This window comes from Polynucleobacter sp. Latsch14-2 (genome assembly GCF_018881925.1).
Taxonomy (GTDB): domain Bacteria; phylum Pseudomonadota; class Gammaproteobacteria; order Burkholderiales; family Burkholderiaceae; genus Polynucleobacter.
In genome coordinates this window covers 1-56,757 of sequence record NZ_JACVPL010000011.1, presented here as the reverse complement: position 1 = coordinate 56,757, position 56,757 = coordinate 1, and the positions used below count along the sequence as shown (strand labels likewise).

At 45.0% G+C, this 56,757-nt stretch carries 62 protein-coding genes (1 of these 62 only partly in view); 20 read left to right on the top strand and 42 right to left on the bottom strand.

From position 1 onward, the window contains the following. Positions 1-492 carry the 5' portion of a urate hydroxylase PuuD gene (locus ICN46_RS09550; RefSeq protein ID WP_216207906.1) on the bottom strand. Its footprint begins 102 nt before the window's first position, so only the first 492 of its 594 coding nucleotides appear in the window; its start codon is at positions 490-492; its stop codon lies off the left edge, out of view. 123 nt (positions 493-615) lie between these two features. On the opposite strand from ICN46_RS09550, the gene ICN46_RS09545 reads away from it, so the two are divergent. Continuing rightward, positions 616-1,560, top strand: a complete 945-nt coding sequence (locus ICN46_RS09545; protein ID WP_216207903.1) for a hydroxymethylglutaryl-CoA lyase — start codon at positions 616-618, stop codon at positions 1,558-1,560. 14 nt (positions 1,561-1,574) lie between these two features. Further along, the gene (locus tag ICN46_RS09540) at positions 1,575-2,558 is read left to right on the top strand and encodes a Bug family tripartite tricarboxylate transporter substrate binding protein (RefSeq protein WP_370625527.1); all 984 of its coding nucleotides are present in this window, start codon (positions 1,575-1,577) and stop codon (positions 2,556-2,558) included. A 40-nt stretch (positions 2,559-2,598) separates the two neighbouring features. On the opposite strand, the gene ICN46_RS09535 is transcribed toward ICN46_RS09540, so the two are convergent. Genes ICN46_RS09535 through ICN46_RS09525 form a run of 3 tightly spaced genes read right to left on the bottom strand, consistent with a single transcriptional unit; the run spans position 2,599 to position 5,136 of the window. Next, the gene (locus ICN46_RS09535) at positions 2,599-3,375 is read right to left on the bottom strand and encodes a 3-hydroxybutyrate dehydrogenase (RefSeq protein ID WP_216207896.1); all 777 of its coding nucleotides are present in this window, start codon (positions 3,373-3,375) and stop codon (positions 2,599-2,601) included. A gap of 52 nt (positions 3,376-3,427) precedes the next feature. Next, positions 3,428-3,931 (bottom strand): YqaA family protein, encoded by a 504-nt coding sequence (locus ICN46_RS09530; RefSeq protein WP_216207893.1) that lies wholly within the window; start codon positions 3,929-3,931, stop codon positions 3,428-3,430. After that, complete coding sequence (locus tag ICN46_RS09525) at positions 3,931-5,136, bottom strand: CaiB/BaiF CoA transferase family protein (RefSeq protein WP_216207890.1); 1,206 nt, start codon at positions 5,134-5,136, stop codon at positions 3,931-3,933. Before ICN46_RS09525 ends, ICN46_RS09530 begins: the two co-directional genes overlap by 1 nt. 124 nt (positions 5,137-5,260) lie before the next feature. Between ICN46_RS09525 and ICN46_RS09520 the strand changes: the two genes are divergently transcribed. Together ICN46_RS09520 and ICN46_RS09515 are read left to right on the top strand one after the other, a co-directional pair. Beyond that, positions 5,261-6,430, top strand: a complete 1,170-nt coding sequence (locus tag ICN46_RS09520; protein WP_216207887.1) for an acyl-CoA dehydrogenase family protein — start codon at positions 5,261-5,263, stop codon at positions 6,428-6,430. Positions 6,431-6,441: 11 nt separating this feature from the next. Beyond that, the gene (locus ICN46_RS09515) at positions 6,442-7,635 is read left to right on the top strand and encodes a CaiB/BaiF CoA transferase family protein (RefSeq protein WP_216207885.1); all 1,194 of its coding nucleotides are present in this window, start codon (positions 6,442-6,444) and stop codon (positions 7,633-7,635) included. Here the strand turns inward: ICN46_RS09515 and cls are convergent. Genes cls through ICN46_RS09500 form a run of 3 tightly spaced genes read right to left on the bottom strand, consistent with a single transcriptional unit; the run spans position 7,632 to position 10,052 of the window. Beyond that, positions 7,632-9,104, bottom strand: coding sequence for a cardiolipin synthase (gene cls / locus ICN46_RS09510; protein WP_216207883.1), 1,473 nt, complete (start codon positions 9,102-9,104; stop codon positions 7,632-7,634). The two genes, ICN46_RS09515 and cls, sit on opposite strands and share 4 nt — an antisense overlap. Further along, a complete protein-coding gene (locus ICN46_RS09505; protein WP_216207880.1) occupies positions 9,101-9,856 on the bottom strand; it encodes an endonuclease/exonuclease/phosphatase family protein in 756 nt (251 codons plus the stop codon). Before ICN46_RS09505 ends, cls begins: the two co-directional genes overlap by 4 nt. A 1-nt stretch (position 9,857) precedes the next feature. Further along, a complete protein-coding gene (locus ICN46_RS09500) occupies positions 9,858-10,052 on the bottom strand; it encodes a hypothetical protein (RefSeq protein ID WP_216207877.1) in 195 nt (64 codons plus the stop codon). Between the two features lie 66 nt (positions 10,053-10,118). On the opposite strand from ICN46_RS09500, the gene ICN46_RS09495 reads away from it, so the two are divergent. Then, a complete protein-coding gene (locus ICN46_RS09495) occupies positions 10,119-10,814 on the top strand; it encodes an ABC transporter permease (protein WP_216207874.1) in 696 nt (231 codons plus the stop codon). Next, positions 10,807-11,517 carry an ATP-binding cassette domain-containing protein gene (locus ICN46_RS09490; protein WP_216207872.1) on the top strand — a complete coding sequence of 237 codons (711 nt, stop codon included), beginning with the start codon at positions 10,807-10,809 and terminating at the stop codon, positions 11,515-11,517. Before ICN46_RS09495 ends, ICN46_RS09490 begins: the two co-directional genes overlap by 8 nt. On the opposite strand, the gene ICN46_RS09485 is transcribed toward ICN46_RS09490, so the two are convergent. The 14 genes from ICN46_RS09485 to ICN46_RS09420 form a co-directional block, all read right to left on the bottom strand. Continuing rightward, positions 11,518-11,793, bottom strand: a complete 276-nt coding sequence (locus ICN46_RS09485) for a hypothetical protein (RefSeq protein ID WP_216207870.1) — start codon at positions 11,791-11,793, stop codon at positions 11,518-11,520. A gap of 10 nt (positions 11,794-11,803) precedes the next feature. After that, positions 11,804-12,859 carry a formate dehydrogenase subunit gamma gene (locus tag ICN46_RS09480; protein ID WP_216207868.1) on the bottom strand — a complete coding sequence of 352 codons (1,056 nt, stop codon included), beginning with the start codon at positions 12,857-12,859 and terminating at the stop codon, positions 11,804-11,806. 47 nt (positions 12,860-12,906) lie between these two features. Beyond that, the gene (locus ICN46_RS09475) at positions 12,907-13,143 is read right to left on the bottom strand and encodes a hypothetical protein (RefSeq protein WP_216207866.1); all 237 of its coding nucleotides are present in this window, start codon (positions 13,141-13,143) and stop codon (positions 12,907-12,909) included. Then, positions 13,140-13,799 carry a formate dehydrogenase FDH3 subunit beta gene (fdh3B, locus tag ICN46_RS09470; RefSeq protein ID WP_216207864.1) on the bottom strand — a complete coding sequence of 220 codons (660 nt, stop codon included), beginning with the start codon at positions 13,797-13,799 and terminating at the stop codon, positions 13,140-13,142. Before fdh3B ends, ICN46_RS09475 begins: the two co-directional genes overlap by 4 nt. A 27-nt stretch (positions 13,800-13,826) precedes the next feature. Continuing rightward, the gene (locus ICN46_RS09465; RefSeq protein ID WP_216207862.1) at positions 13,827-16,811 is read right to left on the bottom strand and encodes a formate dehydrogenase subunit alpha; all 2,985 of its coding nucleotides are present in this window, start codon (positions 16,809-16,811) and stop codon (positions 13,827-13,829) included. 68 nt (positions 16,812-16,879) lie between these two features. Next, positions 16,880-17,101 (bottom strand): formate dehydrogenase, encoded by a 222-nt coding sequence (locus tag ICN46_RS09460; RefSeq protein ID WP_216207860.1) that lies wholly within the window; start codon positions 17,099-17,101, stop codon positions 16,880-16,882. A gap of 120 nt (positions 17,102-17,221) precedes the next feature. Then, on the bottom strand, positions 17,222-17,866 hold the full coding sequence (locus ICN46_RS09455) for a TorD/DmsD family molecular chaperone (RefSeq protein ID WP_216207858.1): 645 nt from the start codon (positions 17,864-17,866) through the stop codon (positions 17,222-17,224). Beyond that, positions 17,863-19,953, bottom strand: coding sequence for a 4Fe-4S binding protein (locus ICN46_RS09450; RefSeq protein WP_216207857.1), 2,091 nt, complete (start codon positions 19,951-19,953; stop codon positions 17,863-17,865). The genes ICN46_RS09455 and ICN46_RS09450 overlap by 4 nt, the downstream gene beginning before the upstream one ends. After that, entirely contained in the window at positions 19,950-20,528 is a 579-nt protein-coding gene (locus ICN46_RS09445; protein ID WP_216207856.1) for a DUF3306 domain-containing protein, read from the bottom strand. The genes ICN46_RS09450 and ICN46_RS09445 overlap by 4 nt, the downstream gene beginning before the upstream one ends. Beyond that, positions 20,528-21,049 carry a DUF3305 domain-containing protein gene (locus tag ICN46_RS09440; RefSeq protein WP_370625524.1) on the bottom strand — a complete coding sequence of 174 codons (522 nt, stop codon included), beginning with the start codon at positions 21,047-21,049 and terminating at the stop codon, positions 20,528-20,530. The genes ICN46_RS09445 and ICN46_RS09440 overlap by 1 nt, the downstream gene beginning before the upstream one ends. A 24-nt stretch (positions 21,050-21,073) precedes the next feature. Continuing rightward, a complete protein-coding gene (apbC, locus tag ICN46_RS09435) occupies positions 21,074-22,162 on the bottom strand; it encodes an iron-sulfur cluster carrier protein ApbC (RefSeq protein WP_216207854.1) in 1,089 nt (362 codons plus the stop codon). Positions 22,163-22,307: 145 nt separating this feature from the next. Further along, entirely contained in the window at positions 22,308-23,318 is a 1,011-nt protein-coding gene (locus ICN46_RS09430; RefSeq protein WP_216207853.1) for an inorganic phosphate transporter, read from the bottom strand. A gap of 11 nt (positions 23,319-23,329) precedes the next feature. Beyond that, positions 23,330-23,977, bottom strand: coding sequence for a DUF47 domain-containing protein (locus tag ICN46_RS09425; protein ID WP_216207852.1), 648 nt, complete (start codon positions 23,975-23,977; stop codon positions 23,330-23,332). Between the two features lie 66 nt (positions 23,978-24,043). Next, a complete protein-coding gene (locus ICN46_RS09420; protein ID WP_255538826.1) occupies positions 24,044-24,238 on the bottom strand; it encodes a heavy-metal-associated domain-containing protein in 195 nt (64 codons plus the stop codon). Positions 24,239-24,308: 70 nt separating this feature from the next. Here ICN46_RS09420 and ICN46_RS09415 point away from each other — a divergent pair, with 70 nt between their 5' ends. After that, positions 24,309-26,579 (top strand): heavy metal translocating P-type ATPase, encoded by a 2,271-nt coding sequence (locus ICN46_RS09415; protein ID WP_216207851.1) that lies wholly within the window; start codon positions 24,309-24,311, stop codon positions 26,577-26,579. A gap of 33 nt (positions 26,580-26,612) precedes the next feature. On the opposite strand, the gene ICN46_RS09410 is transcribed toward ICN46_RS09415, so the two are convergent. After that, on the bottom strand, positions 26,613-27,449 hold the full coding sequence (locus tag ICN46_RS09410; protein WP_255538825.1) for a DUF3047 domain-containing protein: 837 nt from the start codon (positions 27,447-27,449) through the stop codon (positions 26,613-26,615). Positions 27,450-27,518: 69 nt separating this feature from the next. Between ICN46_RS09410 and ICN46_RS09405 the strand changes: the two genes are divergently transcribed. Genes ICN46_RS09405 through ICN46_RS09385 form a run of 5 tightly spaced genes read left to right on the top strand, consistent with a single transcriptional unit; the run spans position 27,519 to position 33,073 of the window. Beyond that, positions 27,519-29,027, top strand: a complete 1,509-nt coding sequence (locus tag ICN46_RS09405; protein WP_216207849.1) for a glycosyltransferase family 39 protein — start codon at positions 27,519-27,521, stop codon at positions 29,025-29,027. Between the two features lie 40 nt (positions 29,028-29,067). Then, on the top strand, positions 29,068-30,111 hold the full coding sequence (locus ICN46_RS09400) for a lysylphosphatidylglycerol synthase transmembrane domain-containing protein (RefSeq protein WP_216207847.1): 1,044 nt from the start codon (positions 29,068-29,070) through the stop codon (positions 30,109-30,111). 16 nt (positions 30,112-30,127) lie between these two features. Next, entirely contained in the window at positions 30,128-31,396 is a 1,269-nt protein-coding gene (locus ICN46_RS09395) for a glycosyltransferase family 9 protein (protein ID WP_216207845.1), read from the top strand. Further along, positions 31,393-32,172, top strand: a complete 780-nt coding sequence (locus tag ICN46_RS09390) for a phosphatase PAP2 family protein (RefSeq protein ID WP_216207842.1) — start codon at positions 31,393-31,395, stop codon at positions 32,170-32,172. Before ICN46_RS09395 ends, ICN46_RS09390 begins: the two co-directional genes overlap by 4 nt. A gap of 19 nt (positions 32,173-32,191) precedes the next feature. Beyond that, positions 32,192-33,073, top strand: a complete 882-nt coding sequence (locus ICN46_RS09385) for a 23S rRNA (adenine(2030)-N(6))-methyltransferase RlmJ (protein ID WP_216207839.1) — start codon at positions 32,192-32,194, stop codon at positions 33,071-33,073. A gap of 9 nt (positions 33,074-33,082) precedes the next feature. Here ICN46_RS09385 and ICN46_RS09380 read toward each other — a convergent pair whose 3' ends face one another. From ICN46_RS09380 to ICN46_RS09325, 12 genes are all read right to left on the bottom strand, one after another. Then, entirely contained in the window at positions 33,083-33,643 is a 561-nt protein-coding gene (locus ICN46_RS09380; protein WP_216207836.1) for an SOUL family heme-binding protein, read from the bottom strand. Between the two features lie 73 nt (positions 33,644-33,716). Further along, positions 33,717-34,661 (bottom strand): LD-carboxypeptidase, encoded by a 945-nt coding sequence (locus ICN46_RS09375; RefSeq protein WP_216207834.1) that lies wholly within the window; start codon positions 34,659-34,661, stop codon positions 33,717-33,719. Beyond that, positions 34,658-35,113 carry a tRNA adenosine(34) deaminase TadA gene (gene tadA, locus ICN46_RS09370; RefSeq protein ID WP_216207833.1) on the bottom strand — a complete coding sequence of 152 codons (456 nt, stop codon included), beginning with the start codon at positions 35,111-35,113 and terminating at the stop codon, positions 34,658-34,660. The genes ICN46_RS09375 and tadA overlap by 4 nt, the downstream gene beginning before the upstream one ends. 3 nt (positions 35,114-35,116) lie before the next feature. Continuing rightward, the gene (queD, locus tag ICN46_RS09365) at positions 35,117-35,581 is read right to left on the bottom strand and encodes a 6-carboxytetrahydropterin synthase QueD (protein WP_216207830.1); all 465 of its coding nucleotides are present in this window, start codon (positions 35,579-35,581) and stop codon (positions 35,117-35,119) included. A gap of 29 nt (positions 35,582-35,610) precedes the next feature. Beyond that, positions 35,611-36,264: a 7-carboxy-7-deazaguanine synthase gene (gene queE / locus ICN46_RS09360; protein WP_216207827.1), complete on the bottom strand. Its 654-nt coding sequence runs from the start codon at positions 36,262-36,264 to the stop codon at positions 35,611-35,613. Positions 36,265-36,292: 28 nt separating this feature from the next. Continuing rightward, positions 36,293-37,033 carry a hypothetical protein gene (locus ICN46_RS09355; protein WP_216207824.1) on the bottom strand — a complete coding sequence of 247 codons (741 nt, stop codon included), beginning with the start codon at positions 37,031-37,033 and terminating at the stop codon, positions 36,293-36,295. Further along, on the bottom strand, positions 37,009-37,710 hold the full coding sequence (locus ICN46_RS09350; protein ID WP_216207823.1) for a hypothetical protein: 702 nt from the start codon (positions 37,708-37,710) through the stop codon (positions 37,009-37,011). Before ICN46_RS09350 ends, ICN46_RS09355 begins: the two co-directional genes overlap by 25 nt. A 71-nt stretch (positions 37,711-37,781) precedes the next feature. Next, positions 37,782-39,683 carry a B12-binding domain-containing radical SAM protein gene (locus tag ICN46_RS09345; RefSeq protein WP_216207820.1) on the bottom strand — a complete coding sequence of 634 codons (1,902 nt, stop codon included), beginning with the start codon at positions 39,681-39,683 and terminating at the stop codon, positions 37,782-37,784. Beyond that, complete coding sequence (locus ICN46_RS09340; protein WP_216207817.1) at positions 39,680-40,480, bottom strand: ferritin-like domain-containing protein; 801 nt, start codon at positions 40,478-40,480, stop codon at positions 39,680-39,682. Before ICN46_RS09340 ends, ICN46_RS09345 begins: the two co-directional genes overlap by 4 nt. A 237-nt stretch (positions 40,481-40,717) precedes the next feature. Continuing rightward, positions 40,718-41,545 carry a DNA-methyltransferase gene (locus ICN46_RS09335; RefSeq protein ID WP_216207814.1) on the bottom strand — a complete coding sequence of 276 codons (828 nt, stop codon included), beginning with the start codon at positions 41,543-41,545 and terminating at the stop codon, positions 40,718-40,720. Beyond that, a complete protein-coding gene (locus tag ICN46_RS09330; RefSeq protein WP_216207811.1) occupies positions 41,542-42,462 on the bottom strand; it encodes a HindIII family type II restriction endonuclease in 921 nt (306 codons plus the stop codon). The genes ICN46_RS09335 and ICN46_RS09330 overlap by 4 nt, the downstream gene beginning before the upstream one ends. 61 nt (positions 42,463-42,523) lie before the next feature. Continuing rightward, positions 42,524-42,895: a hypothetical protein gene (locus ICN46_RS09325; RefSeq protein ID WP_216207808.1), complete on the bottom strand. Its 372-nt coding sequence runs from the start codon at positions 42,893-42,895 to the stop codon at positions 42,524-42,526. 175 nt (positions 42,896-43,070) lie between these two features. Here ICN46_RS09325 and ICN46_RS09320 point away from each other — a divergent pair, with 175 nt between their 5' ends. Next, the gene (locus ICN46_RS09320) at positions 43,071-43,607 is read left to right on the top strand and encodes a hypothetical protein (RefSeq protein WP_216207805.1); all 537 of its coding nucleotides are present in this window, start codon (positions 43,071-43,073) and stop codon (positions 43,605-43,607) included. On the opposite strand, the gene ICN46_RS09315 is transcribed toward ICN46_RS09320, so the two are convergent. Next, positions 43,608-44,273, bottom strand: coding sequence for a tyrosine-type recombinase/integrase (locus ICN46_RS09315; RefSeq protein ID WP_255538824.1), 666 nt, complete (start codon positions 44,271-44,273; stop codon positions 43,608-43,610). Between the two features lie 347 nt (positions 44,274-44,620). After that, positions 44,621-45,178, bottom strand: a complete 558-nt coding sequence (locus tag ICN46_RS09310) for a hypothetical protein (protein WP_216207801.1) — start codon at positions 45,176-45,178, stop codon at positions 44,621-44,623. Positions 45,179-45,363: 185 nt separating this feature from the next. Here ICN46_RS09310 and ICN46_RS09305 point away from each other — a divergent pair, with 185 nt between their 5' ends. Next, positions 45,364-45,798 (top strand): DUF6641 family protein, encoded by a 435-nt coding sequence (locus ICN46_RS09305; RefSeq protein WP_255538823.1) that lies wholly within the window; start codon positions 45,364-45,366, stop codon positions 45,796-45,798. 54 nt (positions 45,799-45,852) lie between these two features. Next, a complete protein-coding gene (locus tag ICN46_RS09300; protein WP_216207795.1) occupies positions 45,853-46,332 on the top strand; it encodes a hypothetical protein in 480 nt (159 codons plus the stop codon). Between the two features lie 202 nt (positions 46,333-46,534). On the opposite strand, the gene ICN46_RS09295 is transcribed toward ICN46_RS09300, so the two are convergent. From ICN46_RS09295 to ICN46_RS09275, 5 genes are all read right to left on the bottom strand, one after another. After that, on the bottom strand, positions 46,535-47,794 hold the full coding sequence (locus ICN46_RS09295) for a tyrosine-type recombinase/integrase (RefSeq protein ID WP_216207791.1): 1,260 nt from the start codon (positions 47,792-47,794) through the stop codon (positions 46,535-46,537). 161 nt (positions 47,795-47,955) lie between these two features. Further along, positions 47,956-49,563 carry a glutamine-hydrolyzing GMP synthase gene (gene guaA, locus ICN46_RS09290; RefSeq protein WP_216207788.1) on the bottom strand — a complete coding sequence of 536 codons (1,608 nt, stop codon included), beginning with the start codon at positions 49,561-49,563 and terminating at the stop codon, positions 47,956-47,958. A gap of 25 nt (positions 49,564-49,588) precedes the next feature. Continuing rightward, the gene (gene guaB, locus ICN46_RS09285; protein WP_216207785.1) at positions 49,589-51,052 is read right to left on the bottom strand and encodes an IMP dehydrogenase; all 1,464 of its coding nucleotides are present in this window, start codon (positions 51,050-51,052) and stop codon (positions 49,589-49,591) included. 26 nt (positions 51,053-51,078) lie between these two features. Then, positions 51,079-51,429, bottom strand: coding sequence for an RnfH family protein (locus tag ICN46_RS09280; RefSeq protein ID WP_216207782.1), 351 nt, complete (start codon positions 51,427-51,429; stop codon positions 51,079-51,081). After that, a complete protein-coding gene (locus ICN46_RS09275; RefSeq protein WP_216207779.1) occupies positions 51,419-51,853 on the bottom strand; it encodes a type II toxin-antitoxin system RatA family toxin in 435 nt (144 codons plus the stop codon). The genes ICN46_RS09280 and ICN46_RS09275 overlap by 11 nt, the downstream gene beginning before the upstream one ends. A 26-nt stretch (positions 51,854-51,879) precedes the next feature. Between ICN46_RS09275 and smpB the strand changes: the two genes are divergently transcribed. From smpB to ICN46_RS09250, 5 genes are all read left to right on the top strand, one after another. Next, the gene (gene smpB / locus ICN46_RS09270; RefSeq protein WP_216207777.1) at positions 51,880-52,332 is read left to right on the top strand and encodes an SsrA-binding protein SmpB; all 453 of its coding nucleotides are present in this window, start codon (positions 51,880-51,882) and stop codon (positions 52,330-52,332) included. 132 nt (positions 52,333-52,464) lie between these two features. Further along, complete coding sequence (locus ICN46_RS09265) at positions 52,465-53,877, top strand: circularly permuted type 2 ATP-grasp protein (RefSeq protein ID WP_216207774.1); 1,413 nt, start codon at positions 52,465-52,467, stop codon at positions 53,875-53,877. 16 nt (positions 53,878-53,893) lie between these two features. After that, positions 53,894-54,871 (top strand): alpha-E domain-containing protein, encoded by a 978-nt coding sequence (locus tag ICN46_RS09260; protein WP_216207771.1) that lies wholly within the window; start codon positions 53,894-53,896, stop codon positions 54,869-54,871. A gap of 17 nt (positions 54,872-54,888) precedes the next feature. Beyond that, positions 54,889-55,686 carry a transglutaminase family protein gene (locus ICN46_RS09255; RefSeq protein WP_216207768.1) on the top strand — a complete coding sequence of 266 codons (798 nt, stop codon included), beginning with the start codon at positions 54,889-54,891 and terminating at the stop codon, positions 55,684-55,686. Between the two features lie 52 nt (positions 55,687-55,738). Beyond that, positions 55,739-56,590: a proteasome-type protease gene (locus ICN46_RS09250; RefSeq protein ID WP_255538822.1), complete on the top strand. Its 852-nt coding sequence runs from the start codon at positions 55,739-55,741 to the stop codon at positions 56,588-56,590. Positions 56,591-56,664: 74 nt separating this feature from the next. Here ICN46_RS09250 and ICN46_RS09245 read toward each other — a convergent pair. After that, positions 56,665-56,757, bottom strand: a 93-nt coding sequence (locus tag ICN46_RS09245) for an IS3 family transposase (RefSeq protein ID WP_216208003.1), incomplete at its 5' end; no start/stop codon positions are given.

The window sequence follows — 56,757 nt, the reverse complement described above, 5'->3', positions numbered from 1 at the left end:
AACCCGTGCAGACTTTGCCTTGACATCAGCATCTACAGCCACAATACCAAGAGCACGTTTCTGATTTGGCCAAATAATGAACCATACGTTGAAGGCCATGACCAAAGCAATCCACATACCCAGACCAATAGCGCGGAACGGAGCTTGTAATGTGAATGCCTGATGGGCATAACCATTCAATGTGGCTACGATCAAGCCAGTTAAAACAGTCAATAAAGCTGCCCAACGGAACCAAAACAATGCTGCTGGAGCAATCACTTTGCCAATTGCTGGCTTTTGCTCGTCAGGGATTTTTGGCATGGATGGGATCTGGACAAAATTGAAGTACCAGAGCAAACCAATCCACATAACGCCAAACATCACGTGTAACCAGCGGAAAACAAACGGTAATTCTGAGGCGCTAAAGTTGCCGCCTAATGCCAAAATAATCAAAATGAGAAGCACAAAACCTGCTAAAACCGTGCGTCCCAATGAGGTCAAAATTGAAGCCATGTGAGGATCTCCTATATATATGAATGCGGTCTTACTATAAACGATTCTGCTGTTTTTGTTTATCTGAGCCAAAATGAGGCATTCTTACTTAAAATAGCTATTTAGCCTACTTAAAAGACCTATATGAACAGCCAAGTAAGCCCCACCCCCAACAAACGAATTTATATTCAGGAAGTGGTCACGCGCGATGGATTCCAGGCTGAAAAAGACTTTATTCCAACCACGGAAAAGATTGCCCTCATAGATCGGCTGAGCGAGGCTGGTTACTCCAAAATTGAGGTGACCTCATTTACTAGCCCCAAGGCTATTCCCATGTTGGCCGATGCTGAGGCAGTGATGCAAGGCATCAACCGAGTCCCAGGAGTGGAGTACACCGTTTTAATTCCGAATCTAAGGGGTGCGGAGCGAGCTATTGCTGTTGGTGTAGATGAATTCAATTTAGTTATGTCGGTCAGCGAAGCCCACAATCAAGCAAACTTGAAAATGGGTCGCGAAGATTCCTTTAAGGCTTTGAGCTCTGTAATTGAACTTGCTCACTCTAGCAAAACTGCAGTCAATATCTCTTTATCCACCAGTTTTGGCTGCCCTATGTCTGGCTTCACGCCGTTAGCTGAATTAATGCACTGGATCGAGCGCTTTGCAGAAAAAGGCATTCGTGGGATAACGATTTGCGATACCACCGGAATGGCCAACCCAACCCAAGTCCAACAAGTGTGTGAAATGGCTCAGGCCAAACATCCCAATTTGCAATGGACGCTGCACTTTCATAACACCCGCGGCATGGGTCTTGCCAATGCGCTTGCAGCAATCAATAGTGGTATAGACCGTTTTGATGCTTCGCTTGGTGGCTTGGGCGGCTGTCCGTATGCCCCTGGGGCCACGGGCAACATCTGCACTGAAGAGTTGGTGCATATGCTTGATCTGATGGGCTTAAACACTCATATGAAAATCGACACACTTCTGGAATGCTCTTCTGATCTCCAGAAAATAGTGGGGAGAACTTTGCCCAGTCAATTGCTAATGGCTGGTAAAGTAGATCGAACTTATACGGCACCGTGTCAAATCTAAAACACAGAGACAAGATCATGAAACTAGGCTTATTCCTCAAATCCACCACTGCTATCGCCATCACTTTTTTAAGTGTTTATTTACCTGCCAATGCGCAAGAATTTCCACCCAAGAAAACAATCACCATGGTGGTTGGATTCGCAGCGGGTGGCGCGTCTGATAATGCCGCCAGAATTATTGCAAAAAAGTTAAGCGAGGATCTTGGTCAAAATGTGATCGTCGACAATAAGCCAGGTGCGGGCGGTAATATTGCCCATGCATATACAGCCACAGGCCCAACCGATGGCTCACTCATCCTGCTTGGCTCGATAGGGCCACTTTCGATTGCCCCTCACCTCATGAAATTGACATACGACCCACAAAAAGATTTGGCGCCGCTGACAATGGGAATGAATTTTCCAAACGTACTAGTAGTCACGCCGAGCTTAGGCGTAAAGAACCTCAAAGAGTTTATTGCCCTTGCAAAAAAGAAACCTGGGCAAATCACTTTTGCATCAACTGGATCAGGATCTGCCTCGCACCTTCAGGGGGAGCTACTTAACGTGCGAGCTGATATCGATACAGTACACGTCCCATATAAAGGTGGAAGCCCAGCAATGGTTGATTTATTAGGCGGCAGAGTTTCTGGCTACTACTCAACCATTTCTACGTCTGAGCCCTATATTAAAAGCGGCCAACTCATTCCGATCGCCTCTACCGGCCTAAAGCGCAGCACAAGCCTGCCGAATGTTCCAACGATCGCAGAATCTGGATATCCAGGCTTTGATGCAACTAACTGGTACGCATTTGTGGCACCTGGAAAAACTCCAGAAGTTATTCTAGATAAATGGAATAAAGCGCTAGTTGCAGTATTAACCGATAAAGCAACAAGCAAGCTATTGGCGGAACATGGCTTAGCGCCAAACCCAGGATCGCGCGAAGAGCTGGCCAAATACATAGCCAGTCAATCTACCACCTGGGCAAAAATTATTAGCGACAGAAAAATCACCGACGAGTAAAAATCAGTCGAGGATCTTTTAATTAGGGGCTGGGTAAAACTTACTGGGCAGTCCAGCCTCCGTCCATATTCCAAGCAACCCCCCTCACCTCTGAGGCATCGGCTCCACAGAGAAACACCGCTAGAGCTGCAAGTTGTTCTGTCGTTACAAATTCACCAGAAGGTTGTTTCTCAGATAGCAATGCAATCTTTGCAGCGTCATTAGAAATGTGTTCGCGCTCAGCTCTGGCATCAACTTGTTGTTGCACCAAGGGGGTTAACACCCAGCCGGGACAAATTGCATTACAAGTAATACCTGTACGAGCATTTTCAAGTGCTATCACCTTAGTTAAACCCACAATGCCATGCTTGGCTGCGATATAGGCTGCCTTTTGAGTGGACCCCACTAGACCATGTACTGAAGCAATATTAATAATGCGACCCCAATTCCGTTTTTTCATACCGGGGAGTGCGTGATGACTTGTATGAAATGCGGAACTTAAATTGATAGCAATAATTGCATCCCATTTGTCCGCAGGGAAATCTTCGACATTTGCCGTGTATTGAATGCCCGCATTGTTCACCAAAATATCAAGCGAACCAAAACGTTTATCGGTTTGCTTGATGAGATCTTCAATCTCTACAGGTTTACTCATATCGGCACCGTGGTAATCCACTTCAACACCACATGCTTTAATTTTCGCAATGGCGACATCTTTCTCGCCAAAGCCATTCAACATAATATTGGCGCCCTGTTTTGCCAATGCAATTGCCATGCCCAATCCGATACCGCTAGTTGAGCCGGTCACTAGGGCTGTTTTACCTTTTAATGTGGACATATCAATACCCTCTAATAGAGTTTCAAAAAATATAGGATACAGCTTCAGATCATTAAATTAAATGCAGGAAATGTCCTATTTGGTGCCAAATACTATCAGGCACTAGCGTGAGTAGCCATGTCATGGTGAGGTAGCGCATGAGCTTGCCAAAAAACATGTAAATCAAACAAGGCGCCCATGCTAGGCGTAACCATCCAGCAGCCAAGCATAACGGGTCACCCACGCCAGGCAACCAGGATAAAAGTAGTACCTTGGGTCCGTGCTGCTCTAGCCAAACTTTTACACGGTCATTTTGCGGACCTTTTAGCGTCTTTAGTTTGCCGTGAGCGAGTAAGCCCAGCCACCAATCAAACATCCCTCCCAGCGTATTGCCTACAGTGGCAATCAAAATTGCTATCCAATATAGATGGGGATTGACTGTGATGTAGCCAAATAAAATTGGCTCCGACCCTATAGGCAAAAGCGTTGCAGAAACAAAGGAACTAATAAAAACTGCTGGCAAACCAATCGATGGCATTCCAAACCAGCCGAAGAAATGCTGCAGCATCTGATCCATTAAGCTAGAACCCCAGATTTTTTGAGAATCGCAATTTGTTCTTGAGTTAAACCGGCGGACCTCATGATCTCATCAGTATGCTCCCCCAAGGTGGGGGCTCGATGTCGAATCACACCAGGATTTTGAGACAGCTTAGGAATAATTCCTGGCACCTGAACTTTGAGACCATCGGCGCTCTCAACACTTTCGATAACGCCTCGAGCCTGGTAATGGGGATCTTCAGCAATATCCTTAGCGGTATAAATTTTTCCAGAGGGTACTTGAGCTTTAATCAACCCTTTTAAGACCTCATCCAAACCCAGCGTGACAGTCCACGCATTAATCGCCGCATCTATTTCTACCACCCTCTTTGCGCGTCCATCGTTCTGAGCCAAGCTCGGGTCTTCACCCAGATCTGTTCGGCCAATTAAAGCCATCAGACGCTTGAAAATGGAGTCCCCATTACCAGCAATCAGAACATATTGACCATCACCACATCGATAAGCATTTGATGGTGCAATTCCAGGTAAAGCCCCACCAGCAGGCTGGCGAATAGCTCCAAACACTGAATACTCAGGCAGCAAGCTCTCCGTCAAATTGAAAATAGACTCGTACAGGGCAACGTCAATCATTTGACCTTCACCGCCACGAGCATCGCGCTCATATAGAGCAAGCAGCACACCCAAGGCCCCATGTAAGCCAGCAATGGTATCGCCCAAAGATACTCCGGCTCTTACAGGTATTTCATTGGGATGACCAGTGATGTAGCGCAAACCTGCCATCGCCTCACCAATTGCCGCAAAACCAGGCTCATCACGCTTTGGACCATCCTGGCCATAACCAGAAATACGCAGCATGATGAGCTTAGAATTTGCCTGATGCAACTCCTCCCAACCCAGACCCCACTTTTCTAGAGTGCCTGGGCGAAAGTTCTCAATGACAATATCTGCCTCGAGCGCTAAGCGACGAGCAATTTCTTGCCCTTCCTTGACACGCAAATCTAAACAGATTGACTGCTTGTTACGCGAGTGTGCTTGCCACCATACGGAAGTGCCGTTGTGAAGCATGCGCCATTTACGCAGAGGATCCCCTTCGCCCGGAGATTCGACCTTGATGATTTCAGCACCAAAATCAGCTAAGGTCTTTGATGCAAAGGGGCCAGCAATCAATTGCCCCAGCTCCAAAACTTTAATCCCGGAAAGTATCTGTCGTGGCTTCAAATCCATATTTTTTCAAAGTCTCATGTTTGGTTTTTTATCTTAATCCGTTATTTTCACGGATTTCAGAAACTTGCTTAAACTATTGGTAAAAACCCGTAATACGCCTTAGATCATAACCATAGAGACTTTAATGAACCACCCCATTCCCAAGCCAGACCAATATCAAGATATGCGTGAGGCATTACGAGACCTATGCGGCAGCTTTGACTCTGCCTATTGGCAAAAAATAGATCATGAGCGTACCTACCCAGAGGCTTTTGTAGACGCCATGGCGCAAGCGGGATGGTTGGCAGCACTCATTCCCGAAGAATATGGCGGCTCTGGACTCGGACTTGCAGAAGCTTCCGTCATTATGGAAGAAATTAATTTCTCAGGTGGTAATGCTGGTTCTTGCCATGGTCAAATGTACAACATGGGCACCCTATTGCGACATGGCTCTGAGGCCCAAAAGAAAATGTACTTACCAAAAATTGCTACCGGAGAATTGCGCTTGCAATCAATGGCGGTAACTGAACCTACAACGGGTACCGACACAACCAAATTAAAAACTATGGCCGTTAAGCAGGGTGACAACTACATTGTCAACGGTCAAAAGGTTTGGATCTCTCGAATTCAGCATTCGGACCTGATGATTTTATTAGCCCGTACTACCCCACTAGCTGAAGTAAAGAAAAAATCTGAGGGCATGTCTATTTTCATCGTGAATTTAAAAGATGCTCTTGGCAAGGGCATGGAAATCTCGCCAATTGCCAATATGGTCAATCACGAAACAAATGAAGTTTTCTTTGATAACCTAGAAATTCCAGTTGAGAACTTAATTGGTCAAGAGGGTCAGGGATTTAAATATATCTTGGATGGCCTTAATGCGGAGCGTGCCCTGATTGCAGCTGAATGTATTGGCGATGCTTACTGGTTCGTTGACCGTGCACGCCGCTATGCAAATGATCGCGTGGTCTTTGACCGCCCGATTGGAAAAAATCAAGGGGTGCAATTTCCAATAGCGGACTCTTATATTGAAACTGAAGCTGCAAATCTGATGCGCTTCAAAGCTTGTGAATTATTCGATAATAATCAGCCTTGTGGTGCAGAGGCAAATATGGCCAAGTATCTTGCAGCTAAAGCATCATGGGAAGCAGCTAATGTCTGCCTACAAACGCATGGTGGTTTCGGTTTTGCCAATGAATATGATGTGGAGAGAAAATTTAGAGAAACGCGACTTTATCAAGTGGCGCCAATCTCGACTAATTTAATTTACTCTTACATCGCTGAGCATATTCTTGGCCTACCAAGATCCTTCTAAGAGTCTCTGATATGACATCAAAACAGGTTCGCCCACTTGACGGGATTACCGTGGTCTCTTTAGAGCATGCGATCGCTGCCCCCTTTTGCACGCGCCAACTAGCAGATCTGGGAGCGCGCGTTATTAAAGTTGAGCGCCCAGGTTTAGGTGACTTTGCTCGCGCTTACGATAAACAAGTAAACGGGCTTTGCTCCCATTTTGTCTGGGTGAATCGCTCGAAAGAAAGTTTGACACTAGACCTAAAACAACCATCTGCCATGGCAGCCCTCAAAATTTTACTCAAGACCGCTGATGTCTTAGTCCAAAACTTAGCGCCCGGCGCAGCTACGCGCATGGGACTAACTCCCGAGGCCTTGCATAAAGAAAATCCCGGGCTTATTTTGTGCGATATTTCTGGCTATGGCAACGATGGGCCTTACCGAGATAAAAAAGCCTATGACCTGCTGATTCAAAGTGAAGCGGGCTTTTTATCAGTCACCGGCACACCAGAAACCCCAAGCAAATCGGGCAACTCAATAGCGGATATTGCTGCGGGCATGTATGCCTATACCAATATTCTTGCTGCTATTTTGCAAAGAGCCAAAACAGGGAAGGGTTCGGTGATTGATGTTTCGATGCTGGAATCTCTGAGTGAGTGGATGAGTTTTCCAATGTATTACGCCTTTGATGGCGCCGAACCGCCACCCAGAAACGGAGCATCGCACGCCACCATCTATCCTTATGGCCCCTTTAAGGCAGGCGATGGCGGGACAGTTATGCTTGGCTTGCAAAATGAACGTGAGTGGGTTCAATTCTGCGAAGTCGTTTTAGAGAATGTCGCCTTAGGAAAAGATGAGCGCTTTAACCAAAACTTCAAACGCAATGAAAAACGCGAGGCACTTCTCGCAATAATTGATGACTGCTTCAGTAAGCTAACTACTGAGCAAGTCATTGAAAAATTAGAAAAAGCACAAATTGCCAACGCTCGCCTGAATGATATGGCGGGGCTTTGGAAGCATGATCAACTCAAAGCTCGTAATCGCTGGGTCAATGTCGATACTCCAGCAGGTCAGATTCCGGCGCTGTTACCCCCGGGCTCGAATGATAGCTATGAATACCGGATGGATGCCATTCCTGCTGTAGGTGAGCATACCCACGATATCCTCTCTGAAATTGGCCTTAGTGAAGAACAGATTCAGAGTATGGCCAACAGTCAAGCAATTTAAAGGAGTGGCGAAGCCAAGTGGGCTGCATTTTCTAGCAACGTGCGCCACCGTGGCTTTTTCGACCAAGCCTCTGGATTAACAAAATCAGACTGCCCCAAATACACCTCAACAAGCTTTTCCAGTTTTTTGCAAAAAACTTCGTTATAAACAATTAAACTAATCTCGAAGTTCAAACGCAAACTACGCTGATCAAAATTAACGGATCCAAAGATTGCAATACGTTTATCAATCAACATGCTCTTGGTGTGCAAGAGGCCACCATGAAACTCGGCGATATTGACTCCAGCATTCAATAGATCGCCATACATACTCCGACTACTCCAAGCTACTAAAGTTGAGTCATTGAGCTTAGGAACAATCAAAGTCACCTTCACCCCTCGATTGGCTGCTGCCATTAGAGCCTGAATCAGACCATCATCAGGCCCAAAATACGGGGTAGTGATGGTAAGTTCTTCACGCGCATCCATGATTGCCGAAAGCAATACTTGATACAAAATATCATCGCGATAAACAGGTCCAGAGGCAAATTCCTGAGCCAATGCCTCTCCAGCTGGAGCAGGGATATCAAGGTTAGGTTCGTTAAATTTCCGAATACCAGCAGTTGCAACGCTCCAATCGAAAAGAAATGTGAGATCAAACTGAGAAACTACTGGCCCCTCAATTCTCACTAATGCATCAACCCACTCGCCTACCCCAGAGTCTTGCTTAAAAGTGCGTGGATCAACCATATTCATACTACCGGTCCAGGCCACAACGCCATCAATCACAAATATTTTTCGGTGGAGACGAATATCGGCACGACGAAACTGAAAACGGCCAATTTGAATCGGTAGAGCCTCAGTGATTGCAATCCCTGCATTTCTAAAGCGCTTTGGCCACTTTGATTTGAGCCAATCCTTGCTACCCAATGAATCCAATAAGACTCGACAGGCTACCCCGCGTTGGGCAGCGGCTATCAATGCCTCTCCAACACGGTCAGCATCTCCACCCAAGGCCCAGATGTAGAACTCCAGATGTAAGCTTTTTTTAGCGCCATTAATCGCATCAATAAACTTTTGCAAAATTTCTAATGAGTTCGTATACAACTCAATCTGATTACCTGCGATTGCAGGCGAGCCATTTTGGGATTCAGCTAAAAGACTTAAGGCCCTACCCTCCAAAGGTAGATGCTGGCGATCATCTAAAAACCTTTGGCGCATTTTTTCAGTAAGCAAAACATAGTCTTTACTCATACGCTCAATTTTGCGCATGAGACTACGGCCCACAGGACGTTCACCAATGAGGATATACAAGCCGATTCCCAGCAAGGGAAAAGTCATCACGATAAAAATCCATGCAAAAGCAACGCCTACTGGCCGCCTCACTGAAATAATCACTGTGATAAATAAGGTGACTACCAAAAAGTGGGCTAATAAAATCCAGCTAACACTTTGAGAGGATGAAAAAAAGAAACCTAACAAATCATTCACAGGAGCTCCAGTTCTGCAGTAATGCCTAAGTGATCAGATAATTTAAGCCATTCATGCAAGATATCGACGGAATGAATTTTTAGTCCGCGCACGTAGATTCTATCCATTGCTAGCATAGGCTTAATACTGGGAAAAGTCTTTGCTGGTGAGCCAGTTAGCACTTCAAAAACCTCGTCAAACCCCGCCTCTTTCATCGGAGCACTAATGCGATTTCTCCAATCGTTAAAGTCACCCGCCACGATTGCCGGACCATTTACCGCCAAGCTATTAATATGCCGAATAATTTCTGCGAGCTGACGCTCCCGCCCGCCCTCAAACAATGCAAGATGCACACAAAAACAATGAATGGGTTTAGAGGAGCCCTCAAGATAAGTCACGCTATGCAATAAACCGCGCCTCTCAAAGCGATATGCAGAAATATCGTAATTCCTTCCCTTATGCAGCGGCAGTCTCGACAGAATAGCGTTGCCATGATGTCCATCAGGGTACTCAACATTTTTCCCGTAATGCCAATGGTGCCAAAAATCCTCCGACAGGAAATGGGTTAATTCACTAGTCGGCCATTGACCAAATCGCCTTATCCTACCGCGATGCTCTTGCTGTAACTCTTGCAAAAAAAGTAGATCGGGATGTTGCGCCCTCATTTTTTGGCGCAACTGATAAATGGTTGACTGGCGCTGTAAGGGTGATAAGCCCTTATGAACATTCATCGTCATCACACTAAACCGTCTAAGCGAATTTAAGGGCGTCATACTATCCCTGCGCTTGCTGACGTCTCATGCGCGCCTGATAAATTTCACCCTCAACCAAATCCTGACATTGCATACACTTATTGCAAATAGACGCCTGCTCCCGCAACTCCTCAATAGAGCTAATAGGATGTGAATCTAGGTACTCACGCAAATCGAGATCCCAGACTTCATTGCATAGGCAAATCACCTCAGCCATTAGTAATAATTTGAATAGTTAATTGCATTAGAGCTATTTTGCCATCCCCTTGATAAAATCGAGCGCATGCTTATTGCCTTTCAAGACGCCCTCCTACTTTTAGCCCATCTAGACGGCGGTGTACTGGGAATCGTTTTAGTATCCCTTCAGGTCAGCCTGACAGCATTACTCTTCGGAACCATATTAGGACTCCCCTTGGGGGCTCTCCTTGCAACGGAAGAATTTAAGTGCAAAAAAGGGATCATTGTCACCTTAAATACCCTCATGGGGGTACCAACGGTGATTGTTGGCGTGCTGGTCTACCTCCTCCTATCCCGCTCAGGGCCTTTAGGATCATGGGGATGGCTTTTTACCGCTAAGGGTATGATCATTGCCCAAACACTGCTGACAACCCCCTTAATTGCCGCCCTAAGCCGTCAAATACTGGAAGACTCCTGGCGCATTCACAGGGACTCATTCCTCGCCCTGCACTTACCGCGACTAGCCTGCCTTAAATGGCTAATATGGGATTGTCGCTTCTCGTTGAGCATTGCCATTTTGGCTGGCTTAGCAAGGGCCATTTCTGAGGTGGGAGCTGTGATGATTGTTGGGGGAAACATTGACCACTCTACCCGCACCATGACAACTGCTATCGCCCTTGAAACGAGCAAAGGGGATCTTCCCCTTGCCTTAGCTCTTGGGATCATTCTGCTGCTGATTGTCCTGCTGGCTAACCTATTTACTTTTGCTGTTCGTCAAATTGCAGAGCGTCGCTATGGTTAATCAGAGTGAGCAATTTAGTAAATTCATAGAACTCAAGGATGTGGTCGTCAAGCGAGATGACAGGGTCATTCTTAATATTCCATATGCCATCATCCCCGCCGATCGGATTATTGCCTGCATTGGACCCAATGGTGCAGGGAAGACTACCCTACTCAAGTTGCTGGCTGGTTTATTGTCTCCTGACTATGGCACTGTAACCTTCTCGTTTTTGCCCGCAAAAACCGCTTTAGTTTTGCATCACACACCCATGATAAAGGCCTCGACTCGCAGCAATCTTTGTATAGCGACGGACGCAGACCCCAGTATTACGGCAGAGCAAATCAACGCAATTCTTGAGCAGACTGACTTAACCCGCCTTGCCGATAGTCCCGCGCATAAGCTATCTGCAGGAGAAAGACAAAAGCTATGCCTTGGCAGAGCTATTTTGCAAAAGCCCAATATCGTGTTACTGGACGAGCCCACCGCTAATTTAGATCCCAATACAACCGAGCAGGTAGAGCGCATGATTTGCGGATTCACCAATCAAGGCTTCGAGGTAATTTTTTCCTCTCATCAACTTGCACAAGTTCAAAGAATTGCCCAATACATCATCTTCATTGATGATGGCGAGATCAAAGAAAAAGGACCCGTAGGCCCTTTCTTCTCAAACCCTCAAACGGCAGCAACTAAACGCTACCTACATCAAGAGCTGTTGACTGAATAATTATTTAGCAGCTGGCGGGGGTACTGCAGCCACAGGAGCAACAAATGGAGGTGGTGCTACACAAGCCGCAGGAGCTGATGTGCCAGCAACCTTAAAGCGATCAGCCACCCTGTTTTGAGCTTGACATAACTGAAAGGCGCCAACTTTATCTCCGTAGGCTGCCTTCGCTTTAGCAAGATCGGCGGCGGCTTGAGCCTCAGGCGTTAAAGGCGGCAATGCTGCAAATGATGCGGCACTGGCAAATATAAAAAATGTGAAAGCAATGATTTTTTTCATGGCTTTGTCCTTATTTATTGATCTTGTTATACCAAATCTCATGGTGTTCTTTAGCCCATGTAGCATCAACATAGCCAGTCTTCATGCCATCAATTGAACCTTGCATGCCAATCGTTCCGATGTAAATATGCCCCATTGCCATTGTCGTCATCAATAGTGCTGCTGAGCTATGAATAATATTTGCCAGTTGCATTGTGCCGCGCCAATATTGAACATCCATAAAGGGCACGATCATATCGAGCACAAAGCCTGAGGCTGAGATCGTAAGACCCAAGAAAACCATACCAAACCAGAACCAAAACTTTTCACCAAAATTAAAGAATCCTGCTGGAACATGTTTGCCGGAGAAGATGCCACCAAAAGAAAGTAGCCATGCCATATCACCTTCACCAAAAATGTTCTTGCGAACAAATAGGATAAAGAAGACCACAATACTCAATGTGAATAAAGGGCCGGTGAAGTTGTGAATGTTCTTGCAAACCATCAAGAAGGATCCATAAGCCATGCCACCCATCAGCGGCAAAGCAAAGTACTTCCCGTACAAAATCATCAGACCCGTAAATGCAAGCGCTAAAAAGCTTGCTGCCATAGTCCAATGAGTAAAACGATCTAAGCCATTAAAACGCTTCACCATGACACCAGATAAGGGCTCGTGCAATTTAATGGAGCCTTTCACTGTATACATCGCAATGATGCCAAAAAAGGCAAATGCCAAAAGCCAGCCACCATAAACTGTAATGATTCCATTGCGAATCAAGCGCCATTGTTGACCCGCCCTCTGAATTAATACCCCAGCTTGCTTATCAGGAATGCTGACATAGTTCAGTGGATCACTATTGGCAGACTCCCAAATTGGACCGCTAGCAGGCGCACTGTTCGCTGGTTGTGATTGAGCTTGAGTACCATTTGGGATGGCATTCAAATTCTTGGGGATATCAATACCACTTGGCGATGGAAGCGGATCCATCGGCGCACGTTCCGCCAAACAGACCCCACTTAGGAGACTTAGCGAAATGCCAAGAGCCAGAACCCAAGAGCGACTAACACTAGAGAATGATCGATTCATACAAATGTCCTTAAACGTCTTCGTTATCTTTATTGTTGTTTAACTGATCACTTAACGCGTGAATACTCAGATTGACTCTGATTGCGCTTATTAATCGCCTCCGTCCAGCTTCCTTGATTGCCTGGCGTCCAACCCTTGGTCATAAAGCCATTGTCAGCCCCCATGTATGGGGCAACGTCAGGACGCTTGGCAGCTTTAGCAGCAATCTCAGGAGGTTCAGAACAAGCAGCAAGTAATACTCCTGCTACCAAACAGACTCCCAGAGTTTTGAAATTCAATTTCATGATTTTGCTCCAGGAATTTTGTCAGCAGGGGTTGGGGTTGGCGCAGCTGATCCTGAAGGACCATAAGCTGTAGACCAACCAAAGATATTAGACCCGGCGTACTTACCATTTGACTCGCGAACTGCCACACGCTTGTTATAGATGCTTGAAATAATCTCGCTATCGCCACCAATCAAGGCCTTGGTTGAGCACATCTCGGCACATAGAGGCAATTTACCTTCCGCCAGACGATTGCGGCCATATTTCTCAAACTCTGCAACACTGCCATTCGCTTCTGGGCCGCCGCTACAGAATGTGCACTTATCCATCTTGCTACGTACACCAAAAGCACCCTTACTCAAGAATTGAGGCGCACCAAATGGGCAGGCAAATGAGCAATATCCACAACCAATACAAATATCTTTGTCATGCAAAACCACGCCTTCGTCAGTGCGGTAAAAGCAATCCACTGGGCAGACCGCCATGCAAGGTGCATCAGAGCAGTGCATACAGGCTACAGATACAGATTTTTCTTGGCCAATAATGCCATCATTGACAGTAACCACACGACGACGGTTAACGCCCCAAGGAACTTCATTCTCATTTTTACAAGCAGTGACGCAGCCGTTGCACTCAATGCAACGCTCGGTATCACAAATAAATTTCATTCTTGCCATGGTGTTCTCCTGACTTTATTTTTTAACTTAGGCAAATTTTTCGATTTGACACATGGTAGTTTTGGTTTCTTGCATCATTGTCACCATGTCATAACCATATGTTGTTGCAGTATTAACCGCTTCACCCTGAACAATTGGGGCGGCGCCCTCAGGATAGTATTTACGCAAGTCTGCACCCTGCCACCAACCGGCAAAGTGAAATGGCACAAATGCAGTTCCTTGATCCACGCGCTCAGTCACTAAAGCGCGCACTTTAATTCTGGCCCCAGTTGGTGACTTCACCCAAACATATTCCCAATTCTTAATGCCACGGGCTTCAGCTGCCTTAGGGTTGATCTCAACAAAGTTTTCTTGTTGCAGCTCTGCCAGCCATGGATTAGAACGGGTTTCATCGCCACCACCCTCGTACTCAACCAGACGGCCAGAAGTCAAAATGATCGGGAACTTCTCATACAGCTTCTCGGATAAATTCTTATCTTGAACGGTTTTATAAAGCGTTGGTAAGCGCCAGAAATTCTTCTTGTCAGCCGCAGTTGGATACTTACGCATCATTGGCTCATTAGTACTGTACAAAGCCTCACGGTGAATTGGAATGGCATCAGGGAAATTCCAAACTACTGCGCGTGCCTTTGCATTGCCAAATGGATGACAACCATTCTTCATCACCACTCGCTGAATACCGCCGGATAAGTCAGTTTTCCAGTTCTTGCCTTCAGCCAGCTTCTTCTCTTCATCGGTAAGTTGATCCCACCAACCCAGTTTCTTCATGAACACATGATCGAACTCAGGATATCCAGTGGTAATAGCAGAACCTTTAGAGTGGGAACCATCCTCAGCTAACAAGGACTTACCTTCTCTCTCAACCCCGAAGTTGGCGCGGAAATTACCGCCGCCTTCCATCACACTCTTACTGGTGTCGTAGAGATTAGGTGAGCCTGGATGCTTAATTGCAGCCGTACCATAGCAAGGCCAAGGCAGGCCATAGTAATCACCAGTAGTGTCGTAACCGGATACTGGGTCAACGCCACCACGTGATTTCAGGGTCTTAGGATCAAATGTGCCAACCATTCTCATGTGCGCTTTGAGACGCTCAGGAGTTTGGCCGGTGTAACCAATCGTCCAGCACGAACGATTAATCTCACGCAAGATATCCTCAACCTGTGGCTCTCTCCACTGCTTACCGGCAAACTTGGAGTTCAGCATTTTGTAATTGGCCGATAACTCTTGACCAAAACCTAAGCGGTCAGCAAAAGCTTGCATGATCACATGGTCAGGAACAGACTCAAATAATGGATCAATGACTTTCTCGCGCCACTGAAGTGAACGATTAGAAGCTGTCGCAGAGCCGCTAGTTTCAAACTGGGTTGTCGCCGGCAACAAGTACACGTTGCGATTTTTATTAACAACATCGCCTTCAGCTGGAGGCATTGCCGCCATGGCTGCTGTCGCGCTTGGATATGGATCTACCACCACCAACAAATCCAACTTATTCATCGCGCGCTTCATATCGAGGCCGCGAGTTTGTGAGTTAGGCGCGTGGCCCCAGAAGAACAAACCTTTTACATTGGTCTGCTGATCGATCATGTCATTCTTTTCGAGAACAGCATCAACCCAACGAGAAACTGTTGTGCCGGATTTCTCCATCATGTCTGGCGCATAACGGCCTTTAATCCACTCGTAGTCAACGCCCCAAACAGCGGCAAAGTGCTTCCACGAGCCGGCTGCAAGACCATAGTAGCCTGGCAATGAATCTGGATTAGGGCCTACGTCTGTGGCGCCCTGAACGTTATCGTGACCACGGAAAATATTCGTACCGCCACCAGATTTACCGACGTTGCCTAGAGCTAACTGCAAAATACATGAAGCACGAACCATCGCATTACCAATGGTGTGTTGTGTTTGACCCATACACCAAACTAGCGTACTTGGGCGGTTCTGCGCCATGGTCTTGGCTACTTGATAGACCTGAGCCTCTGGAACACCACAGGCCTGCTCAACGTTCGCGGGGGTCCACTTCTCCATCACTTCTTTGCGAATCTCATCCATGCCGTATACGCGGTCATTGATGTACTTCTTATCTTCCCAACCGTTATTAAAGATGTGATACAGAACGCCAAACAGGAAAGGAATGTCGGAACCAGAACGAATGCGCACATACTGATCAGACTTAGCTGCAGTTCGGGTATAGCGCGGATCAACCACAATGACCTTGCAACCATTTTCTTTTGCATGTAACAGGCTGAGCATGGACACGGGATGAGCTTCAGCAGCATTAGAGCCAATGTATAAGGCAGCCTTGGCATTCATCATGTCGTTATAGCTATTGGTCATTGCACCATAGCCCCACGTGTTTGCAACACCGGCAACCGTTGTGGAGTGACAAATACGCGCCTGATGGTCTGTGTTGTTGGTTCCAAAGAATGAAACCCACTTACGTAATAAATAAGCCTGCTCATTATTGTGCTTGGAGGAGCCAATAAAGAACAAGGAATCAGGGCTGTACTTTGTGCGGAGATCTTTCATCTGCGCAGTAATCTCTGTTAAAGCCTGATCCCAAGAAATTCTTTCATACTTGCCATCCACCAACTTCATTGGGTAACGCAAACGGAAGTCTCCGTGACCATGCTCACGCAGTGCTGCACCTTTGGCGCAATGCGCGCCCATATTGATTGGGGAATCAAAAACAGGGTCTTGACGTACCCAGACGCCATTCTCAACTGTGGCATCAACCGCACAACCTACTGAGCAGTGGGTACAAATCGATCGTTTCACTTCAATCTTACCCTTACCGTCTAGCATAGCCTTACTTGGCTCAGCTACGGCTTTTTGCACCAAACTTAATTGACTAGCAGCAATACCGGCACCAACACCAACTCCGGACCGCTTTAAGAAAGTGCGTCGATCCATTGTGGGTACCGCAGCTTTAAGCCCGCGCGCTAGGCTGCCGATTAGACGTGAGCTGGGTACTGAACGACTACTTTGTGGGGTATTGGATTTACGAGTCAGACTCATATGTTTTCCCTGGAAAGAATTTTTTTATTTATTAACAGCAATGAATATGATGGGGCGATATCAACTGATTACAGCAAAGCTGTTTTGTAATATTTACGGACATGTTCGGATAACTGGTAACCGTCATCTTTACCTTTAACGCTACTGCCAATCTCTTGAATGACTGCCTTACCAATAGTGGTTTGTGAAGCCACTGCCACGGCACCGACTGCGGCGCCTGCACCGATGAAAAATGTACGGCGAGAAGGTTTGCCCTCTTCGTTTACGACAGTTTTAGATTTAGCGCTCATCTTATGCTCCTATTTGGTGAAACTTGACTTTGGTCAAGTGTAAATGGAAATGGCACTTTTGACACATCTTCGAAATATTTGGCGTGTATTGGTAAATCATGTTGTTATTGCATCGCAACATCAAATCATGTCAAAGCCCTGCCCTTCAATGGCTAGAAATTCTCTGGTGAGAGCGGCTACCGGATGGTACAGATGCATCTCAGGGATATCTTCTATTGCATCGCACAATTCGTCATACCAAGGGCGAATATGGTCATTGAAAAAGACCCTTTGATTAGTAAGGTTTGATATTTCAACATCATCCCCAGCAATCAAGTAACGCATTACTTCGCACAGCGCAGAAATATGGTCCTCAGTCTCGGTCACCTCTTCAGCCGATTCCAATCCAAAGCTCTCCAGAGCGCGACGGATTTCAACTAAGGGCCGCTCATTTAAATGACCCGCCATATAAAAAGACCCGTTGAGCACAACGTTCGGGCGCCCTACACTAATAAAGTTCAAATCAAACTCATCGTGCCAAGCTTTTGCCGTATTGGATTTGGCTACTTCAACGACGCTATGCCAAACCTTAGATAAGGGAGCATCATCTGCCTGGCTTTCTTGCCCCTCGGGAATGGAGGCGGCAATTTGATTTAGCAAATCTTGATCTGGTGGCTGATGAAAGAGTCTAGCAATTAAGCCATATAAGTCGGCCCTAGCAAGATCTTCTGGTAGACCGACATCACCCACTTCGGTAGAGGTATTTTCTTTTGCTTGTTCACTCATGTTTCTTTTTTCACCATATCGACCACTCGACAATCACTGCACATCTTGAGCCTGTCCATGGCGGCACCAGCAAAGGCCCCATGCGCACCCAACTTGGTTAGCATCAGATCAACCATTTTCAAAGTACCGAAAGGTTTTCCGCAGCTAATGCAATGAAAGGCTTGGGTCTCATTAAGATCCACCCTTTGTTTGCGACGCTCAACAGTCAATAGTCGCGGGCTCAAGGCAAGCGCCTGCTCCGGGCAAGTCTGCACACAAATGCCGCACTGTACACATTGCTTTTCAATAAAAGACAGCTTGGGCTCTTCTGGATTATCCAATAGCGCACCTTCTGGACAACTACCGACACAAGACATACAAAGGGTGCAGGCTTCTTTATTAATACTGATTCCACCCAAGAGCGAGGACTTTGGCAATGCAGCACCCTCGTCTGGAATAGACGTCTTGGACTGTTTTTGAAAATGCTCTAAAAGAGCCTCAAGAGTCTCGCGCTTTTGATTACTTAAACCAAAAGTTGCAGGAGTACACACCTGCAGCAATGGACCCCGCTGACGCAACTTACCCATAGCAAGTGAAACTGGTTCGAGATCATCAGCACCACTAGCTTGGACCAGTTGAATGCGAGCATCAAATCCATAGGTGCTCAAGATGGCATTCGCTAAGGCACTTTGAGTTTCCAATGCATTGCGATAAGCAGGATCTTCATCGCCACTCATTAGTAGGATAACTTCACCAAAACCATAACTGAGAGCCCCTAGCCAAAGCTCCAAGCCAGTAGAGGCAATATGCTCAATGCCATAAGGCAGAACAAATGAAGGCAAACCTTCGTAGTGCTTGGGTCTTAAATGCGCTGCGCGTCCTAGCAAATCAATCAGTGATGAACCAACCTTAAGCGAATGGAGTAAAAGGCTCGGCGCGGTGACCTGCTGCGCCTTAAGACTCTCTGCGCTAAATACATTAGCCAGTAGTTTTATTTCTTTACCTTGGTGTTCAACGCTTGGGTAGTTGTAGCGCATTGCGCCAGATGGACAAACTGTGGAACAAGCACCGCAACCCATACAAAGATTTGGATTGACTTCGACCGTGCCCAATCCACTCTTAAATAAAGAGCTAATTGCGCCGGTAGAGCAAACATCAACACAGGCACTGCAACCCACTTTGCCGTTGCGCCCATGAGCACAGATCTTTTCGTTATAGGAAAAGTATTTGGGCTTTTCAAACTCGCCAATGAATTCAAGTAACTGGTTGGCAGCAAGTGCTTGCTCAAGCGGATCTTTTCCAGGTGCAAAATATCCCTGAGGAGTCTGACTCATACGCATCATTGGATCAACACGTAAATCCATAATCAAATCAAATTCTGCAGTACGCTGACGTTCAACCCTAGCAAACTGAATGGCGCCAATACCAGCGCAAGCGGTAACGCAGGCACGATGTGATTTGCATTTATCTAAATCAATCTGGAATGCATCATCAATTGCATTTTCCGGGCAAGCGTCAACACAAGCACCACAACGCGTACACATTTCTGGATCAATTGGGTTTTGCAAATCCCAATTGACCGAAAAATTGCCAAGATAGCCATCTAACTTAGTCAGGCTTCCGGTATAGACTGGGAAGTTTCTGGCGATCGGCAGAGGGCTTGGCTCGGTGCACAAAACTGAGACATCAAGTGAGTCGCTTAATTTTTCAGCCCAGGGTAAGGCTTGATAGCCGGGGCCAATAATGAATAATCTACCTTGACTCTCGTAGTTCACAACAGGAACAGGGTCGGCCTCTGGCATATCCGCCAAAGCAAGCAGCGCAGCAATCTTAGGCCCAGAATTCTTAGCCTCCTGAGTCCAACCAGCTACTTCACGAATATTTACAAAACGTAGTGGTGCTATTAATGGTTTTTCAGCTTGGGTGGCCAACTCTTGAAATAATGCGCCCTCTTGCGTACAAGCGACTATCAGTGAATCATCGCCATCCAACGCTTTCAGAAAAGAACCTACCTCCTGTCGACACAAAGAGGTATGCAGCGTGACACCTAATGCCTTCGAATCCAATGGCATTGTGCCGTTGCAGTTACAGACTAATTTTTGGCTCATGAATCATTTTCTTCAATATTTTTTCGATCCGAAGGAGTGCTGTCTGAGGAAACCCCTCCTAAATCAGCACTTGAATGTGGGGATGTTAAATCAACTTGATCGCCAGATAGCCGATGCTGTTCACTGCCTTCGAGAGCAGTAGCGGCAGTTTGCTTTTCACCCTCCTCTGCACTGCCCTCACCCTTGCGGAAAATATTCAACATATCTGACTGCACCATACGCTTGAGCATTTCCAAAGGAATTGGGTCAGGCTTAGAGTAATCATCAATATAAATATCTAAACCATCCATTACATTGAAATGGGGGTCTGAAAACATTTTCTTCAGGGCGGCTTGCTGAACGGCGGGATCCACTCCTGGTTGCATAAAAGCAGAAAAATCAGGAGCAAACCGATCAATCTTCTCGACATCGTCTAGGGTGGCTGGCACTAAAAGATCCCGCTTCTGCGTTTGAGCATCGAGCACTTCGGGGGTAGCGGGCTCTGCCTGACGAGCTAATTCCGCTGGGGGTTTTTCCAGCCCTGCTGGTTCGCCCGCTTTACGACGTGACCACCGATTTAAAAAGCCGCCCGCCATTATTTTTCCAGCGGGCGATCGGCGCCCTTAAATGATTGAGGGCGGTGGCGCTTTTTAGGCTCAGGGTGATAATGCTCATTCACATACTCTTGCAACCAAGAAGCATGTTCAACAGTCATTGGAATGCTATCCACTGACTCACCACCATCCAATAGGCGCCCCGCCTCGTTATAGCTAACGGATAAGCGATGAGGTACTGCGATAGTTGTATCTGATTTAGCAAGGGCTATAAATTGCCCATCAATATAGCGCTCAATATCCTCCTCTAGACGCCACATCACGAACCAACATGGCTTGGTAGCGGATAAATTCAGATAGTAACCTTCAGCCTCATCTGGAAATAAATTCAGCTCGTATCCAGTAAAGAGCCAAGATTCACCACCATCATCACGCGCCAGAAACTGTCCAGAAATCTGATTACCGTGCTTTGTAGTGGATGAAAATTCACCAAAATCGGGCAACACCTCTTGCGGCACCCATTTGAATGAAATCCATGGGTTATCGATATTCTGTTTACGCATTACTACCGCAAAGCGCATAAATCCTCAGGTATTTTGAACAACGATGTTGGGAAACTTACTACTCATATCCTTGGAGAGAGTAGCAACTCGAATTGCGACCTGTCTAGCGATATTTTTATAGATAGCACTAATTGCGCCATCCGGCTCCGCAACTACCGTAGGGCGTCCTGCATCTGCCTGCTCACGAATGGAAAGATTTAATGGCAAAGCCCCCAAGAAATCAGTTCCATACTCCTTGCACATCTTCTCGCCGCCGCCAGAGCCAAAGATATGCTCTTCATGACTGCATTTGGGGCATACGTAAGTGCTCATGTTCTCAATAATGCCAATGATAGGGACGCCGACCTTCTCAAACATTTTGAGGCCTTTGCGCGCATCGAGCAAGGCGATATCCTGAGGGGTGGTGACAATAACAGCGCCAGTAACAGGCACCTTTTGTGCGAGCGTTAATTGTATGTCTCCTGTACCTGGGGGCATATCAACAATCAGGTAATCCAAATCACGCCACCGCGTTTGACGTAGTAATTGCTCTAAAGCAGAGGTGACCATGGGGCCACGCCACACCATGGGTGCATCTTCCTCGATTAAGAAACCAATAGAGCTTGCTTGTAAACCATGGCCTTCCATAGGTTCAATAGTATTTTCTTCAATCGATTCTGGTCTGCCAGTAATGCCAAGCATCATCGGCTGACTGGGGCCATAGATATCAGCATCCAAAACACCCACTTGAGCACCCTCTGCTGCCAAAGCCAATGCGAGATTTACGGCAGTGGTGGATTTACCAACGCCACCTTTGCCGCTTGCAATCGCAATAATATTTTTAACGCCTGGTAATAACTTCACCCCGCGCTGAACTGCATGCGAAACAATTTGACTACCCACATTAACGCTAACATTTTTAACCTCAGGCAGATTACGCAAAACAGCAATCACCGATTTACGGATTGCATCAAATTGGCTTTTTGCTGGATATCCCAAAGAAATATCCAAAGAGATGTCGCCACCTTCAACGCGCAAATTTTTAACCGCCTTAGCTGTTACAAAGTCAACTTGAGTATTGGGGTCGACTAGACCTTTTAGCGCTGCCTGTACGACTTCAATCGTGACTGCCACTACATTCTCCTAAGAATAGCTACACCAAAACTGGGTAGCCAAATACATTAATTGATCTATTGTTGCTAATTTTTGAATAGTGGGTAGATTAACCGCACAAGGGATTCTTTGCTGAAGATCAGCGCGCCCAACTCAACAGGTAGATTTAGAAGAGCCAAAGACTCAAGTAATAGACTGCCATAGACATCATTGCAGTGGCTGGAATCGTAAAGATCCAAGCCCAAACGATGTTACCAGCTACACCCCAACGAACTGCACTGGCACGACGGGTAGAGCCAACACCAACAATAGCCCCAGTAATAGTATGGGTAGTTGATACGGGAACGCCCAGGGCTGTTGCGGCAAATAAAGTCATTGCTCCGCCCGTCTCAGCGCAAAAGCCGCCTACTGGTTTGAGCTTGGTAAGTTTTTGCCCCATCGTTTTAACAATCCGCCAACCGCCAAACATCGTACCCATGGCAATTGCTATATAGCAGCCAATAATGGTCCACATTGGCGGCATGCTTGCCCCAGCTTCAGCGTAGCCAGTAATAATCAGTAGAAGCCAAATAATGCCAATGGTTTTTTGCGCATCATTGCCACCATGACCCAAGCTGTAAGCACTAGCCGATACCAATTGCAAACGACGTAACCAGCGATCCGTTTTCGCCACGTTCACATTTCTACAAACCCAAGCTACCAAAAGCATCATCAGCGAACCGAGCAAGAAGCCAACAAACGGTGATATAAAAATAAAGGCGACTGTTTTAATAATGCCGGACCAAACCAAGCCTGCGAAACCAGCTTTTGGTATAGTGGCACCAACTAGCCCCCCAATTAAGGCATGAGAGGAGCTAGAGGGGATGCCGTAATACCAGGTCAAGATATTCCAAATGATTGCGCCAATTAGTGCGCCAAAGATCACATGCAAATCGACTGATGATGGGTGAACAATCCCCTTGCCGACGGTTGCCGCAACACTTAAATGAAAAATAAAAATTGCGAGAAAGTTAAAGAATGCCGCAAAAATAACTGCCTGCTGCGGCTTCAAAACGCCTGTGGAGACTACTGTGGCGATAGAGTTTGCCGCATCATGAAAACCATTCATGAAATCAAAGGCTAAGGCTAGCACCACCAACAGTGCCACCACCCAAAAAGCAGTTTGTATTGAAGGCAATTTAGTACGCCTTAAGAGTTCTCAAGAACGATGCCCTCAACTAAGTTGGCAACGTCTTCACATTTATCGGTAACCTCTTCAAGCAATTCATAAATGCGCTGCAATTTAATCAGTTCACGTACTTCAGTTTCCTCGCGAAACAATCTCGTAATTGCCGTTGAGAGCAGGCGGTCCGCACCAGACTCAAGATGATCAATCTCATCGCAAGTCTTCAGGGCAGCTTTTGCCACCTCAGGATCAGAAATATCTTTTAGGGTAGCAACTGCATTTTTCATGCTGATACAGCATTGATTGCACAGCTGAGCCATATGCAACATCTCTTCCGTCATTTGCTTGACGTTATAAAGGTGCATAGCCTCAGTACCATTCTGAATCAAATCAGCCACATCATCCATGGTATTGATTAACGAAAAAATTTGATCACGGTCGATCGGGGTGATAAATGTTTTATGAAGACGACGGTGCACCTCTTTTACGACATCATCACAGGCGTGCTCCGCTTGATCTATTTCTAGGGTGTACTTAGCACGCAGAGCCTCATCGTTATAGTGCTCAATGAACTTTAGAAAAGATTCAGAGGCTGCCACAATTTGCTCGGCATGCTGATTAAACAGTACAAAAAAGTTCCCATCGTGAGGCATTAGCTTACTGAAGAACATAAATCACAATCCTTTAAGAACAAAAGCTACGGGTTTTGTTAGGTTTGCCAACATTCTAAACAATGCCTAGTGAGAGACTGGGAAACCAGCATCTGATATGAGCGCACTAGCAGTCTGAGCACTTAAACTCGTTTCCAACTCTACGATTTGGGTGACCAAGTCCACCGCTACCTTGGCTTGAGGATCTTGCGCCTGAATTGCCCTAGTAACCGCATTAATGCAACCACTACAGGTCATTCCAGAGACTTTTAGGCTCAACATGGCAAATCCTCTTAGACTTTAATTTAAGTAATACCCCTAATTTAGGGTCTTAGAGTAGATTATCTTCCATATGAGCAATCCAAAACCAATAATTCCAGCGTTTTACACCCTTGATATTGGGGGCATGACCTGCTCCTCCTGTGTGGGTCGCGTCGAAAAGGCTTTAGACAAAATCCCAGGGGTAGAAGGAGCAACCGTCAATCTTGCGACTGAGCAGGCCCGAGTTAGGCTAAAAAGTGGCTCATTAACGACTGTTGAGGATGTGATTGCGGCCATAGAAAAAACTGGCTACCAAGCAACATTAAGCCACTCCAAAGGCGCTCACTCAGAAAAACCACCGCAGTCTTTCTGGGCGGCCGATGGCTTAGGTCGGGTAATTTTGAGCTTTGCCTTGTCTGCTCCACTATTTTTACCAATGCTTCTCATGCCATTTGGTATTCATTGGAGTCTCCCACCCCTCTGGCAACTCGCCCTGGCAACGCCAGTGCAATTCATTTTGGGCTGGCGCTTTTATAGGGCTGGCTTTAAATCACTCATGGCCGGAGTTGGCAATATGGATTTATTGGTTGCCCTCGGAACTAGCTCTGCCTACGGTCTAAGTCTTTACCTTATGCAGACTTCAACTCACGCTCAGCATGAACTCTATTTTGAAGGTGCAGCCGTCATTATCTGTATGGTCCTCCTGGGTAAGTGGCTTGAAGCGAGAGCGAAACGTCAAACTAGCGAAGCAATTCGTGCACTCCAAAAACTCTGGCCAGAGCACGCCAAGGTTTTGAAATCTGCAATTGCTATTAATGACATTACCGCCTTAGATGACTATCGCGAACTACCCTTAGACCAAGTTCTCCCCAAAGATCATGTACTGGTTTTGCCCGGCGAAAGAATCCCCGTTGACGGCATCATTTTGATGGGCAACAGCCACATAGATGAATCTTTATTAACCGGTGAGAGCGCACCCATCAAAAAAGAGCCAGGCTCAACAGTCATTGGTGGTGCCCTGAATGGTGAAGCTGCCATCATCGTTCAAGCCCAAGCTATTGGAGTAGAAAGCGTACTCTCCAAAATCATCAACCTAGTGGAAGAAGCGCAAACACAAAAAGCGCCGATTCAAAAACTGGTTGATCAGGTCAGCGCCATTTTTGTCCCCACAGTAATCCTCATTGCCATCATTACGGGTATTGCCAACTGGCTTTATCTCGATTCAGCAGCAATTGCAATTTTACGAGCGGTGTCTGTCTTGGTGATCGCCTGTCCTTGTGCGCTTGGACTTGCCACCCCCGCAGCCATCATGGCGGGTACTGGTGTCGCTGCACGTTTTGGAATTTTAATTAAGGATCCACAGGTACTGGAGCAAGCGCATCGACTCGATGTTGTTGCCTTTGACAAGACGGGTACGCTGACCATTGGTCACCCGCGACTACTTACACTGGCTCCTTTCATGAACTCACCTGATTCTGAAATCTTAGCCACTGCAGCAGGACTTCAATTGGGGAGCGAGCATCCTCTGGCTAAAGCGCTACTAGGCGCCACAATGGAGCGGAGCATCCCGCCGATTGCTAGCTCCGAGAGCAAGGCCTTACCAGGCATTGGGATTGAGGGCACTCCAAATTCTGGACAGTGGGTCGGGAAACGACTTTGCTTGCAAAGCATTGCCTCGCTCGATCAACACCCAGAGTACCAATCTATTCTTGCAAAAGCACAAACTTCTTTTGATCTTGGGCAAACAGTTTCAGTACTGATGAATACAGAACTCCCAATAAGTCCCATTGCACTTTTTGCTTTCGGCGATGAACTGAAACCGAATGCCAAAGGAGCGATCGCGGCATTACACAAGCTTCATATTCGCACGGTCATGCTATCGGGAGACAACACTTCTGCCGCAATGCGTGTTGCAGACGCCATCGGAATCGATGAGGTATTTGGACAAATCATGCCAGGCAATAAGGCGGAAATAATTTCGCAGTTACAAATGCGTCATGCTGGGGAGAAGCGTCACTGGGTAGCCATGATAGGTGATGGCATCAATGATGCGCCGGCCCTAGCCTCCGCTGATGTTGGCATGGCAATGGCTACGGGCACCGATGTCGCCATGCAAGCGGCAGGAATCACCCTAATGCGGGGTGACCCTAGCTTGGTCGCTGATGCGATTGACATCTCTAAACGCACCTGGAACAAGATTCGGCAAAATCTATTTTGGGCTTTTATATTCAATGCCACTGGTATTCCGCTGGCAGCGCTAGGCTATCTTTCACCTATGCTTGCGGGAAGCGCTATGGCGCTATCGAGTTTTTGCGTTCTGAGTAATGCCTTGCTGTTAAAGCGATGGCAGCCGGTTCACTAATAGACTGAGGCCCTAATTGCTATTTTGCTATCTTTATTTTTGATTCTTTCGCAGCAATTCAATATCACCATAAAGTGCTCGCGTTTCTGATTTAGTGTTGTCAGTATCAGTCAACAAGGCTATTCCAATCACCTCCCCAGGATTTTCTCCATAAGCACGTTTGTAATCAGTTGCCAGATCTCTCTCATGCTTACGCCAATCCCCCAAGCTCTCCCAACCAGAGTCGACCACAATCATTTTGATCCGCGATGTATGGGCATTATCCAGAATCGTATTAACCGGCGTCTTGCCTGACCAGATATACATCAGAGTCGCATAAGGCATCTCTTGTCCGCTGATTAAATTCGCCATTTCAAAAGTCATTTTTTCTTTTAGAGTCAGCTTTGATTTATTCCCATCAAATGCAACCAAAATGCGCAGTGGTGCATCATCTTGTGTGTGTTCGGCGTTATCAGCTGCGGGTATAGGCGCCACCGTCTTCCACTCCCACTTTAACCAGAGATTTTGTGCTTGACGTGGTCGAAGCTTGATTGCGAGTCCAGAAGCAGATGTTTTTGAATTAGCGCTTAATACTGTTTTTCCTTGGTAATTTTCTAGGCGGTAAATAGTATTCTTTTTATATGGAGCGATACGATAAAAATGCCACCCTACTGGCATGCCATCACGTGCTTTTTCAGCCGAAAATTTGGGAAGCTCTTCCTGTGCCGGTAATTGATCCACTGACAGCACCTTCCCAGACTCATCCTGCACTGAATTGCGAGAAAAGCCAGCACAGGCAACTAAATTCAATATTGCAATCAATATCGAAGCATAAACCGCCATGCGCGCAACAAAGGCTTTAGTGAGAGGAAATGTAAGCTGGGCACTCATCTTCATATTGTCCCAAATAAATACCCAAGTAAGTCTAAAATCATTTCAGACAAAACAATAAAGAACCAGATGCGCTACCAATTACCATCGCAATCGCCATCGATATCAGCAGCAATTTGCATCTTCATCGCTGCGCTGATTCACCTTGCCTTGGGTTTTGCTATTGAATTTTCTGTCGATGAAGCGCATTACGCACTATATGCACAGCATTTGGCCTGGAGCTATTTTGATCACCCACCATTAGTGGGTTGGATTCAATGGCCACTAGTCGCCTTAACTTCCTCCGAAGGAGTTATTCGACTCATCCCTGAATCTCTCTGGATCATTTCTTGCTATCTGATCTATCACGTTACGCTTGAACTTCATCATTTCATTCAAGGTCGCAACACTGGCTACCTCACCAGTGCGCTCCCTTCGGCAAGCAATTGCGGTCTGTTCGCCGTACTTGCCGTGATTGCAGCTCCACTCCCGAATATTTTAGCTATTGGCTTATTGCCGGACAGCCTCCTATCTCTGTTCAGTCTTGGTTTAATGTTGATGGCTTTGCGATGGCTCAGGCAAGATCAATTTAGCCTCATGGATTGGGTTCTCACTGGATTACTTTTGGGATTAGCCGGATTAAGCAAGTACACAGGCATCTTCACCACCTTCGCCTTACTCCTCGTTTTCTTAAGCACCCCCAAGAAACCTTGGATTGCTTCTTTAGGTTTCTGGCTTGCCGCAGTTATTGCCATCTTCTGCATTACTCCAGTGCTCTATTGGAATTGGATAAATGACTGGATCTCCTTTAAATATCAAATCGCCCACGGTAGTGGTAGTACTTGGGCATGGCGCAGAGTGGCAGCTTTCTTAGGAATACAGATCGCATCCTTTGGACCACTCTTATTGCTTGGCGGCTGCCTGTTTCTCAAGAACTGCTTTCATGGCGCAAAGTTATCTCTAATATCTTTACTCAGCTTTTTCTTGATTCCATTTGCTATTTTTACCATCCTATCTGGCGGAGGCGGACTGCCTCACTGGACAAGTCCCGCTTGGTTTTGTCTCGCCCCTTTTGCCGGCATTGGTCTGGCAAAGGCATGGTCAATGCATCATCGCATTTTGATTCGCTTATTTCTCAGCATGCAAATTCTGCTGTGCTTACTTGGATTTGGATTGGTGTTAGCTGGCGGCCTTTCTTCGGCATCCATAAAATCAAACCCGATTGCAGATCTCTATGGCTGGAAAATGGCTGGTCAAAAAGCCGCACAGCTTGCGAAAACCAACAAGATTGACAGCATTGTGGTGCAAAACTGGACTCTAGCTAGTCGGGCAGCCTGGTATGCAAGTCCTACCCCTGTGTTGGTCCTTGATCAACGCCAAGATCAATTCGACCTGTGGTTTGGACAGCTACCCCCAGGGGCTAGCGCACTACTCATCAGTTGGTCCGGGATGAGTTTTGCAACTCCTACTGGAAACAAGCCAGGATTCGAGACATGCAAGTCCTTAGACAGCATTGAAATCATGCGTTTTGGACAAAAATTGTCCAAATTTGACTTTAGCCTCTGCACTAACTGGCAAAACATCGCTTTACCAGAGTAATTTCAAGACCTTAGGTGCTCAAGGCATTATCCTTACGCCTATGAGCTCACAACCCCAACCCACCCTAAATGCCATATCTGGGTGGAAAGCATTGCTCAAGCGTGCTTGGCCAACTATTCGTATTTTGTTATCGCTAGCCCTCCTCTGGAAAGCCACTAGCGGCATTGATTGGCATACCTTGCTGGATTCTGAAATTAATATGCAGCCAAAATGGTTTTTAGCAGCTGGTCTTGCTATTACATTGGCTTTTATTTGTGGCGGCCTGCGTTGGGGCTTCTTAATGCGGAAAGTTGGTTTTCAAGGGAGTGTAGTGGAATATGTTGCGCTCTATTTTGCTGGCGGTCTCATCAATCAAGGTCTGCCTAGCACTCTCGGTGGCGATAGCTATCGCGCCATTACCGCAAGCCATTTAAATCGCGGCGGTAAATATAGTGAAACTAAAGAGCTTGATGCAGAGTTACATCACGCGGTAGATCTGGGGCATGCGCCTCCTAAATTACGTCTCAGTTTTTCCATGGTATTGGTGGATCGCTTGCTGGGATTGGCCGGTAACAATCTTTTAGGAGGCATCGGTCTCATTTTGGGTGGAGCCACCCTAGCGGCATGGGGGGTTGGCCTTGGCTATGCTGTGACTGCGACTATGATTTTTTCAGGCTTAATGATAGCTGTGATATTGGCCTGGACTCCCGCGCGCAATTTTCTTCAGAAAACATTGGATCGCCTTCAACTCAATCATGCTCTTCCAGGCATTAGACTGGCTTTCTCTTGGCCAATGAACATGGCACAAGCAGGCTTTGCTATCTTCATCCATCTACTCACCATTCTTGCTCTAGGTTTTTGCTTAAAAGCCTATGGAGCCAATGCGCCCATCGAAGGCCTCATGATTGGTCTACCAGCCTTAAGTCTATTACTGATGTTGCCCATTAGTATCTCAGGCTGGGGGCTACGTGAGGCAACACTATCCTCAGTATTAGCACTTTGGGGGGTAAATCCATCCCTTACGGTATTGGCTTCAATGAGCTATGGCGCACTCACAGTACTTTGCGTACTACCCGGCGCTTACTTTTTATTAAAACGAAAATAATATTTAGAGTCAAACTATGAGCATTAGTGTCAATACCATGCGTGCGATCGACCATTGGGTCGGCGTCCCGCTTTGCGCCCTAGTCACTCCATTTGTAGCACTAGCGGATGGCATCAAGAATCTATTCTCCCGTGAATCAGAAACGCCACGCAAGCTCCTCTTTATTGAGTTATCGGAAATGGGTAGCGCAATTTTAGTGGACCCAGCAATGCGCAATGCGCAGGCCCGCGGAGCAGAGCTATTCTTCTTGATCTTTAAAAGCAATCGTGCAAGCTTGACCCTATTAAATACAGTTAAACCTGAGAATATTTTTACGATTGACTCTGCTAGCTTAGGTGGCTTAATTAAAGACACAGCCCGATTTTTGATTGTGGCGCGCCGTCATCGTATTGATACCGTGATTGATCTAGAATTATTCTCACGCTTTACCGCCTTATTGACGGGTCTTTGTGGGGCACGGCGCCGTGTTGGTTATCACATTTTCCATGGTGAAGGTTTATGGCGCGGGGCGATGCTCACGCGCAAGGTTCACTACAACCCACATATTCACATTACGAAAAATTTTCTTTCATTGATTCATGCGGCATTTGCCAGCAAGATCGAAACACCTTTTAGCAAAATTTCTATTTCTGATGCTGAAGTCAAATTAGAGCAAGCGGTCATAGATCCTGCAGCAATGACTCGGGTTCGCCAGCGCATTGAGCACTTGGCAAGTGAAGCGGGTATTTTATTTACGCAAGGCAAAGAGCGTCTTATTCTGATTAACCCAAATGCGAGTGATTTGTTACCACAGCGCCGCTGGTCGCAGCAGCGCTTCTCTGAACTTATTATGAGCATTCATCAACAGTACCCAGATGATCTGATTTTAATTACAGGATCCCCCGCTGAATTTGAATATGTCGAAACAGTTCGCACAGTTGCTAATGTTAAAAACGCACTGAATTTTGCAGGTCAAGTCAGTTTTGCTGAATTACCACCACTCTATACATTGTCAGATGTGATGGTTACCAATGACTCAGGGCCCGGGCACTTCTCGGCCGTAACCCCATTGCGGACTATTGTGCTCTTTGGCCCTGAAACACCGGCTCTTTATGGCTCCGTTGGTAATTCAATTGCGATTACTGCAAACCTCGCATGTTCACCTTGCGTTAGTGCCGCCAATCATCGAAAAACACCGTGCCACGATAACGTTTGCATGCAAGCTATCACAGTTGCCCAAGTGCTAGAAAAGGTGTCGATTCAAATTCGGGGTGCCGATCAAGCAAAGAATCGCTCCTCGGTATGAGCAATCAGAAGTTCTCGGTAGTGAATTGGCTTTTACCTCTATTGCCAATAGGTCTAGCATGTGGCGTTTATTTTGGCGACCTACAGACAAGTAGTTTTTTAGCTATCAATCGCTTAACTCAAATAGCTCCAGACAATGTCTGGGCCTTCCTGACCTATCTCGGAAATGGCTGGGGAATTTTTGCAATTGCCTTTCCTTTGCTTTTACTTGCTCCCCGATTCCTCAGTGCCGGCATCTTCTCTGGAGTAATTTCTGCGATTGCCAGCTCTGTTCTAAAACCTTTTTTTGATTTGCCCAGGCCTGCAGGCGTATTAGCTGAGGGCAGCTTTCATCGTCTTGGAGATCTTTTGCTTTCGAAGGCGTTTCCTTCTGGGCATACCCTCACTGCTTTTGCTATTGCAAGCGCCCTCTACTTCGCATCCTCAAACAATAAACGTAGCCCACTTTTATGGCTCTTTATCCTTGCATCATTGGTTGGCCTTTCCCGTATTGCAGTTGGGGCCCACTGGCTTCCTGATGTGCTAGCGGGGGCTGGCGTGGGTTTATGGTGTGGGATGCTGGGTGCAAAACTTGCTCAATTCCTCAAAGAGGGCCAATTACTTCCAAATAAAATTTGGCCCCGTTTTATTGCCGCCGGTGGAGTAGTTGCCATCTTTGCACTTTTCACCCAAGTCATAGATTTAGAACTAAATCAGCCCGTGCAGTACGCCTCAGCAGGATTGATTGCAATTACCCTGATTTTATTTATTAAAGCTCAAGTAGCTAAGACTGCCTGAGTCACCATGCTAAGTTGCCATGTTTAGTTATCGCCATGCATTTCATGCGGGTAGTCACGCCGACATCCTGAAACATTTGACCTTGATTCATCTAGTTGAATATCTCCAAGAAAAACCGGGCGCCCTCACAATCGTCGATACCCATGCTGGAGCTGGGATCTACAGCCTCATGGATGGTTTTGCCGCGGTTAGCAAAGAGGCGGATAGCGGTATTTTTCGGTTGGTCAAATTTGCTCAAGAATGCAAATCATCTGGCAAGGACATTGGTAAGGGTATCCAGGATTATCTAGATCATATCTTCGCTGAAAACCCTCAAGAGCAGATTACTGTCTACCCGGGCTCCCCTTTTATCTTGGCGCGCCTTCTCAGGGCACAGGACCGTCTCAAGCTCTTTGAACTTCACCCCAAAGAGATAGATATTTTGCGTCATAACGTCCATCAACTAAAGCAAGCCAAGCAAATTGATATTTACGCAGAAGATAGCTTTGTCAGACTCAAGGGCTTGGTACCCCCACCCAGCAGAAGAGGCTTAGTCTTAATCGACCCCTCGTATGAAGATAAGCAAGACTATCGCCATGTGGAAACTGCGATGGAAGAGGCTCTGCAGCGCTTTGCAACTGGTTGTTATGCCATCTGGTACCCCGTTCTCTCTCGAAGAGAGGCTGCCGCATTGCCCGATCGCATGAAAAAAATTGCTGCTAACCATAAACGTCCATGGCTACACACAGAGTTGCGTGTTGAAAACGCTCCAGGTGAACGCCGCCTTCAGGCAAGTGGAATGTTTGTGATTAATCCACCATGGACCCTCGAAAAGAATCTCTCCGAAGCACTACCAACTCTTGTGAGGGCTTTGAGACAAGGTGATGATGCTGAATATTTACTAAAGAGTTTTGAGTCTTAAACTCTTAGTCTATCTAGCGCGCACCTCAATCATTACCTCATTACGCCTTAAAAAAGGCAATGTCCAGGGTGGGTTGTAACGAGCAAAATTAGGCGGGCCTGCAACCTGCAAATTTTTAGTTTGAATCCATCTTTCCAGCTCGATCGTTTTTTCCTTCACTTTTTCTTCGTTATAAAAACCAGAAAATATGATCACTGCTTTTTGGGTGGCAGGAACTTCACGCAATTGAACTCTTTCATCAAGAGGCTTGGGCAAGCTTGCAAGCGTATATTGAGAAGGCATCACAAATGAAACCGTTGAGATGGTTTGGTTTGATTCGATTCCGACAGGTGCCGTCATAGCGATTGTTGTACTTTTTTCTTCAAAGCCAACCGGAGCAGTCATAGAAATTTTCTCATTGATCCGATTTTTTCCAAAAATATATGCCGCAATCAGTCGAAAGCCTTGGCTAGAAGCCAAATCCATATCGCCACTAACCTTTACCTCGGCCAGAATTAAGGGCTCATAAGCCCTTAATTCAAATGGCGGATCATTGTCTACTACAGAATATTTTGGTTCTTCAATTGCCATGGCAAGGCCCGTAAATAGTAAAGCTGTTCCCAGCAAAAACACTCTACAAAGCGAATGCCAAGGCACTATACATTCACCATTGCGAGCGAAGAGTAAATCCATGAACGCTGTAAGTAAGATTTGCAGTAGCACCGACTGGCAAGGTTAACTTTTCTGCTTGATGCCCAAAAGGCAAGCCAGTCAAGATGGGAATTTCGGATGAAAGTTTTGCACGAATAGCCTCGATCGCACTCTCAAGTCGGTAGCCTCGATCATGATCGTAGAGCCGATATTCCGAAAACCCACCCAAAAGAATGGCGCTTTGATTGGCAAGAATACCGGCATCTAATAACTGCATCAACATACGCTCTATGCGATAAGGATGCTCGTTCACATCCTCCAAAAATAAGATGCCACCTTGGGTTTGATCAGATGTTGGTATATAGGCCGTCCCAACTAAACCAGCCAATACAGTTAAGTTACCACCCCAAAGTACTCCGGAGCTCGATCCCGAATTTGCCTTCCCAAGATAAGGTTGTGCAGTCATAACTTCGCAATCCAAGGCATGTTCCTGAACAGCCTTCTGAAAATGTTTCCACATAAAAGCATTTGGCGTTATTGAATTACCCTGCTCATCTTTGGACCCAAAGTCGTAATTGAGCATGGGGCCAGCTAAGCTTATGGCTCCAGTTTTCGACAACAAAGCTAACTGCAATACCGTTAAATCACTATGCCCACAAATCTGCAAACCACCCTTAATAGCTCTAGCAATCCCATCCCAATCGATATTAGCCAACAGTCGATGAATGCCATATCCACCGCGTACTGCCATGACTAAATCGTCTGGAGAAAGATGTTGCAGTTGATTGATTTCAGCCAGGCGCTCTGCATCAGATCCAGCAAAACGTTGCTCAACCCTATTCACGCACTCTACATTGTGAATGTTAATCCCCTGCTGCCGCAACCACTCGATGCCAGCCAATGGATTACGAATGTCTAAGCTAGCCCCAGAAGGAGCAATCAAATGAATCTGCTTCAACGCCGCTCCTTAAAAAAATCTCGCAGTAACTGACCGCACTCTTCTCGCATAATGCCACCTTCTGAGAGCGTCTGATGATTGATCTGTTTTATAGAGAACAAATCTATCACACTACCTGCAGCGCCCGTTTTAGGATCGGGCGCACCAAAAACAACGCGCTCGATTCTGGCATGCAACATCGCACCCGCACACATGGCACAGGGCTCCAAAGTAACATACATAGTAGAACCAGGTAGTCGATAGTTTTGCTCTTGTGTGGCCGCAGCTCGCAAGGCCAACATCTCAGCATGAGCGCTAGGATCATGGTTTGCAATTGGGGCATTGAATGAACGAGCAATAATCTGCTCATCACGAACGAGCACTGCCCCTACAGGAACTTCACCAGCAAGACCGGCTAACTTAGCCTGCTCCAAAGCCTCTTGCATAAACTGATGATCGAGCTCAGCTGACATGATTTATAGATGAGTAACGTCTGCCCAGCAATTGGGGGTTTCATATAAACGAATCGATGCTAGCTTTAACTGCCCACCAAATGCTTTCTCAAATACGGGTTGCAAAATTAGAAAAGCTGTATTTGCGAGGTTCTCAACTGTGGGCACATGATCCATCACAACCGTTTTATGATTTGGCAGGCTTCCTAAAAAAGCAACCAAACCTTCATCTTCTTTGGCGACTAAAAATGCATGATCCCAAGGCTCAACAATGTATTGATTAGCTAAACGCTTGATATCCCCAAAATCCAAAACCATTCCGTCATCTGCTTTGCCTGGATGATCTGCAATGGCTCCAGCTAATGTAATTTCGATGGCATAACGATGACCATGGAGATGTCTACATTGGCCATCATGATTCGGAATGCGGTGGCCAGAGTCAAATTCAAGACGGCGTGTAATAGAGATAGCAGCTTGTTGAGTGGTCATTTCTTATTTTCTTAGTGTCATTACAGCGTCTAGCGGATGCCAATCAGTTTATGAGACTGAAGACTCAACCGCCACAATGGATACTTTTGACATAAACGTACAGCTAATTCGATATTGTCCTTCAGTTTTGGGCCATCCATTGCTTGCAAGAAGCGATTTCGGTAATCCATTTTTTCAAATCTAGCCATAAGCGCTCCGAGATCACCATGACCAAGCTGTGGAATAACAAGCTTGAGTTCATCGGCCTGCAGAACAACTAACTCCGAACCAGCTTTGGGACTCACACAAACCCAATCGACACCTTTTGGCACTTTAATGGTCCCATTGGTCTCAATGGCAACTTCAAAACCTTTTAGATGCAATGCTGAAATTAGGGTCTCGTCTAACTGCAATAAAGGCTCACCACCAGTAAATACTACATATCTTTTTTGTGGGCCCGCAGATGTAGATCTCCACGCCGACTCAATAGCCTGAGCCAATGCAATCGCCGTCTCAAATTTTCCACCACCAAAGCCATCGCTACCGACAAAATCTGTGTCACAAAATTGACAGATAGATGTCAAACGATCTTCCTCTCGACCGCTCCAAAGATTGCAACCCGCAAAACGGCAAAACACAGCCGCACGTCCTGCGTGCGCACCCTCACCCTGAAGGGTTGGAAAAAGTTCTTTAACGGTATACATAGTGATGCGCTGATTTTAAGCTCTAAGCTTATTTCCAGGACACAAGCTCCCACTGGAGATAATCTTCCCAGTATGCATTGCCCCAATAAACGCCATTAGTGACATAGCGTCCAAAGCTTCTGCGAATCACCCAGCGTCCAATTTCCGGGGAAAACCACAGTTCTTCGTCGCGAGTATTCCCGATACGAAAGATGTCATTACTCTGAAAACTAGGTATTTGATTATGAAATTGCAGGGTCAAAAACTCACCGGCCGGAGTCTTCATCAATTCCCATTGGTTTGCACTCAGGTTAGCCGACCAATAATACGTGCCGTCTGGGTAACCCAGCACTTGGTAGCCAGTGGTATAAAAAAGTTTCCAGCCAGCCGAGAGCTGCTCGGGCCACAAAGGGACTGGTTTTACAAACTGCTGTGGCGGAGTCCAATGGGGGTCTTGAATAACATAGCCCCACGGACCTTGAATTTCGTCTGGCAAAGGGCCGGCCTTTGCGCCCACCCTCTGAATGCGAATCTGCTCACCAACCGAAACAATTCTCTCTGTAACAACATCAACCACTTCCTGGTTAAACACATTACGGATGTTGTATACCCACTCTTGACCAACTTTTGGGGCGCGCACGGGCGGAGTGGGTATGGGCTGTACTACCGATACCCCAGTTGGATAAGGTTGGGAAGAAATACAAGCTGATAACAATATAGTTGCTGTCAACAAGAACACTAAGCGCAATGAGCGCCCAAGCAATTTTATTTGTAAGAAGTTAGTTGCCACTGAAAGCTATCCTCCAAAATAAATGCGCCAACTTCCCCTCGAATTTGATAGGAACCTGAGGATTCTTGGGCAACCCAACGTCCGATGCTAGGCGCAAACCATACTGTTTCTTTGCGAACACAGTCGATCTTATTGTCATCATTGCTGACGTAATTAATGAGGTTTTGATAGCGCAAGGTAAGGAAACTGCCGGCCGGGACCGTAATTTGCTCCCAACCATGTGCACTCATATATAACTGCCACTTATTGGGGCTTTCCGGATAGCCAGAAAATGTATATTGTGTATTTACCTGTTTATTCCAGTTTTCTGCTAGCTCTTGAGGCCATAGCGGAATTGCTGGGTTAAAGTTAATGGTGCGTGACCAATGAGAATCAGTAATCACCATCCCCCAAGGCCCTTGAACTTCACTACCTAACTTAGCGCCACTTTCATCAGTCTTCTCAATCACGATGCTTGATCCAATAGACGCAACTCGTTCAGTAGTAAGACCTCGAGTTTTGCCATCAAATACGTTGCGCTTAATATAAGACCATTCCTGCCCAACTTGGGGTGGTCGCACCATCGGAATTGATTTTGGCTGCGCCACAGGCGTGCCCCTCTCATACGAAAGCGGAATACCACAAGCAACCGGAGTCAAGGCTGCTGAGGTAATGAAAGCTCGACGCGATAGTTTCATATTTTTCCCATAATATAAGGGGGTTACAGCCCTATTTCTATTGGATATTGTAATCAAGTAAAGATTAAAAATTAGTGTATCTGCAGTATTTTGGCAATTTTCTTTCGCGAAACTTTGGACTTGGGAATCACCATCTCACCATGCTCAAACCAAGTACGTACATCCTGCTCCAGACCAACCCCATGCATGAAGTTATAGATCGCCTTTTTAAGCCCTACCCCCAAGGCATCATGATCGACACCTGTTGGATCAATAAAGGCGATGTCATTTTTAGCAAAACTTACTGGCGGGAGTGGTATCAAGCTAATCCCATATTCCTCTGGATTTTTACCAACAGGAGAGTGGACGGTACAAGTAAAGCGATGAAAGAACCCACTCTGAATGCAGCCATTCTCAAATAGCTGTCGAACGTACTCCAATGCATCTACGGTCTCTTGGACTGTTTGTGTTGGAAAGCCATACATGAGATAAGCGTGTACCAAAATCCCGGCATCGGAAAATCCTTTTGTGACCTGAGCCACCTGCTCCACAGACACGCCTTTTTTCATGAGATTCAATAATCTATCCGACGCAACTTCTAAACCACCAGACATTGCAATACAACCACTCTTAGCGAGGAGAAGCGCTAACTCAGGGGTAAAGGTTTTTTCGAAGCGAATATTGCCCCACCAAGAAATCAGCACCTTACGACGTATAAGTTCTTCAGCGAGTGCCTTCAAAATCTTTGGTGGCGCTGCCTCGTCCACAAAATGAAATCCTGTCTGCCCGGTTTCAGCAACAATCTGCTCAATCCGATCGACCAAAAGGCTAGCTGATGCGGTTTCATAACGAGAGATGTAATCCAAGCTGACGTCACAGAAGCTACATTTTTTCCAATAGCAACCATGTGCCACTGTCAGCTTATTCCAGCGACCATCACTCCAAAGCCGATGCATCGGGTTAAGCATATCCAAGAGTGATAAATAAGAATCTAGTGGCAAGCCATCCCAAGTCGCTACACCAACCTCTTCGAATGGAATATCGGGCTCTTGCCAATTCATCAACTGAACTTGTCCAAATTGGTTACGAACAAAGGTGCGAACGAGCCTTTCTGCTGAACGCTTGCCATTAAGATGATCAAGGATTGCAAGCAAGGGGCGCTCACCCGAATCTAGGCTAATAAAATCTACGAAATCAAATATGCGTGGTTCAGTAAGCTCACGTAATTCTGTATTGACATAACCGCCGCCTAAGGCAATCTTGATATTTGGATACTGGGCTTTAATCGTTTGCGCAATTCTGAGAGCTGCATACATGGCCCCAGGAAATGGCACGGATAAAATAATGAGACTCGGCTGATGCTTTTCTACTGCTTGGGTTGTTAATTTCTGAAGATGCAAATCCATCAGCGTTGGCTTAGCAAGTAAAGCATCGGCCAGTGGATTAAATACTGGTTGACTACTGGCAAGCGATTCAGCGTAACGCACAAACTCAAAGCGGTCATCTACTACATCGCGCAACACATCCGATAAGTCATTTAAATATAGAGTTGCCAAATGGCGGGCACGATCATGAGCCCCTAATGATCCAAATGCCCAGGCCAAGGGATCACTAGATTCTCCATCATCGAAGGCGTCCAGAGACAAAAAGCGTGGACCCTCCGGCAAAAAATCACGAGCATTAATGCGGTAACTTAAGGTGTTATCACGCCCCTGCAGAAATGCAATTACGGGCTCTATCGTATCTTGATAGAGCTCGAAAGCATCCAAAAAATAATTAGCACTAGCGCTACGATTCTCTTCGGCTAGCCTGAGGGCTTGAGTGCGCATCTCAGACATGCCGGCCGAGTTAAAGAAACTCAACACTAGTGCAAGCGCCAAATCCTCCTGCACCGCAGCGATATTGCGAGATCTTAAAAAACCAGTGAGATAAGCAGTAGATGGATAGGGGGTATTGAGCTGCGTCATCGGCGGAATGAGACTAAGAACCTTCATGATGACTCCATGAGGTTCAACTCTTCCACAGTAAACCCCGCCTGCTTGCGTGCTTCAATATTGAATGGACCCCTGAGAGTGGGCGCGCGATATTTCTTAGCTAGCTCTCTATAAGCTGTAATCGGTGAGATGCCATCTCTAGCGCACAAGAAATTAAACCAGCGATTACCAATTAATACATGACCAATTTCATCATGGAGAATAATCTCCAAGATTTCAACTGCCCTGTTATCTTTAATTTGCTTAAACCGATCACGAATTCCAGGAACCGCATCTAGACCTCTTGCCTCCATGGTCCTTGGAACTAATGCCATTCTGGCAATCACTGCATCTGTCGTTCTCTCAACCATCTCCCACAAACTATTGTGCGCTGGAAAATCGCCATAGGTAAAGCCAAATGACTGCATGTGCTTATTCACCAAACTAAAATGATAGGCCTCTTCTTTCGCAACCCTTAACCAATCCTCATAGTACTGTGTAGGCATATCAGGAAAACGCCAGATAGCATCTAATGCAAGATTCATGGCATTAAATTCAATATGAGCGAGTGAGTGCAATAAGCTTGCCCTACCCTCAACGGTATCCATTCTTCTTTTTGGAACCTGCAAAGGTGGCACCAGGTCTGGCTTTTGGGGACGCCCGGGTAGCGTTGATTTTTCAAAGCTGTAGTTGACAGACAGGTCTAAAGTAATGCGTTGCTGCTGATACTCATCAAATAAGCAATGCAAGCGACTTACCTTAGCTTGCACATCCGTATCTACCAAGATTGCGAGGGAAATTTCTCGTAACTCAAGCATGGGAGTGGCAGGCTTAAATTGCCTACTCCCACTCAGTAGTAGCCCACAAATAAAACACAACAAAATCAACAACTTGTAATTCAAAATTGTGAGTTGTGTAACTTTTGCGTAACATTTTGGTGACTTAAGGATTCTTAATTGTTTTTGAGAGTATTAGTATACATAGGGAAATTTGTAGAACTTACACAATGTGTAACTAAAAAACTCCCCTACAACGCTACAAGTCTATACCTCTATCTAAATAAGAGATTTTTGATGAGTATCTAAATTAGAAGCATTGTCAGCATTGGCTACTCTTCGTTCGGCAATTTTACAATACTCTTCGCTAATATCAATACCAATGTAATTTCTATCTAACTCTTTAGCAACACGCAAAGTAGTTCCACTACCACACATAGGATCTAAAACGATATCTCCTTCGTTAGACCAAGACAATATATGATCTCTAGCTAACTGAGCTGGAAAAGGAGCTGGATGCTCTTTAGCTTCCTGATCTTCTTTCTTCTTACCAACAACATATTCCCATATGTTGCCTTTAACCTTCTCAGCCTTAACCGGATTCGCTAATTTTTTTCTTGTTTGCTCACCTTTAGAATAGTTTTTGTAAGTTGTAGTTCCAAGCTCTAATCCCGCATGTAAACAAGGAACCATGATTGCGTTATGTTTTGCCACAGTTCCTTTAGAAAATACAAACATATACTCAAATTCATTGTTGTATCTTTTTCTATAAATCTGAGGAATAGGATTTGCCTTCCTAAAAATCATGGTGTCATGTAAATTAAAACCTTCTTCCATGAATCCTAATGCTTGCCTAAAGCTAGTTCCAGTTTCTGTACCTTTTACAGTAGCATCAGCAACAACCCAAACTACTACTCCACCTTCTTTAACAACTCTGTAAAGTTGCTTAATAATTCTTGGAAACTCAAATGTAAATCCCTTGTAGTCTCTAAGTCCATCGTATGGCGGAGATGTAACTACAAGGTCAATTGAATTGTCATCTAACTTGACTAAACCAGTAACACAATCTTCGTTAAGAATCGTGTTTGTTAATTTTGAAGTGCTCAATTTGTTCTCATTCCTAGAATATCATTGTCGGAAACGCCTTTAATGACTTCTATTTTACTATCTAATTTGTGAACTTTCAAGAGTGCTTTTAATGCTTCATCATGCGATAGTTTCATTATCTTATCTTGTTCGTTATGTAGATAAGTTAAAGCCTGCTCCTTAGCAATAACTATTGATTCTCTAGCGGCTATCTTCTCAGTTATCCAAAATTCATCAATTTTGCTATTAAAACTAAGCATCGTATTGTTAACAGCATTCCAGTAATTTTGAGCATCTTTTGAAGGCATTAAATTCTTAACAGAATTGAATATTTTAAGAAGCAAAGAATCTACAGCTTCTTCACCAGCCAATTGCTTCAACGCTACTAATACAGAAAGATGAGAGTAAGTGAAGATACATACATTCCTTGTACTAGCTTGTTCATAGATTTGACTAGACCTAATAGGCAACTGATATATAGGACAAACTACCATAGCAAATGGCTTACCTCTTTTCCAACCATCCATTGCTTGTACTTTGAAGTCTTTTTGATTTTTCGCTGTCCTACTTAATCTGAATGTTTTAGCATCTGCTACAAAACTATATTCCTTAGCAAACGCATCCACATCAGCCGCATCGGCTCTCTCAGTAAGAACATTACTTTTGAACCCTAAAAACTTGTATGTTTCACAGAGTAAAGCATCAGTGTATTTGCTATATAGTTTCTCTTCACTACTATCGTGACTGTACTGCTCAGGTATATCACCAGACAATCTTAGATGATCTAGCAATGCGTCTACACCGTCTTTTTTGATTTCTTCACTTAGTTCTTTTTCAAGCCTATCAAAGTCACCAGAAAAGTCACCACTCAGTTTTTCAATTTCTTTAATCCAATAGACGCGACGATCTATGCCAGATTGCTTAATTACATTAGCCATCAAGTTCCCAATATTAAGTGATAGTAAAGATAAGAGTAAAACTACTCTAGATTGATAACTATCACTTCTTGATTTTTGCTCTTGCTTTGGCTAATTTCGCTGTATTTTCCTCACGCTTTTTATCTACTGCTTTGATGTAGCTTGCGAATTCACCAGCTTGATAGCTTTTCTTAAAAGATTCAAGCATAGCTTTTTCTGTACCTTTATTCCACTTGATTGCCTGTCCATCAAACAAGCCAAAGATACCTATGCTTGGAACAAAGCGTCCATCTCTAAACCAACTGCGAATTGGCTCATTCTTGTTGTTTAACACTTCTTCATTATTCAATAGCTTCTCTTGCTGTTCAATACCGTGCTCAAGCATCTCCTCTGTAGTCAGCTTCTTGTCTGCTTTGATAGCATCTGGCTTGCCGTAAGTGTCAAAGAATCCCATGTGTGCTCTCCTTAGTAGTAGCTATGTTGAAAAGCCCTACTCTAGCCCAACACTTTCCTAGTGTCAATGCCTACTTGTCATGCTCATAAAGATACGCTAGGATTTCAAATAGCTTGAAACTTGAGCTTTCATCGTACCTACTTAAATCTAAAGGACTGCCATGTACAGACAACCCATGACTAACTACACATATGGCAAGTTCTTAATTATTCATGATTACATTAAACCGACTAAGGCCGAACTAAAAAGGCTCCTAAAGAGTAGCTTGGTTGAAGAGCTAAAGCCACAGACAAGAAATAGTGATGATGAATACTTTTCGCGAATAATTAGCGAAGCATTTAGGATAGCTGACAAGCCATTGCGATATAAGAGCTATAAGATGTACAGGGTTGCTGACACATCTATATCTACTTTTTATGCCTTAAGAGAAGAGTACATTGCTTCTATTTCATTTACTGAAGATGAGTTTAAGAAACTAGATCTAGCTATAGATTTATTCAATGGAATTAACAATGCTAAAGGTAATGTATCTCATTGGCAAGATTGTCATGAAAGACTTTTGAAGCAATTTGCCAATACAAAAACACCTCATGATTACGACTTATCTAAGTTAGATTTTTCTCATGCTATTGAGCATGACAGAATCTACGGTACTGATTTACTTAATCAAGCTATAGATGATATAAAAAATCTTAGCAAAAATTCTTGGTAATCAAACAAGTTCTACTGCCTTACGCATCATGTCATCGCTTGCGTCAATGTATACCATTGTTGTTTGTGCTGACTTGTGACCCATTAGCTTTTGAAGTACGCGAATGCCAACTCCTTTGCTACTAATTTGTGTAGCAAAAGACCTACGCATTGAATGACTTGATGCGTTATCAATACCACATGCTGAAAACAAATAGTGCCAGTATTGCGTAAGTGTGTTTGGACTGAAGCCATCGCTAGACTTCTTTTGAGAATAGAACAGCTTACGCTTGCGGTCTTTAATGTCCAATGTCTTCACATAAGAATCTAGCTCCTTGTGTAGCTTGTCACTTATATAAATTGTCCTAGCTACATTGCCTTTTGTAATATCTGACTTGAGTAAAATTTCACGCCTAACATTTCCATCACAGTCTACAGCGTCCTCAATGCGTAAAGCACTAGTCTCCCCTACCCTAGTGCCAGCACAGTACATTAAATGAAGCATAGCCCTATTTCTAGCACTATGCTTTCGTGTAGCTATGTAATCAAGTACTCGTCTAAATTCTTGCTGTGTTAATGTCTTAGCTTGCTTTGCCATCTTGTTCACCTCAAATGTAATGTTTTCTACATTTTTAGTGTATTGTCTTGTATTAGAAATTCCTACCTGTTTTTTGTCTTTTTGTGTCATAGTGTTTTCTTATTCAAAATCAACGACTTAGCTGTTCTTTTCGTCAAAATATAATAAAACTTATTATTTTGTTATATTTGCTTCCTAGTGCCGTTGTTGTAGTGCCACACTTATTTAACTGTTTGCGTATAAGCCCTACAAGCTGTTGATACGCTTTTCTGCTGTCCTGGTATTCAGCGTACAGTTTTAAGCGTTTGTAGCTTGTTCTAGTGCGTCTAGTTTTGGATTTAATTGTTTAACTGTTTTGCTTAGTAGCTTATTTTTGGCAAAGCTACGCTAATTAAGCACTCTTTAAGTGCTTATTAACCATTAACCGCAAGCGTCAACTAAGGACTGGAGTGCTTAGATTAGTAAAAGTAGAGCCTATCTAGCTCTAGCTTATCTATCTTTTTTGTAATGTATCCCGACCAACCATCTGTAATCTCTTCAACCTTGTATCTATACATCTTGTCCTCACTATCTTTGTCGGCACGATAGTTAGGATTGCTCATTTCAAATTCACCACTTAACTCAATAGCTTTTACAATCTGCTTATGGAAGTCTTCATTAGTGTAGCTATCTGGTTTTTGAAGTAAGAAGTGTGTGTGTAAATCAACACAGCTACTGTTATCACCCTCTATGCTACCTATAGCTACTAACTTTTTTCCATCACGCTTGTATGCGTTTTTAAGAACTAGTTTGTTCATCAGGTGTACAAGTCTTGTGTTTGCTCTTTCTAGCTCATCTCTTGTTAAGTGTCTGTACACCTTACCATCAGCAACATAGCGTGACTTTGGAACATGTTTGTAAAATACTTTTTTTGGCATAACAGTCAGTCCTTGCGTCAAACCAAGTTCTTTAGCACTCGTCAGCCACTTAACAACTTCTAATCTGTTATCTCTTTTCGCTACTACTTGTTCAAGCATCTTTACACCTATATTTTTTGTATAGATATATTTATGCTTAATGTAAGGATAGGTAAAATTTTTATGAAAAAGTTATATATATCAACAAGTTACGGCAGATTTTGAAAGTATTTTGGTAGGAAAAGAGGCTAAAAGGTATTACAGTAGCTATTCCTGTAACTACTTTGGAGTATGAAATGGCTACTATGTCCGCACTTAAACTTGTAACAAGCAAGAAACAATCTACTGTTAGTCCAGTAGTCAATCGCCGCTTGAAGTTGCTTGCTAAAGTACAAGAGCAAATTGAACTTTGTACAGCTAAAAAAGAAGGTAATAGCTACGCACCTAAGCGTCTTAAAACATTCACAGATAAAGAAACTGGTGAACGCAAGACTATTGAGACTGTTAAGCGAGTTAAAGAATGGTTCTGGATTGCCGATACAGGCAAGATTCATCTTGCTATCAAGTATGGCTCTAAGACACTTATGCTTAATAAGAAAGGTGCTAACGCTATTGAAGTTAGCAATGGTGATGAACTTATTACCACACTAAAACACATCGCTGGCTCAATTGAAAATGGTGAGCTAGATGAGTTCATCAATGATGTTAGTAAAGCTACCCGCGATAGCTTCGCAAAGTAGCAATGGTTTTGTACAAGTATCCTTTTCTATAAATATAAGAAAAGGATACTTTGTATGAGACTATTTGAATTTACAAACGCTGAAGAACAACTTAAGCTATTACAACTGATATTTGATACTACTTTTAGTACGATTAGACAGCAAGCAGAGCAACAAGCTAGAGAAAAGGCAGAGCAATCTAGATTGAGTAAGTTAAAGCCTAAGCGTAAATCTAGTAGTAAAGCTAAGTCAATACCGAGTATTAAAGCTCCACCCCCACCTAATCCCCTTACTAAGCCTAGCAAGCCTACTGCTACCCCTACCCAACCTTCAGCTAAATCTAGTCAACCCCTTAGAGCCCTACCTAGTCACCCTACCCAACCCCAAACAAATACCACAACTACCCTACCCAATAAAACAGTAGCCCCCACAGCTTTACCCCATATCAAACCCATACCCCCAGTAAAGCCTACTGTAGCCACCAAGTACCCTATCAAGTCAAAGCTGAATAGACAACTATACCCGCATGAAGATGACGAACAAGATAGCTACTAGAAAAGGGTCCTAGCTTCGTAAAAAATTGAGCTACGGATTTTTTAGGTGAAGTACTTATACTTTTGGGCTGGTGATTTTTTACCTATACCCCCACCATATTTCACACAAATGCGTCTTTCGGCGTTAAAGAGCGGTGTTTTACCCATTTTTTATAGTAATTTGTAAAACAATGAGCATGGTGACGACAGGCATAGCTAAAATACTATTTGGGAACAATCATTCCATCTATTGTGTAGTATCCAGCCATTGCTTGCGTTGTCAAGATATCTTCATCAATATGATAGTAAGTCTTTTCAATCTGTGTCCTACTTGTTCCACACATATCAGCTACATCCTTATAGCTTAATCCTGCTTTAATTCTGTTTGTGATGAAGTAATGTCTAAAGCTATATGGCACTAATTTACGCTTACCCACATCAATATCAGCCGCTTCTAATATCTTCTTAAAGTGATGAGTAACTGCTCTCTGACTTACAACATTGATTCCATTAAAGCTGAATACAAAGTTTTCTGCGAATGGCTTCTTAGTATGCGTAGGAGTTGTTAGCTTGAACAAGTTATCAAAGTACTCCACATCTACTATCTTTACTTCTCTAGACTTTCTTACTTTACTTGTCTCTTTTCTTACGCTAATCTTTACAAAGTCTATTTGCTCACCTTTGATTGTTTGATTTTGGAATGTAATATCTTTCCATTTCAACTGCTTTTGCTCACCTGTTCTTAGTCCACATATTGAAGCTATTAGTAGATAGTTAGCAGAAAGCACTCTCGCCTTATTCTCTAAGTCGTTTAAGTCCTTCATAGCTTCTTCAATATACTTAGGTATTGCTAATCTAAAAGCCCATACCTCTTCATCTGTAAATGACGATCGTCTTACAGCTTCTTCAGGTGTATTGCGAATTGATATCGTTTCAAAGTCAAATCCATCAATGTAAACCTCACCTTTCTTGTGAAGCCATTTCATCATTGAGTTGATTGTGCTTTGTTCATTGGCTATCGTAGACAAAGCTGTAGTCTTTGTAGCACTTGGTTTCTCTCTATTTTTAGCGTAATCCGCACAGCTATCTCTATCTAGCTCTTTTAGTTTTGTGTCACGCTCAATAAAGTCTAGCCAATGCTCTAAGTGTGCTCGTATTGTTCCGTACCTACCCTTAACAATACTCTTAGTAGTTCTGCTATCAATGTGTCCTTTTCTGTACTCCAAGTACATCAAGACACCATCCTTAGCTGTTTTAGAGTAGTAAGTCTTTCCGCTATCTGTATCCGACTTGATTTTTACGAAGTGTTTTTTTGCTGTGTCTATTGCTGTAACTTGATTCTTAGTGTTCAAGCTAAGTCTTACATACCTACGCTCTTTTACAAGCCAATAGCGAAACTGCCATATGTCACCTCGTTTATAGATGACAGCCTCGTCGTAAATCAGTATTTCATCTTCACTAAAAGTCTTTTTTTTCAGCGACATTTTTTGGGCTTGGGTAGTTACAGTTTTTCATTGCTACTTTGCTGTGTAGCAACTTGTGTAACTGTAACTTCAAATCGTACCTAAATACAAGTGTTAATTGGCGTTTGTGTGATTTATGTGTAACTTTAAGTCCATATAAATCAACAACTTACGCTCAATTACTACTCCCACTCGATCGTTGCTGGCGGCTTTCCGCTGATGTCGTACACAACACGATTGATGCCGCGAACTTCATTGATGATGCGATTGGAAACCTTACCTAGTAATTCATGGGGTAAATGTGCCCAATGTGCCGTCATGAAATCCTGCGTTTGTACTGCTCTGAGTGCCACAACATATTCGTATGTTCTGCCATCACCCATCACTCCAACGGATTTAACTGGTAAGAAGACGGCGAATGCTTGGCTTGTTAAGTCATACCAAGATTTTTGGCTGGGTTCATCAATGGTATTGCGTAACTCTTCGATGAAAATAGCATCAGCACGTTGTAATAAGCTGGCAAATTCAGCTTTCACCTCACCTAAAATGCGCACGCCTAGACCTGGCCCTGGGAATGGATGACGATAGACCATCTCACGCGGCAAGCCAAGGGCAACCCCCAACTCTCGCACTTCATCTTTAAATAATTCACGCAATGGCTCAAGTAATTTGAGATGCATGTCTTCAGGTAAGCCACCGACATTATGATGACTCTTGATGGTGTGGGCGCCCTTCTTACCTTTACCGGCAGATTCAATCACATCTGGATAAATAGTGCCTTGAGCAAGCCACTTGGCATTGGCAATCTTTTCGGATTCTATCTGAAAGATTTCCACAAACTCTTTACCGATAATTTTGCGCTTCGCTTCTGGATCAGCAACGCCTGCTAATTGACCCATAAATGTATCTTTAGCATCAACACGAATGACTTTAACGCCAAGATTGCGTGCAAACATCTCCATCACCATGTCGCCTTCATTCAAACGAAGAAGCCCATGATCCACAAACACACAGGTAAGCTGATCGCCAATCGCACGATGAATTAAAGCAGCGGCAACACTGGAGTCAACGCCTCCCGATAAACCCAGAATGACCTCTTCATCACCAACTTGCTTACGAATATTTTCAACAGCTTCAGCGATGTAATCACCCATTACCCAGTCAGGCTTGCATTTGCAAATTTCATGTACAAAGCGCTCAATAATTGCAGTGCCTTGAATCGTATGCGTTACCTCTGGATGAAATTGGAATGCATAGAAATGCCGTTCTTCGTCAGCCATGCCAGCAATCGGGCAAGACTCTGTAGATGCCATTAACTTAAATGAAGGCGGCAATGTTGTGACGGAATCTCCGTGACTCATCCATACCTTCAAAATGCCATGGCCATCGCTAGTAGAAAAATCCTGAATACCTTTAAGGAGATTAGTATGGCCTCGAGCACGCACTTCGGAGTAACCAAACTCACGGGCTTTACCCAAAGACTCAGCGGAAGCGACTGCGCCACCCAGTTGGGTTGCCATGGTCTGCATACCATAGCAAATACCCAAGACAGGGACACCTAATTCAAAAACAATTTGTGGTGCACGCGGACTGTCCACCTCTGTGACTGAACTGGGGCCGCCTGAAAGAATGATCCCTTTACCGCCCTGCTCCTGGATAAATTTACGAATAAATTCAGGGTCGCAATCATAGGGGTGAATTTCTGAGTAAACCCGTGCATCACGCACGCGCCTTGCAATCAGTTGCGTTACTTGTGAACCAAAGTCAAGAATCAGTATTTTGTCGTGCACGAAAGAAACAGCCTTCTTTTAAGTCTTAGTCAATATGGTAATTCGGCGCTTCCTTGGTGATCTTCACATCATGCACATGCGACTCGCGCACACCCGCTGAAGTGATTTCCACAAAATTCGCTTTCTCATGAAGTTCTTCAATGGTTCGGCAACCCAAATAACCCATTGATGAACGAATACCACCAGTCAATTGATGCAAGATCGCAAGCACACTACCCTTGTAAGGTACTTGACCCTCAATACCTTCTGGCACAAGTTTCTCTGCGTTAGCAACAATGTCGCTTTGGAAATAACGATCAGCAGATCCATCTGCCATTGCGCCCAAAGAACCCATGCCGCGGTAACTCTTGTATGAGCGTCCTTGATATAAAAATACTTCACCAGGAGCCTCTTCTGTACCAGCAAACATACCACCCATCATGACAGCGCTTGCTCCTGCGGCTAATGCTTTTGCAACGTCACCTGAATAACGCACGCCCCCATCGGCAATTAACGGAATGCCAGTACCCTTAAGCGCAGTGGCTACATTCACAATCGCACTAATTTGTGGAACGCCAACGCCAGCAACAATACGAGTCGTACAAATAGAGCCTGGACCAATGCCAACCTTAACACCATCAGCCCCGTGATCAGCCAAAGCTTTTGCGGCATCGCCAGTAGCAATATTTCCACCGATGACTTGCACTTGCGGGTAATTCTTCTTAACCCATTTGACACGATCTAACACACCCTGACTATGGCCATGAGCAGTGTCAACAACAATGACATCCACACCAGCGCGCACTAATAGCTCAATCCGTTCATCATTGTCTGGGCCGACACCGACAGCAGCGCCAACACGCAACTTGCCTTCGCTGTCTTTGCATGCATTAGGATGCTCAGTGGCCTTCAAAATATCTTTAACGGTAATGAGGCCACGCAACTCAAACTTGTCATTGACAACCAAAACGCGCTCTAAGCGATGATGGCTCATTAAGCGTTTTGCTTCGTCTAATGTGCAGCCCTCTTTTACAGTGATCAAACGCTCACGTGGCGTCATCTTCGTTTTTACTGGTGCGTCCAAATCCTCTTCAAAGCGCAGATCTCGGTTAGTGATAATGCCCACCACTTCTTTGCCCGTCAGGACTGGGAAGCCTGAGAAACCATGTTCACGTGATAACTGAATCACTTGACGTAAGGTGGTATCTGGACCAACCGTAATAGGATCGCGCAGTACACCAGACTCATAACGCTTTACCTTAGCCACTTCACGAGCCTGCTCGGCAGGGGTAAGATTTTTATGAACAATGCCAATACCACCTTCGCTGGCCATGGCGATTGCCAATCGACCCTCGGTCACCGTATCCATAGCCGCAGAGACCAATGGTGTATTAAGCGAGATGTCTCGAGTTAACTTACTTGCCAGACTGGCATCTCGAGGGAGTACCGATGAATAAGCCGGTACAAGGAGCACATCGTCAAAAGTGAGTGCTTTTTGAATGAGTCGCATGCAAAACCCCTAGTCACAAAAACAGATTATAGCCTCCTAGCCTTTCTTTTAGCAGCGGCAGCTTGGAATTTAGCATCTTGATTTTGATTGGCCTTCTTACGCCGCACTGTCTTAGGGTCAATGAGGAGTGGAGAATAAAGCTCTAGCCTGTCACCCTCATAAATAGGGCTATCCCAGTCTTTGCGCTTACCAAATACCCCAAAACAGCCCTTTCGCGCCAAAACAGGGTCTTCCGCACTGCTAGCAATACCTAGTTGAATTAGGGCTTGCCCTAGGCTCGGAATCTCACCCTCAGCCAATTTCAACTGAAAAGCCTTCAGAATGGGCTTCCCATCCCTTGCATCGCAAATAAAGATCTTAATGGCATTATTGGCCATATAAATCTTCAGCCCGCTTAACAAAGCAATCTACAAAAGTACCAGCAATGTGACCAAAAACAGGTCCGATGAGCTTATCCAGAATAACGCTCTTGAACTCCCAATGGAGCTTGAATTCAACCTTGCAAGCATCCTCTTTTAAGGGAATGAAGTTCCACTGACCAGAAAAATGCTTAAAAGGTCCATCTACAAAGACCATATCAATGGTTTCAGGGCGATGGTTGATATTACGGGTATGAAAGTACTGATTAATGCCCTTGAACTGAATATTGATTTTGGCCTCCAAAACGGTTTCATTTTGCTCAAAAATCTCTACGCCGCCACACCAAGGCAGAAACTCGGGATAGCAAGCAACATCAGTTACCAAACCATACATTCGGTCAGCTGACTGCCCAATTAAAACGGTCTTGTAGACGTCTGCCATAATCGATCTTGAGAAGCTAAATAAATATGAGTATCGTCGATAACAAAAAAGCCTTCTTCGATTATTTTATCGAGGAACGTTTCGAGGCAGGGCTGGTTCTAGAAGGCTGGGAAGTTAAAGCCATTCGAGCAGGTCGCGTGCACGTCAAGGAAGCGTATGTTGTCATTCGCAAGGCGGAGCTGTTTTTAATCGGGTGTCACATTACCCCCCTACTTTCAGCCTCCACCCATGTCGTTCCCGATAGTACGCGCACGCGCAAGCTACTTCTTAACGCAATTGAAATTCGCAAGCTCATTGGCAAAGTTGAACAAAAAGGCTATACGCTGGTTCCCTTAAACCTGCATTTCTCCAAAGGCAATGTCAAATGTGAGATTGGTTTAGCGCGCGGTAAGAAGCAGCATGACAAGCGGGCAGCCACCAAAGAACGCGAATGGGAAGTGCAAAAAGGTCGCATTGCCCGGGGCGATTTAAACGCTTAAAAAGGCAGCAGAGCCTATCCCTAGGGCTAATAGGGTCAAATCCGAACATTTATGCACTATAAAAGTGCACCCCAGCACCAAGCTGCTTCAAACTTTGAAACTAAACCATTCTGAAGGCATTAGTTTGTAACTATGAAATCGCCTTTTGATGAAATGCTTGATGCCACCGGCAAAGCAAGACCCCACTACCAAGTTTTCCATAACTGGCTAAAACAGCAAAGTGACACCCTGATGGGTCTCAAACGGGCTGAAGCTGACCTAATATTTCGTAGGGTCGGCATTACCTTTGCTGTTTATGGGGATGATTTAGGCTCTGAAAGAACCATTCCATTTGACCAAGTTCCTAGAATCTTTACAGCCAAGGAGTGGGAGCAATTAGAAGCTGGCTTACGTCAACGCGTAAAAGCACTCAATCGCTTTATCTATGACGTCTATCACGACGAAGACATCATTAAGGCAGGCATTGTTCCAGCCGAACAAATATTTAACAATGCGCAATACCGACCAGAGATGCGCAATGTCAGCGTGCCACGCGATATCTACGCACAGATAGCGGGGATCGATATTGTGCGCGCCGGCGAAGGCGAGTTCTACGTCTTAGAAGATAACCTGCGTGTTCCTTCTGGTGTCTCTTACATGGTTGAAGACCGCAAGATGATGATGCGCCTCTTCCCTGATTTGTTTCAGAAGTATCGTGTCGCACCAGTCGAACACTATCCTGACCTATTGCTAGAGTGCCTGAAGACGGTTAAACCAGACGATGTGAAAAAACCCAATGTAGTAGTGCTCACGCCAGGCATGTACAACTCAGCCTACTTTGAGCATAGCTACCTAGCACAACAAATGGGAGTTGAATTAGTTGAGGGAAAAGATTTATTCGTGAAGAATGAACAGGTCTTTATGCGGACGACTCAAGGGCCAGAGCGCGTTGATGTGATTTATCGCCGTGTTGATGATGATTTCCTTGACCCACTCGCATTCCGCTCAGACTCTACCCTAGGCGTTGCTGGACTACTCTCTGCGCATCGCGCCGGCAATGTGACTCTAGCAAATGCAATTGGTACAGGTATTGCTGATGACAAATCGATCTACCCCTACGTTCCAGAAATGATCGAGTTTTACCTTGGTGAAAAACCGATTCTGAATAATGTTCCCACTTTCCAATGTCGCAAACCTGATGACCTTGCTTACACACTGGCCAACCTTGAAAAGTTAGTTGTCAAACTCACCCATGGTGCTGGTGGCTATGGCATGTTGGTTGGCCCAGCCTCCACCAAGGCTGAGATCGAAGAGTTCCGCGGTCATTTGATTGCCAACCCCGACAAATATATTGCTCAACCCACACTCGCACTATCTACCTGCCCCACTTTTGTAGAGTCCGGTATTGCGCCAAGACATATTGATTTAAGACCATTTGTATTATCTGGAAAAACTATCAAGATGGTCCCGGGTGGATTAACCCGAGTAGCTCTCAAAGAAGGCTCTTTAGTCGTGAACTCCTCGCAAGGTGGCGGCACTAAAGATACCTGGGTTCTAGAAGAATAAGGCCGAGGAAAAGAATATGCTTAGCCGCACCGCAGATTGCTTATATTGGATGGCCCGCTATACCGAGCGCGCAGAAAATACCGCTCGCATGCTCGATGTAAATCACCAAACATCGCTGTTGCCACAACCCGAAGAGTTCTTAGAGCAAAGTTGGAGAAAGCTTCTCACTATTTCCAAGCTTGAAGACGCATTCATGAGTAAATATGATGTGCTTAATCGAGAAAATGTGCTCGACTTCATGATCTATGAAACCAGCAATCCTTCGAGTATCGTGTCCTGTCTTTTTGCGGCCCGTGAGAATGCTCGCGTGATTCGAGGCAAGATCACTTCCGAGGTTTGGGAAACGCAAAATACCACCTGGCTAGAATTGCAACGCATTCTGGAGGCTAGAAACCAAGCTGACCCCAGTCGACTACTAGAGTGGGTTAAGCATCGTTGCCACTTATTTAGAGGTGTCATGCATGGCACTATGCTGAAGAACGAAGCCTTCTACTTCATGAGTGTGGGAACCCTACTAGAGCGTGCCGACAATACTGCCCGTATCTTGGAAACTAAGTATGAAGACCAGGCATCACTCAAAGCGCTGCGTGCTGAAAATAAGGCCGATGATGAAGCGGGCGTTGATTTCTTTGACTTCTATCACTGGGCCGCCTTACTTCGTTCGGTATCTGCTTTTGAAATTTATCGTCAGATTTATTCAGATCAAGTTACACCAAAGCAAGTTGCGCAACTGCTGATCTTTAATAAGCAAATGCCCCGCTCGCTAGTTTGCTGCGTCAACGAGTTGATCCCACTCATATCAGAAATGAAGAATCAGCAATCAAAGGAAATTGAACGGCTGCTTGGAAAGCTCAAGGCAAGCCTGGATTATTCAGATATTGATGAAGTATTTTCTCAAGGCCTAGAAGAGTTTATTGAACAGTTTTTAGAGCGCATTAACCACATCGCAGATGAGTTCAGTAATGCCTATCTCATTCCATTGGCAGTAGCCTAAGTACCAACAAAGAGTATATGCATCTTAAGATCCGCCATCGCACTGAATATCGCTATGAAACTCCAGTCCATTATTCAATTCAAGAATTGCGCCTAACACCACCCCAAGTGGCTGGACAGCAGATTGAAAAGTGGAAAGTCAGTACCCCCATTAAATCTAATGTCTCACAAGATGCCTTTGGAAATACCTGCAGCGTCTTTGTTCAAGAAGCCCCATACACCTCGATGATGATTGAGGCTGAAGGCGAAGTAAAAACCCAGGATGCTTTTGAATATCCCGATGATTCAAAGGCGGTCTCACCTTACTACTTGCTTCAACAAACTAATCTGACGGAGCCCTCTGAAGAAATGCTCTCTTACTTTAAAGGAGATCTCCCCAAGAAACATTCAGTTGATGTAGTACTAAAGCTGGCTAGCGCAGTTCAAAATGCTATTACATACGTGCCGGGACAAACCAATTTCGCAACCACAGCAGCCCAATCTTTTGCCATGAAAACCGGCGTTTGCCAAGATCATGCACACGTAATGCTCGGACTCTGTCGTGCCTCTGGAATTCCAGCGCGCTATGTCAGCGGCTATTTCTTTGCTGAAGAATCCCCCAACTTGGCAAGCCATGCTTGGATCGATTTTTGTAGTGATGTCCAAAAGGGGGTATGGACTAGCATTGACATTACACATGCTTGCTTAGTGGATGCTCGCCACATACGACTAGCGATTGGTCGGGATTACTATTCTGCCGCCCCAGTCAAAGGTGTTCGCTCCGGTGGTGGAGGCGAAGAACTGAGTGCCAGCATCTCAATCCAGCAATTGACTTAACGACACTTAAGTTAAGAGATAATTCCAAGAAGTTAATTAAAGGGGTTTTGGAATGACGTATTGCGTTGGGCTCTGCCTAAAGGATGGCTTGGTATTTTTATCTGACTCACGCACCAATGCTGGCGTTGATCAAATCGGCACTTTTAGAAAAATGACATTGTTTCAAAAGAACAATGATCGCTTTTTTACCCTTATGAGTGCCGGTAATCTTGCAATCACCCAAGCCGTAAAAGAAATCTTACTCCAAGGTCAGTTGCTGAATGGAGAAAACCTTTGGACCGTTAAAAATTCACATGATGCTGCCGTAGTGGTGGGTGATGCAGTCAAACAGGTTTATGAGCGCGAACATCAGGCGCTTGAGAAAGCCGGCATTGATTTCAACTGCAATCTGATCTTTGGCGGTCAAATTAAAAATGAGCGCCCACGCCTTTTTAATATCTACTCTGCCGGCAACTTCATTGAAGCAACCCCAGAGACCTGTTATTTTCAAATTGGGGAGTCGAAGTATGGCAAGCCCATATTAGACCGAGTCTTAAGTCACTCTACGCCACTCAATCTGGCCACAAAGTGCGCCCTAATCTCAATGGATTCAACACTCAATAGTAATATTTCAGTTGGCCTGCCTTTAGATCTTTTGGTATACGAGAAGAATTCATTAAAGCCAACAAAGTTGGTAACTATGGATGAATCTAATCCTTATTTCAAAATGATCCATCAGCACTGGGGCGAGAAACTGCGCGAGGCTTTTAACTCAATTGCTGAGCCAAGCTGGAGCGGCGCCCATAAAGCCAGCGCTATCTCTACGCCAGCTAAAAAGATGGGTGCTGTTCCCATCAACCATCAACCGCCTAAGAACATAACGAGAAAGTCTGTCAAAAAGCTAGCAGCGAAGAAGAGATCTTAAATAAAGCACATCTCTAGATTTAATATAAAAAGGGCCCAGCATTTGAACTGACCCACAAAAGTTGGACAGTTTAATTAGGTTAGCACGAGGGATTGAGTTCGGTAATTAACCGGGCTCAATCCCTTCAGTTTTTGTTTGATCCGATCATGGTTGTAATAGTCGATATA

What these genes read in the sequence shown, in the direction of transcription:
- ICN46_RS09545 (WP_216207903.1), top strand. Translation starts at nt 616, where the DNA reads ATGAACAGCCAAGTAAGCCCCACCCCCAACAAACGAATTTATATTCAG.
- ICN46_RS09535 (WP_216207896.1), bottom strand. Translation starts at nt 3,375, where the DNA reads ATGTCCACATTAAAAGGTAAAACAGCCCTAGTGACCGGCTCAACTAGC.
- ICN46_RS09530 (WP_216207893.1), bottom strand. Translation starts at nt 3,931, where the DNA reads ATGGATCAGATGCTGCAGCATTTCTTCGGCTGGTTTGGAATGCCATCG.
- ICN46_RS09525 (WP_216207890.1), bottom strand. Translation starts at nt 5,136, where the DNA reads ATGGATTTGAAGCCACGACAGATACTTTCCGGGATTAAAGTTTTGGAG.
- ICN46_RS09520 (WP_216207887.1), top strand. Translation starts at nt 5,261, where the DNA reads ATGAACCACCCCATTCCCAAGCCAGACCAATATCAAGATATGCGTGAG.
- ICN46_RS09515 (WP_216207885.1), top strand. Translation starts at nt 6,442, where the DNA reads ATGACATCAAAACAGGTTCGCCCACTTGACGGGATTACCGTGGTCTCT.
- ICN46_RS09505 (WP_216207880.1), bottom strand. Translation starts at nt 9,856, where the DNA reads ATGACGCCCTTAAATTCGCTTAGACGGTTTAGTGTGATGACGATGAAT.
- ICN46_RS09500 (WP_216207877.1), bottom strand. Translation starts at nt 10,052, where the DNA reads ATGGCTGAGGTGATTTGCCTATGCAATGAAGTCTGGGATCTCGATTTG.
- ICN46_RS09495 (WP_216207874.1), top strand. Translation starts at nt 10,119, where the DNA reads ATGCTTATTGCCTTTCAAGACGCCCTCCTACTTTTAGCCCATCTAGAC.
- ICN46_RS09490 (WP_216207872.1), top strand. Translation starts at nt 10,807, where the DNA reads ATGGTTAATCAGAGTGAGCAATTTAGTAAATTCATAGAACTCAAGGAT.
- ICN46_RS09485 (WP_216207870.1), bottom strand. Translation starts at nt 11,793, where the DNA reads ATGAAAAAAATCATTGCTTTCACATTTTTTATATTTGCCAGTGCCGCA.
- ICN46_RS09480 (WP_216207868.1), bottom strand. Translation starts at nt 12,859, where the DNA reads ATGAATCGATCATTCTCTAGTGTTAGTCGCTCTTGGGTTCTGGCTCTT.
- ICN46_RS09475 (WP_216207866.1), bottom strand. Translation starts at nt 13,143, where the DNA reads ATGAAATTGAATTTCAAAACTCTGGGAGTCTGTTTGGTAGCAGGAGTA.
- fdh3B (WP_216207864.1), bottom strand. Translation starts at nt 13,799, where the DNA reads ATGGCAAGAATGAAATTTATTTGTGATACCGAGCGTTGCATTGAGTGC.
- ICN46_RS09465 (WP_216207862.1), bottom strand. Translation starts at nt 16,811, where the DNA reads ATGAGTCTGACTCGTAAATCCAATACCCCACAAAGTAGTCGTTCAGTA.
- ICN46_RS09460 (WP_216207860.1), bottom strand. Translation starts at nt 17,101, where the DNA reads ATGAGCGCTAAATCTAAAACTGTCGTAAACGAAGAGGGCAAACCTTCT.
- ICN46_RS09455 (WP_216207858.1), bottom strand. Translation starts at nt 17,866, where the DNA reads ATGAGTGAACAAGCAAAAGAAAATACCTCTACCGAAGTGGGTGATGTC.
- ICN46_RS09450 (WP_216207857.1), bottom strand. Translation starts at nt 19,953, where the DNA reads ATGAGCCAAAAATTAGTCTGTAACTGCAACGGCACAATGCCATTGGAT.
- ICN46_RS09445 (WP_216207856.1), bottom strand. Translation starts at nt 20,528, where the DNA reads ATGGCGGGCGGCTTTTTAAATCGGTGGTCACGTCGTAAAGCGGGCGAA.
- ICN46_RS09440 (WP_370625524.1), bottom strand. Translation starts at nt 21,049, where the DNA reads ATGCGTAAACAGAATATCGATAACCCATGGATTTCATTCAAATGGGTG.
- ICN46_RS09425 (WP_216207852.1), bottom strand. Translation starts at nt 23,977, where the DNA reads ATGTTCTTCAGTAAGCTAATGCCTCACGATGGGAACTTTTTTGTACTG.
- ICN46_RS09420 (WP_255538826.1), bottom strand. Translation starts at nt 24,238, where the DNA reads ATGTTGAGCCTAAAAGTCTCTGGAATGACCTGTAGTGGTTGCATTAAT.
- ICN46_RS09415 (WP_216207851.1), top strand. Translation starts at nt 24,309, where the DNA reads ATGAGCAATCCAAAACCAATAATTCCAGCGTTTTACACCCTTGATATT.
- ICN46_RS09410 (WP_255538825.1), bottom strand. Translation starts at nt 27,449, where the DNA reads ATGAGTGCCCAGCTTACATTTCCTCTCACTAAAGCCTTTGTTGCGCGC.
- ICN46_RS09405 (WP_216207849.1), top strand. Translation starts at nt 27,519, where the DNA reads ATGCGCTACCAATTACCATCGCAATCGCCATCGATATCAGCAGCAATT.
- ICN46_RS09400 (WP_216207847.1), top strand. Translation starts at nt 29,068, where the DNA reads ATGAGCTCACAACCCCAACCCACCCTAAATGCCATATCTGGGTGGAAA.
- ICN46_RS09395 (WP_216207845.1), top strand. Translation starts at nt 30,128, where the DNA reads ATGAGCATTAGTGTCAATACCATGCGTGCGATCGACCATTGGGTCGGC.
- ICN46_RS09390 (WP_216207842.1), top strand. Translation starts at nt 31,393, where the DNA reads ATGAGCAATCAGAAGTTCTCGGTAGTGAATTGGCTTTTACCTCTATTG.
- ICN46_RS09385 (WP_216207839.1), top strand. Translation starts at nt 32,192, where the DNA reads ATGTTTAGTTATCGCCATGCATTTCATGCGGGTAGTCACGCCGACATC.
- ICN46_RS09380 (WP_216207836.1), bottom strand. Translation starts at nt 33,643, where the DNA reads ATGGCAATTGAAGAACCAAAATATTCTGTAGTAGACAATGATCCGCCA.
- tadA (WP_216207833.1), bottom strand. Translation starts at nt 35,113, where the DNA reads ATGTCAGCTGAGCTCGATCATCAGTTTATGCAAGAGGCTTTGGAGCAG.
- queD (WP_216207830.1), bottom strand. Translation starts at nt 35,581, where the DNA reads ATGACCACTCAACAAGCTGCTATCTCTATTACACGCCGTCTTGAATTT.
- queE (WP_216207827.1), bottom strand. Translation starts at nt 36,264, where the DNA reads ATGTATACCGTTAAAGAACTTTTTCCAACCCTTCAGGGTGAGGGTGCG.
- ICN46_RS09350 (WP_216207823.1), bottom strand. Translation starts at nt 37,710, where the DNA reads ATGAAACTATCGCGTCGAGCTTTCATTACCTCAGCAGCCTTGACTCCG.
- ICN46_RS09345 (WP_216207820.1), bottom strand. Translation starts at nt 39,683, where the DNA reads ATGAAGGTTCTTAGTCTCATTCCGCCGATGACGCAGCTCAATACCCCC.
- ICN46_RS09340 (WP_216207817.1), bottom strand. Translation starts at nt 40,480, where the DNA reads ATGCTTGAGTTACGAGAAATTTCCCTCGCAATCTTGGTAGATACGGAT.
- ICN46_RS09330 (WP_216207811.1), bottom strand. Translation starts at nt 42,462, where the DNA reads ATGGCTAATGTAATTAAGCAATCTGGCATAGATCGTCGCGTCTATTGG.
- ICN46_RS09325 (WP_216207808.1), bottom strand. Translation starts at nt 42,895, where the DNA reads ATGGGATTCTTTGACACTTACGGCAAGCCAGATGCTATCAAAGCAGAC.
- ICN46_RS09320 (WP_216207805.1), top strand. Translation starts at nt 43,071, where the DNA reads ATGACTAACTACACATATGGCAAGTTCTTAATTATTCATGATTACATT.
- ICN46_RS09315 (WP_255538824.1), bottom strand. Translation starts at nt 44,273, where the DNA reads ATGACACAAAAAGACAAAAAACAGGTAGGAATTTCTAATACAAGACAA.
- ICN46_RS09310 (WP_216207801.1), bottom strand. Translation starts at nt 45,178, where the DNA reads ATGCTTGAACAAGTAGTAGCGAAAAGAGATAACAGATTAGAAGTTGTT.
- ICN46_RS09305 (WP_255538823.1), top strand. Translation starts at nt 45,364, where the DNA reads ATGTCCGCACTTAAACTTGTAACAAGCAAGAAACAATCTACTGTTAGT.
- ICN46_RS09300 (WP_216207795.1), top strand. Translation starts at nt 45,853, where the DNA reads ATGAGACTATTTGAATTTACAAACGCTGAAGAACAACTTAAGCTATTA.
- ICN46_RS09295 (WP_216207791.1), bottom strand. Translation starts at nt 47,794, where the DNA reads ATGTCGCTGAAAAAAAAGACTTTTAGTGAAGATGAAATACTGATTTAC.
- guaB (WP_216207785.1), bottom strand. Translation starts at nt 51,052, where the DNA reads ATGCGACTCATTCAAAAAGCACTCACTTTTGACGATGTGCTCCTTGTA.
- ICN46_RS09280 (WP_216207782.1), bottom strand. Translation starts at nt 51,429, where the DNA reads ATGGCCAATAATGCCATTAAGATCTTTATTTGCGATGCAAGGGATGGG.
- ICN46_RS09275 (WP_216207779.1), bottom strand. Translation starts at nt 51,853, where the DNA reads ATGGCAGACGTCTACAAGACCGTTTTAATTGGGCAGTCAGCTGACCGA.
- smpB (WP_216207777.1), top strand. Translation starts at nt 51,880, where the DNA reads ATGAGTATCGTCGATAACAAAAAAGCCTTCTTCGATTATTTTATCGAG.
- ICN46_RS09265 (WP_216207774.1), top strand. Translation starts at nt 52,465, where the DNA reads ATGAAATCGCCTTTTGATGAAATGCTTGATGCCACCGGCAAAGCAAGA.
- ICN46_RS09260 (WP_216207771.1), top strand. Translation starts at nt 53,894, where the DNA reads ATGCTTAGCCGCACCGCAGATTGCTTATATTGGATGGCCCGCTATACC.
- ICN46_RS09255 (WP_216207768.1), top strand. Translation starts at nt 54,889, where the DNA reads ATGCATCTTAAGATCCGCCATCGCACTGAATATCGCTATGAAACTCCA.
- ICN46_RS09250 (WP_255538822.1), top strand. Translation starts at nt 55,739, where the DNA reads ATGACGTATTGCGTTGGGCTCTGCCTAAAGGATGGCTTGGTATTTTTA.